36 protein-coding genes, 1 tRNA gene and 3 pseudogenes (2 of these 40 cut by a window edge) are annotated in these 57671 nt (G+C 50.2%); 27 read left to right on the forward strand and 13 right to left on the reverse strand.

Annotated elements, in window-relative coordinates; translation table 11 throughout:
* The 3 genes in view from C7120_RS12560 to C7120_RS12570 are tightly spaced (at most 21 nt apart) and all read right to left on the reverse strand, a layout consistent with a single transcriptional unit that may run on beyond the window.
* A protein-coding gene (locus tag C7120_RS12560) for a glycoside hydrolase family 3 N-terminal domain-containing protein (protein WP_107621993.1) crosses the window boundary here: on the reverse strand, positions 1 to 1979 show its 5' portion. The gene continues 352 nt to the left of window position 1, outside the view; only the first 1979 of its 2331 coding nucleotides appear in the window; its start codon is at positions 1977 to 1979; its stop codon lies beyond the left edge, outside the window.
* Positions 1980 to 2000: 21 nt separating this feature from the next.
* Positions 2001 to 3821 (reverse strand): alpha-L-fucosidase, encoded by a 1821-nt coding sequence (locus C7120_RS12565; protein ID WP_107621994.1) that lies wholly within the window; start codon positions 3819 to 3821, stop codon positions 2001 to 2003.
* 12 nt (positions 3822 to 3833) lie between these two features.
* Positions 3834 to 4589, reverse strand: coding sequence for a DUF1573 domain-containing protein (locus C7120_RS12570; protein WP_107621995.1), 756 nt, complete (start codon positions 4587 to 4589; stop codon positions 3834 to 3836).
* A 93-nt stretch (positions 4590 to 4682) separates the two neighbouring features.
* Here C7120_RS12570 and C7120_RS12575 point away from each other — a divergent pair, with 93 nt between their 5' ends.
* Positions 4683 to 6050 (forward strand): alpha-L-fucosidase, encoded by a 1368-nt coding sequence (locus C7120_RS12575; protein WP_233247129.1) that lies wholly within the window; start codon positions 4683 to 4685, stop codon positions 6048 to 6050.
* An 80-nt stretch (positions 6051 to 6130) separates the two neighbouring features.
* Here C7120_RS12575 and pnp read toward each other — a convergent pair whose 3' ends face one another.
* Both pnp and C7120_RS12585 read right to left on the reverse strand, forming a co-directional pair.
* Positions 6131 to 8476 carry a polyribonucleotide nucleotidyltransferase gene (gene pnp / locus C7120_RS12580; RefSeq protein ID WP_107621997.1) on the reverse strand — a complete coding sequence of 782 codons (2346 nt, stop codon included), beginning with the start codon at positions 8474 to 8476 and terminating at the stop codon, positions 6131 to 6133.
* Positions 8477 to 8877: 401 nt separating this feature from the next.
* The gene (locus C7120_RS12585) at positions 8878 to 9441 is read right to left on the reverse strand and encodes a hypothetical protein (RefSeq protein ID WP_233247115.1); all 564 of its coding nucleotides are present in this window, start codon (positions 9439 to 9441) and stop codon (positions 8878 to 8880) included.
* Between the two features lie 139 nt (positions 9442 to 9580).
* Here C7120_RS12585 and C7120_RS12590 point away from each other — a divergent pair, with 139 nt between their 5' ends.
* Entirely contained in the window at positions 9581 to 10744 is a 1164-nt protein-coding gene (locus C7120_RS12590; RefSeq protein WP_107621998.1) for a TlpA disulfide reductase family protein, read from the forward strand.
* A gap of 93 nt (positions 10745 to 10837) precedes the next feature.
* Here the strand turns inward: C7120_RS12590 and C7120_RS12595 are convergent, their stop codons facing one another.
* The 6 genes from C7120_RS12595 to C7120_RS12620 form a co-directional block, all read right to left on the reverse strand.
* Positions 10838 to 11419, reverse strand: coding sequence for a hypothetical protein (locus tag C7120_RS12595; RefSeq protein ID WP_146154271.1), 582 nt, complete (start codon positions 11417 to 11419; stop codon positions 10838 to 10840).
* 207 nt (positions 11420 to 11626) lie between these two features.
* Positions 11627 to 12133 carry a hypothetical protein gene (locus C7120_RS12600; protein WP_107622000.1) on the reverse strand — a complete coding sequence of 169 codons (507 nt, stop codon included), beginning with the start codon at positions 12131 to 12133 and terminating at the stop codon, positions 11627 to 11629.
* A gap of 2 nt (positions 12134 to 12135) precedes the next feature.
* Complete coding sequence (locus tag C7120_RS12605) at positions 12136 to 14178, reverse strand: TonB-dependent receptor (protein ID WP_107622001.1); 2043 nt, start codon at positions 14176 to 14178, stop codon at positions 12136 to 12138.
* 76 nt (positions 14179 to 14254) lie between these two features.
* Positions 14255 to 14986, reverse strand: coding sequence for a helix-turn-helix domain-containing protein (locus C7120_RS12610; RefSeq protein ID WP_107622002.1), 732 nt, complete (start codon positions 14984 to 14986; stop codon positions 14255 to 14257).
* 14 nt (positions 14987 to 15000) lie between these two features.
* Entirely contained in the window at positions 15001 to 17232 is a 2232-nt protein-coding gene (locus C7120_RS12615) for a glycoside hydrolase family 3 C-terminal domain-containing protein (protein ID WP_107622003.1), read from the reverse strand.
* 255 nt (positions 17233 to 17487) lie between these two features.
* Positions 17488 to 20223, reverse strand: a complete 2736-nt coding sequence (locus tag C7120_RS12620) for a prolyl oligopeptidase family serine peptidase (protein ID WP_158267376.1) — start codon at positions 20221 to 20223, stop codon at positions 17488 to 17490.
* Between the two features lie 491 nt (positions 20224 to 20714).
* On the opposite strand from C7120_RS12620, the gene C7120_RS14255 reads away from it, so the two are divergent.
* From C7120_RS14255 to C7120_RS12645, 6 genes are all read left to right on the forward strand, one after another.
* Positions 20715 to 21566, forward strand: a complete 852-nt coding sequence (locus C7120_RS14255; RefSeq protein WP_233247116.1) for a TonB-dependent receptor plug domain-containing protein — start codon at positions 20715 to 20717, stop codon at positions 21564 to 21566.
* Between the two features lie 111 nt (positions 21567 to 21677).
* Positions 21678 to 24047: a TonB-dependent receptor gene (locus C7120_RS12625; protein WP_233247117.1), complete on the forward strand. Its 2370-nt coding sequence runs from the start codon at positions 21678 to 21680 to the stop codon at positions 24045 to 24047.
* A 21-nt stretch (positions 24048 to 24068) separates the two neighbouring features.
* The gene (locus tag C7120_RS12630; RefSeq protein WP_107622005.1) at positions 24069 to 25703 is read left to right on the forward strand and encodes a SusD/RagB family nutrient-binding outer membrane lipoprotein; all 1635 of its coding nucleotides are present in this window, start codon (positions 24069 to 24071) and stop codon (positions 25701 to 25703) included.
* A 683-nt stretch (positions 25704 to 26386) separates the two neighbouring features.
* Complete coding sequence (locus tag C7120_RS12635) at positions 26387 to 29668, forward strand: TonB-dependent receptor (RefSeq protein ID WP_233247118.1); 3282 nt, start codon at positions 26387 to 26389, stop codon at positions 29666 to 29668.
* A gap of 25 nt (positions 29669 to 29693) precedes the next feature.
* Positions 29694 to 31364, forward strand: a complete 1671-nt coding sequence (locus C7120_RS12640) for a RagB/SusD family nutrient uptake outer membrane protein (RefSeq protein ID WP_107622006.1) — start codon at positions 29694 to 29696, stop codon at positions 31362 to 31364.
* 28 nt (positions 31365 to 31392) lie between these two features.
* On the forward strand, positions 31393 to 32151 hold the full coding sequence (locus C7120_RS12645) for a hypothetical protein (RefSeq protein WP_107622007.1): 759 nt from the start codon (positions 31393 to 31395) through the stop codon (positions 32149 to 32151).
* A gap of 313 nt (positions 32152 to 32464) precedes the next feature.
* On the opposite strand, the pseudogene C7120_RS12650 reads toward C7120_RS12645, so the two are convergent.
* Positions 32465 to 33166, reverse strand: a pseudogene (locus tag C7120_RS12650) (transposase); the annotation flags it as partial.
* A gap of 416 nt (positions 33167 to 33582) precedes the next feature.
* Here C7120_RS12650 and C7120_RS12655 point away from each other — a divergent pair.
* The 9 genes and pseudogenes from C7120_RS12655 (at position 33583) to C7120_RS12695 (ending at position 42714) form a co-directional block, all read left to right on the forward strand.
* A complete protein-coding gene (locus C7120_RS12655) occupies positions 33583 to 34368 on the forward strand; it encodes a hypothetical protein (RefSeq protein ID WP_233247119.1) in 786 nt (261 codons plus the stop codon).
* 77 nt (positions 34369 to 34445) lie between these two features.
* Positions 34446 to 36041, forward strand: coding sequence for a phosphotransferase (locus C7120_RS12660; protein WP_107622009.1), 1596 nt, complete (start codon positions 34446 to 34448; stop codon positions 36039 to 36041).
* Positions 36028 to 37011 (forward strand): DMT family transporter, encoded by a 984-nt coding sequence (locus tag C7120_RS12665; RefSeq protein WP_107622010.1) that lies wholly within the window; start codon positions 36028 to 36030, stop codon positions 37009 to 37011. Before C7120_RS12660 ends, C7120_RS12665 begins: the two co-directional genes overlap by 14 nt.
* Positions 37008 to 37880, forward strand: a complete 873-nt coding sequence (locus C7120_RS12670; protein ID WP_107622011.1) for an NTP transferase domain-containing protein — start codon at positions 37008 to 37010, stop codon at positions 37878 to 37880. Before C7120_RS12665 ends, C7120_RS12670 begins: the two co-directional genes overlap by 4 nt.
* A gap of 65 nt (positions 37881 to 37945) precedes the next feature.
* Positions 37946 to 38872: a phosphorylcholine transferase LicD gene (locus C7120_RS12675; RefSeq protein ID WP_107622012.1), complete on the forward strand. Its 927-nt coding sequence runs from the start codon at positions 37946 to 37948 to the stop codon at positions 38870 to 38872.
* A gap of 720 nt (positions 38873 to 39592) precedes the next feature.
* Positions 39593 to 39721: pseudogene (locus C7120_RS14385) on the forward strand (ADP-ribosylglycohydrolase); the annotation flags it as partial.
* A 519-nt stretch (positions 39722 to 40240) separates the two neighbouring features.
* Positions 40241 to 40423: a hypothetical protein gene (locus C7120_RS12685; RefSeq protein ID WP_107622210.1), complete on the forward strand. Its 183-nt coding sequence runs from the start codon at positions 40241 to 40243 to the stop codon at positions 40421 to 40423.
* 22 nt (positions 40424 to 40445) lie between these two features.
* A complete protein-coding gene (locus C7120_RS14075) occupies positions 40446 to 42188 on the forward strand; it encodes a fimbrillin family protein (protein ID WP_233247121.1) in 1743 nt (580 codons plus the stop codon).
* 103 nt (positions 42189 to 42291) lie between these two features.
* Positions 42292 to 42714 carry a hypothetical protein gene (locus tag C7120_RS12695; protein WP_107622013.1) on the forward strand — a complete coding sequence of 141 codons (423 nt, stop codon included), beginning with the start codon at positions 42292 to 42294 and terminating at the stop codon, positions 42712 to 42714.
* Between the two features lie 338 nt (positions 42715 to 43052).
* Here the strand turns inward: C7120_RS12695 and C7120_RS12700 are convergent.
* A tRNA-Asn gene (locus C7120_RS12700) sits at positions 43053 to 43126 on the reverse strand.
* Between the two features lie 148 nt (positions 43127 to 43274).
* On the opposite strand from C7120_RS12700, the gene C7120_RS12705 reads away from it, so the two are divergent.
* The 10 genes and pseudogenes from C7120_RS12705 to C7120_RS12750 form a co-directional block, all read left to right on the forward strand.
* Entirely contained in the window at positions 43275 to 44939 is a 1665-nt protein-coding gene (locus C7120_RS12705; protein ID WP_107622014.1) for a S41 family peptidase, read from the forward strand.
* A gap of 124 nt (positions 44940 to 45063) precedes the next feature.
* A complete protein-coding gene (rimP, locus tag C7120_RS12710; RefSeq protein WP_107622015.1) occupies positions 45064 to 45531 on the forward strand; it encodes a ribosome assembly cofactor RimP in 468 nt (155 codons plus the stop codon).
* Positions 45532 to 45534: 3 nt separating this feature from the next.
* Positions 45535 to 46800: a transcription termination factor NusA gene (gene nusA / locus C7120_RS12715; RefSeq protein WP_107622016.1), complete on the forward strand. Its 1266-nt coding sequence runs from the start codon at positions 45535 to 45537 to the stop codon at positions 46798 to 46800.
* Positions 46801 to 46848: 48 nt separating this feature from the next.
* The gene (infB, locus tag C7120_RS12720; RefSeq protein ID WP_107622017.1) at positions 46849 to 49626 is read left to right on the forward strand and encodes a translation initiation factor IF-2; all 2778 of its coding nucleotides are present in this window, start codon (positions 46849 to 46851) and stop codon (positions 49624 to 49626) included.
* A gap of 110 nt (positions 49627 to 49736) precedes the next feature.
* Positions 49737 to 51176: a Fe-S cluster assembly protein SufB gene (gene sufB, locus C7120_RS12725; protein ID WP_107622018.1), complete on the forward strand. Its 1440-nt coding sequence runs from the start codon at positions 49737 to 49739 to the stop codon at positions 51174 to 51176.
* Positions 51177 to 51349: 173 nt separating this feature from the next.
* Positions 51350 to 52117 (forward strand): Fe-S cluster assembly ATPase SufC, encoded by a 768-nt coding sequence (gene sufC, locus C7120_RS12730; protein ID WP_107622019.1) that lies wholly within the window; start codon positions 51350 to 51352, stop codon positions 52115 to 52117.
* Positions 52114 to 53457, forward strand: coding sequence for a Fe-S cluster assembly protein SufD (sufD, locus tag C7120_RS12735; RefSeq protein ID WP_107622020.1), 1344 nt, complete (start codon positions 52114 to 52116; stop codon positions 53455 to 53457). Before sufC ends, sufD begins: the two co-directional genes overlap by 4 nt.
* Before the next feature lie 24 nt (positions 53458 to 53481).
* Positions 53482 to 54696 carry a cysteine desulfurase gene (locus C7120_RS12740; RefSeq protein WP_107622021.1) on the forward strand — a complete coding sequence of 405 codons (1215 nt, stop codon included), beginning with the start codon at positions 53482 to 53484 and terminating at the stop codon, positions 54694 to 54696.
* A 12-nt stretch (positions 54697 to 54708) separates the two neighbouring features.
* A complete protein-coding gene (locus C7120_RS12745) occupies positions 54709 to 55314 on the forward strand; it encodes a ribonuclease HII (RefSeq protein ID WP_107622022.1) in 606 nt (201 codons plus the stop codon).
* A 639-nt stretch (positions 55315 to 55953) separates the two neighbouring features.
* Positions 55954 to 57671: pseudogene (locus C7120_RS12750) on the forward strand (SusC/RagA family TonB-linked outer membrane protein); it runs 1599 nt beyond the window's last position.

Raw genomic sequence — 57671 nt, forward strand, 5'->3', positions numbered from 1 at the left:
CTCAGTCCGTGGCCAAAGGAATAGAGGGGCTGGGCGCTCATCTCCACATAGTTGTGCGCCTTCGGGGCACGCTTATTGTAGTAGACGGGCAGCTGTCCGACGGTTCTCGGCACCGAGACGGGCAACCGGCCGGCAGGGTTATAGTCGCCGAAGAGCACATCGGCAATGGCCGTTCCGCCTTCCTGTCCGGGATAGTAGGCGGTGAGTAGGGCATCGGCGTGCTCGGCTGCCCATGCCTTGTCGAGGGGTCTTCCTTCTATATAGACCACCACCAGAGGCTTGCCGGTCTTCCGGAGAGCCTCGAGCAGCCGCTGCTGATGGCCCAGCAGGGAGAGCGTGGCACGGTCGTAGCCCTCGCCACAGTCCATGTCGGCGAGGCTCTTGATGTCGGTTTCCGCCGCCCCCGTGGCTTTGTAGCTGGTCTTGAAGTCGCGGGCACTGGAGCCGCCTACCGCCACCACCACCACATCGGCACGCCTGGCTGCCGCCACCGCTTCGTCGATGTTGCTGTGGAGGGTGTCGCGAACGGCACATCCCTTTGCATATTCCACATTACCTTGCGGCAGTTTGGCCTTGATGCCCATGAGGATGGTCTTCACATTGCCGTCTTCCTGCGGTGCGGTATAGTCGCCCAGCATGTTGTAGACATTGTCGGCGTTGGGTCCTACGACGGCCACCCTGGCCGCCTTGCTCAGCGGGAGGATGTGGTTTTCGTTCTTCAGTAGGGTGATGAGCTTGCGTGCGGCCTCCAAGGCTATGGCCTTGTGTTCCTCGGAGCGCACTTGCCGGGCGGCCTTCACATCCACATGGGGATGTTCGAAGAGCCCCATCTCAAACTTCAGCCGCAAGATGCGGGCACAGGCGGTGTCGACAAGCGCCTCGCTCACCATGCCTTTCCTTACGGCGTCTGTCAGTTCTCCGTAGGCCTTGCCGCCAAGATCCTCGTCGACGCCGGCCGTGAGCGCCATCACCCCGGCTTGCTGGAGAGTGGATGCCACATGGTGGGTCTCCCAGATTCCGTCGATGCTGTAGAGGTCGGAGACCACGAATCCGCGGAAGCCCCACTGCTTGCGGAGCAGGTCGGTGTAGAGTTCGCGGCTTGCCGTAGAGGGGATTCCGTCGAGTGAATTATAAGAGGTCATCACGGAGAGAGCCCCCGCGTCGATGGCTTTCTTGAACGGCGGGAGGAAGTTTTGCAGCAAGTCGCGCTGTCCGATGATGCTCTGGTTGCCGTTCTGCCCGCCCTCCGTGGTGCCGTAGGCTATGAAATGCTTCAGCGTGGCGAGGGTGGAATAAGGCTTGGAGAGGTCGCCTCCGCCCAGTCCCCGCACCAAGGCCGCCCCCATGGTGCCGGTGAGCACGGGGTCTTCGCCCATGCTCTCCTCCACGCGCGACCAGCGCGGGTCGCGCGAAAGGTCGAGCACGGGACCGTAGCTGATGTGCGCCCCTTGCAGGCGCACTTCCTTGGCCACCACTCTGCCCATGGCTTCAGCCACTTCGGGAGAGAAGGTTGCGGCCAGTCCCAGTCCCGTGGGGAAGACGGTGGTGCCGATGGCCATGTGGCCGTGGGGAGCCTCCTCGGCCAGGAAGAGCGGTATGCCCCAGCGGGTGTGGTTCATCACATAATCTTGGAGTGCGTTTGCCGCCTTGGCTGCCAGCTGGGGCGTGAGCCCGTTGGAGAGGCTCTTCCGTGTCCAGGGGTCGGCGCGGAAGGTGGCCCAGAGCATGCCGATGCTGCCCTCCTCAAGGTCTTTTCGGAAGGATTCAGAGGGCACGACTCGCTTGCCCAGTATCTCGTAGTAGTTCCAGGCGAGGGCGCAGCGCAGCTGTCCCACCTTCTCCTCGAGCGACATTCGCTGCAGGAGGTCGCTCACGCGTTCGTCAACAGGCAGCTTGGCGTTCTGGTAAGGCAGTTTTTTCTGTGCCGCCGTGCCGAGCGCGAGGAGGCTTAGCACGACGAGTGTAAGTGCTTTTTTCATATAAGTTAGGAATGTTTTGAATTATTGTATAGCGCATTTGTCAAAGCCGACGGGCTCTCCCTCCCTGACCATGCGCACTGCCTTCAGCTTCAGGTAGCGGCCGGCGGTGGGGGTGAAATGCACTTCCTGCATGATGGGGTGGTTGCGAATGTTGGAGAACTCACCCTCCGCCACCTTCTTCATGTCGCCCTTTTCCTTGCCCACATAGAGCTCGTAGTGGGATACGAGGCCCTTGTGCTGTGCGCTCTGGTCGGGCAGATAATAGAAAGCTTTCAGCTGCTGCTCCTTCCCGAGGTCGAAGACGACGGCATCGGCGAGGGTCTCGCTCACCGTGAACGGCAGGCTCTCCACATCCTCCACCTTTTCTACGAACAGGTCTTTGGCGTTCGGTGCATAATAGGCTCCCAACTCGTTGATGCATACGGGGCCGCGGCTCTTCTGGAAAGTGATGCGGACTTGCGAGGTCTGGATGGTCTTGAAGCGCAGCAGGCGCTTGTAGCCTATGGTCGTGGTCTCCTCGTTCATCTTCAGCGGCAGCCACTCCTTGCCCTGCCGATACTCGACGAGGAACTTCTGAACTCGCTGCCCTAAGGGGATATACTCTTGCAACATGATGCGGTTGAGCTTGGCAGGACGCTTGAAAGACAGCAGCAAGGAGGGCTCTTTCTGGTTGTCCTTCACGCTCCAGTAGGTATCAAACTGGCCGTCCGTAAGCTGCTTTTCACTAAACGACTTGCCGCGCACATCCGAGGCCTTGATGCTCACGCCTTTCAGCAAGAGGTTGGTCTTGAGCTCCGAGGAGATCTGTTTGTGGAAGGCAATGACACGGGCTGAGTCGACGGGATGTATCAGGCCGTCCTTGTCTATGGGCATGTTCAGGAGGAAGGTGCCGTTGTGGCCGACGCTGCGATAATACAAGTCTACGAGATGATCCACGCTTTTCACCTTGCCGTCCTCGCTCTCATGATAGAACCATCCTGGCCGGATGGAGGTGTTGCATTCGGCAGGAACCCAGGTGTCGCCGTCTTCGTGCCCTGACTGCAGCTCCCAATGGTTGGGATAACCGGGGTAGACTTCGTTGATGCGAAGGAAAGACCAGTTGGTGGCAAAGGCATATCCGTTCTCGTTACCTACCCATCTGCAGCCCGGGCCGCCGTCGGAGAAGATGACGGCTTTAGGCTGAAGCTCGTTAACCATCCTGTAGGCGCGGGGGAAGTCATAGTAAGTGCGGCGGTCGATGGTGCGGGTCTCGCGGGCTCCGCCATAATAGCCGTCGCCGCCGTTGGCGCCGTCAAACCAGATTTCGAATATGTCGCCATATTGCGTGAGCAGTTCCTGAAGCTGTGAGTAGAAGTATTCTATATAAAGAGGTGTGCCGTAAAAGGCCTGATGGCGGTCCCATGGGGAGAGGTAGACGCCGAATTTCAGCCCGTATTTCTTACATGCCGCTGAGAGTTCTCCCACGACATCGCCCTTCCCGTCTTTGTAAGGAGTGTTGCGGACGCTGTAGTCGGTGTATTTCGTGGGCCACAGGCAGAAACCGTCGTGGTGCTTGCAAGTGAGTATGATGCCCTTCATGCCGGCGGCCTTCAGCGTCCTGGCCCATTGCTCGCAGTCAAGCTTCCGGGGATTGAAACTCTCCAGCGGTGCGTCGCCGTAGCCCCACTCGCGGTCGCCGAAAGTGTTGGAGCCGAAGTGGATGAAGGCATAGGTCTCGAGTTTCTGCCATTCCACCTGATTCTCGTTGGGGAGGGGGGTAACCGGTGCGGGCACCTCATTCTGTGCCATCATGCTCGTCGGGAGCAGGGACAGCACGCTTAATAATAGACTTTTAGCTTTCATATCGTCGATGTTTTAAAGTTCCACTTGCCGTGCTTTGCTGCCAAACCAGGTTATGCGCATCGGTTTGACATGTCTCCCGTTTACCTTAATCTTGACAAGGATGTAGCGGTCGTAGGGGTATTGCCTTACTGCCTTGTAGGAAACCTTGAAGGTCGTGCGCTCCTTGGCCTTGAGTTCTATCCTGTCGGGCATCTTGAGTATGCGGTTGTCAGGTGTCTTTTCGAACTCCACGACCATAGGCTTGTCGGTGTCATTGGCGATTCTCTGCTCAAAGGTATATGACTCTCCGGGTCTCAAAGAGCTGAACGGCAACACCTTATACCCCATGTATAGTCCGCTGCCGAAGGCGTAAGGATGGTCCTCGGTAACGGGGTGCAGGTAGCCTGTCACATTCCCCTTTATCCAAATGCGGGTGTAATTCCTGCCGTCGTTCAGTAGCACGACCACCTCCTTGGAGAATTTCCCGGGTCGGTTCAGGGGGTTGTAGGTAACGGTTACCGTGCCTGTCTTTCCGGGGGCAACCGGCTTCTTGCTGAACTCGCCGCTGGTGCATCCGCACCAGGCATTCACCTCGGTGATGGCGATGGGCTGGCTTCCCTTGTTCGTGAAAGTAAAAGTGTGGTTCACTTTGCCGTCCTTTTCCAGTATGGTTCCGAAGTCGTGGATGCGCTTGTCGTATTCGAAGGTCTTCAGATAGGTAGGCTCGTTTTGTGCCGGAAGTCCTGATGAGAATGTAAGCAAGAGAAGTATTATGAGTATCTTATTCATTATTCATCCTTGATTTTTCTGCAAAAATAAAAAAATAATACTATATCTCAAAATAATTTTTGTATCTTTACCCAAAAATCTAACTTGATGTTTATGAAAAGAATGGCTATTGTTTTCCTGGCTCTCATCGGCTTTGTGCTGAATGTAAGTGCGCAGGGAGAGATTCATGAGCGTTCCAAAACCTATGAGTGGCCTACTGATCCTCAAGTCGTGGGTAAGCTTAAGAACTGGCAGGACCTGAAATTTGGCGTGCTCATGCACTGGGGCATTTACTCCGTTCCCGGCATCGTGGAGTCGTGGTCGATATGCGATGAAGACTGGATAACCCGCGACACAACCATGACCTATCAGCAATACAAAGACTGGTATTGGGGCCTTGCCGATAAATTTAATCCTACAAGATTTGACCCCGGCCAGTGGGTTGGTGTCTTCCAGAGGGCTGGTATGAAGTACATGATCTTTACGACTAAGCACCATGACGGTTTCTGCATGTACGACTCCAAGTATACCGACTATTCTATAGCCCACCATGCCTTCAAGGATAACCCTAAGCGGGATGTGCTGAAGTATGTGCTTCAGGCCTTTCGGGACAAGGGTTTCATGATTGGGGAATACTTTTCTAAGCCCGACTGGCATTCGCAAGATTTCTGGTGGGATGTCTATCCCATCAAGAACGGCCGCAATGTGAACTACGATATAGACAAGTGGCCTTGGAAATGGGCCGGTTTCCAGAAGTTTGTCTATAACCAGATGGAGGAACTGTTGACCAACTATGGTCCGGTGGATATCTTCTGGCTTGACGGCGGATGGGTGAATCCTTACAGGAAGCAATCCCTCGATATGGCACGTATAGCAAAGATGGCGCGCGCTCATCAGCCAGGTATTATCATGGTAGATCGCACCATCCATGGTCCTTATGAGAACTATCAGACCCCCGAGCGCACCATTCCCGAGACCCAACTTGATTATCCTTGGGAGAGCTGTATCACGCTGACGAACGACTGGGGATGGGTTCCCCGTCCGACCTGGAAGAGTGCCGATAAGGTCATTAACATACTTGTTGAGATTGTGGCAAAAGGAGGAAACCTCGTTTTAGGCGTCGGACCGACCCCCGAAGGGCTGATTGAACCAGAGGCTGTAAAGCGCCTTGAGAAGATTGGGGAATGGCTGCATGTGAATGGAAAGGCGATCTACGGCACTACCATTACCGAGAATTATCACGACGGGAATGTGTGGTTCACGGCCAGTAAGTACGGTAGGAAACTCTATGCCATCTATACCGTGAAGGACGGAGAAAGGGTTCCCGCAACGATTTCATGGACAGGAAATCTGCCAAAGGGCAGTGTCAGGCTTCTGGGCACGGGACAGTCTTTGAAAACCCGGAAGGCCGGTGGCAAGGTAATCGTTACGCTCCCTCAGAGAACGAAGGACCAGACTTTCGCCATGGAGTTCAAGATTTAATGTCCGGTCTTAAGCCTCAAACAATAAAAATCCCCGCATTCAAGACAGAGTGCGGGGATTTATGTTATGACATTGTGTGATTAATCGTTATCACGGTCGAGGATATCGCTGAAATCCCGGGTTTCATTTTCCTCTTCTGAGGGACGATAATCCTCGTTTTCATTGCCGCTGAAGCGACGGGGCTGGCGGTTATTGTTGTTGCCGTTGCGATGCTCGCCGTTGCTCGGGCGGTGGCCGCCGTTACGACGGTCGCCGTTGTTATCACGGCGTGGACGGCGCTCACGCTCTACATAACCTTCAGGTTTCTCTACCAAAACACGGTGAGAAAGCTTATACTTTCCTGTCTTCGGGTCGATCTCAAGGAGCTTAACTTGAATCTTGTCGCCTTCCTTTATGCCGGCTTCTTCTACTGTTTCGAGGCGCTTCCAGTCGATTTCGCTGATATGGAGAAGGCCTTCCTTACCCGGCAGAATCTCTACGAAGCAGCCGTAAGGCATGATGCTCTTGACTGTTCCTTCATACACCTCGCCCACTTCCGGCATGGCTACGATGGCCTTGATCTTGGCCAGGGCGGCTTCGATGCTCTCCTTGTTAGGAGCTGAAACCTGCACCTTGCCCACGCCGTCGATCTCGTCGATGGTGATGGTGGAGCCTGTGTCCTCCTGCATCTGCTGAATAATCTTACCGCCGGGGCCTATCACCGCCCCGATAAACTCTTTCGGAATCTCGATGGCAACAATGCGGGGAACCTGAGGTTTCAATTCCGCACGGGGCTCGGAGAGCGTCTTCATCATCTCACCCATGATGTGCTCACGACCGGCCTTGGCCTGCATGAGAGCCTTTTCGAGAATCTCGAAAGAGAGGCCGTCGCACTTGATGTCCATTTGGGTAGCGGTGAGCCCGTCTTTTGTACCTGTTGTCTTGAAGTCCATATCGCCCAAGTGGTCCTCGTCGCCAAGGATGTCGCTCAGGATGGCATATTTCTCTTCGCCCGGATTCTTGATAAGTCCCATGGCAATACCGGCAACCGGTTTCTTCATCGGAACGCCTGCGTCCATCAACGCCAGTGTGCCGGCGCAGACGGTGGCCATGGATGAGGAGCCGTTAGACTCCAGTATCTGGCTTACCAGACGGATGGTGTAGGGGAAGTCGGCAGGAATCTGATCCTTGAGCCCGCGCCATGCCAAGTGTCCGTGTCCGATCTCACGACGGCCAACGCCACGCTGTGCCTTGGCTTCTCCTGTTGAGAAAGGAGGGAAGTTATAGTGAAGGAGAAAGCGTTGATAACCACGGTTCAGCACGCCGTCTACCAGCTTTTCGTCGAGCTTGGTGCCGAGAGTGCAGGTAGAGAGCGACATGGTTTCGCCCCGCTGGAAGATGGCACTTCCGTGAGGCATGGGCAACGGAGAGGCCTCGCACCATATCGGACGGATGTCAGTCGTGGCGCGACCGTCGAGACGGATGCCCTCGTCGAGGATGCAGCGGCGCATGGCATCGCGCATCACATCTTCGTAGTAACGGGCAGCCAGAGCGTGCTTCTCTTCGAGCTCTTCTCCTGAAAGGTCGGAGTGGTTGCCGTCATACTTCTCAAGGAAGTCTGCAATAATCTTGTCGAAAGCTTCGTGGCGAGCCTGCTTTTCGAGTGCCTGGCGATTGATGGCATATACTTGGTCGTAGAGTCCCTTTACCTCCTGGCGCAGGTCCTCGTCGTTCACCTCGTCTTGATACTCACGCTTTTTGTCGGTGCCCAGCTCCTTGGCCAATTCGTCCTGAAGCTCACACATCGGCTTGATAGCCTCGTGAGCCACCTTCAAAGCCTGTATCAAGTCTTGCTCGGAGACCTCTTTCATCTCGCCTTCCACCATCATGATGTTGTCCTTGGTGGCTCCCACCATGAGATCCATGTCGGCATCAGCCATCTGTTGGAAGGTCGGATTTACTACATACTCGCCGTTTACACGAGCTACGCGAACCTCTGAAATCGTATAATCGAAAGGTATATCGGAGCAAGCCATGGCTGCAGAGGCTGCAAAGCCGGCCAGTGCATCGGGCTGATCAACGCCATCGGCGGAGAGAAGCATTACCTGCACATAAACCTCACAATGATAATCTGCTGGGAAAAGTGGACGTAGTGCACGGTCCACGAGGCGTGATGTGAGCACCTCTTCATCACTAGCTTTGCCTTCGCGCTTGGTGAATCCTCCTGGGAAACGGCCTGCGGCACTATACTGTTCGCGATAATCAACCTGCAAAGGCATGAAATCTGTACCCGGAACTGCTTCCTTTGCTGCACAAACAGTTGCCAAAAGTACGGTGTTGCCCATGCGAATTACTGCTGAGCCGTCGGCCTGTTTTGCAACTTTTCCGGTCTCAATTGAGATGGTTCTGCCATCTGGCAATTGAACTGTTTTCGTAATTACATTCATCTAAAAAACTAAAACTTTATTGTTTTGATAACATCTAAAAAAACATCAAATCGGAGATAGTCTTGGAAGGCTATGCTCCGAAAACGGCAGCAAAGGTACATTATTAATATAAAAAAAAAGAAAAAACGATGGATTATTTTACTTTTTTAGGGAAATAACGATAAAAATGAGAAGACGCCCGACAACCATTTTGGAAGCGGGTGATTTTCATAGGCTAGTTGCTCAACTCTCCTTGGCTTGGCGAGAGGCCATTAACAACTTGACGAAATCGCCGATTTCGTAGGACAAAGTCGCCGATTTTGTCCTACGATTTCGCCGACTTTGTCATTCGGAAGGCCGTCGCGGGGGGAGCCGGGCAGCTGCCCGGCTCCCCGTAGGGTTAGCGGGTCGGTCGCCGATAGTTACTTGTGCATCAGATCATCAAGTTGTTGCTGTCTCTCCGCCGACCAATATTTGCAGTCGAGTTCGAGGAATACGCTGGTATAGGGGATGGTCAGCGGCGTCTTGACAATCAATATTTTGTAGAGCTTGCTGGCCTTGTCGAGTCTTGTGATGATGTCTTCGTGCACCATGCTCTTGGCCTCTTCGCCATAGAGCCGACGGATGTTTTCCTTCACTTTCTCGATTCCGGGAGCGAGGGAATCGGTCAAGAAGTTCATTTCCCGGTCGTGATAGACATGGGCGAAGACGTGTGGGAGGGCATCGATGGATGCCTTCACTTTTGTCAGGATTTTGTCAAAATCTTCATCGGCATAGATCGTTTCAATGCCGGGTGCCGACTGCAGGGGATAGGCCATATCGGTAACGACGATCCAATTTCGGTGCCCGAGCAGGGGTAGCTCGGCTTCCAACCGTTCTTCCCAATCGCTTTTCGGATTTTCTTTCATGCTTTTTCCGGAGTTAGGGTTGCACGACACGCTGAGTGTGAGCAACAGAGTTATTATTATAAGAATGTCTTTCTTCATGGCGGTAAACCGTTTCCATGGCAAAGGTAGAGCAAAAGATTGAATAACGCAAGCGGGCGATGGAAAAAAATATCTTTCCTTTTTGGCAATTCATATTTAATTGTTACTTTTGTAGTTGTAAATCGAAAACTTAATCGTCATGAAGATATTCAAGATTTTATCAATGGCTGCCGTCGTGCTGGCAGTATTGGGCATGGTGTCGTGCAACAGCAAGAAGTTTCATGTGTCGGGACAGATTAGTGAGGCCCAAGACTCCGTTCTCTATTTCGAGAACATGAGTCTGAATGGTCCGGTGGCCGTAGACTCCGTCCGGTTGGCCGCCGATGGCTCCTTCGCTTTTAGTGGTGAGGCTCCCGAGTCTCCTGAGTTTTATCGTCTCCGAATAGCCGGACAGATCATTCATGTGGCCATCGACTCTACGGAAAACATCAAGGTGAAGGCCTCTTATCCCGTGATGTCTTCGCAATATGAGATTCAAGGCTCCGACGACAACGACAAGATTAAGGAATTGGCACTGCTTCAATTAGACCTTCAGAGCCGAATCAATGCGACGATGAACGACGCCTGCACGGGTGTAGACAGCGTGGAGGTGGCCGTGGCAGAGCTCCTGCAGGCTTACAAGGAGAATGTCAAGACCCGCTATATTTTCAAGGAGCCGATGAAGGCTTACGCTTATTTCGCACTCTTCCAGACCTATCAGCTGGGCAACATGCAGGCTCTTGTCTTCAATCCGCGTGCCAATGCCGATGATGTAAAGGTGTTTGCAGCGGTCGCAACGAGCTGGGATACCTTCTATCCGAAGGCCGAACGGGGCGTCAATCTGCACAACATAGCCCTAGAGGGAATGAAGAATGTGCGCATCGTCCGTAACCAACAGGCTGCCAGCCAGATAGATGCTAGCAAGATCTCGGTAACCGGATTGATTGACATTGCTTTGCCGGATAACAAAGGAATGACGCGTAGATTGACTGATTTGAAGGGCAAAGTGATCCTCCTTGATTTCCATGCGTTCGGCGCAAAGGAGAGTGCCGGTCGCATCATGGCCTTGCGCGATCTGTACAATAAGTATCATGCGCAGGGATTGGAAATCTACCAGGTGTCGGTAGACGGCGATGAGCATTTCTGGAAAACGCAGACGGCCGCTCTTCCGTGGATTAGTGTGAAGGATGGCAGCGGGCAGGTGCTCCGCACCTATAACGTGCAAGTTATTCCTTCCTTCTTCCTCATTGACAGGAGCAATTCACTCTATAAGCGCGCTGAGCAGATCAAGGATCTGGACGTGGAGATCAAGAGTCTGCTGTAGACAGGCGGGCTAAAAGAATAAAAGAGGCTGGATTCCCGAAGGTGTCCAGCCTCTTGCGTCTTGAGTTATTACCTTATTGTTTTTTATGAAGGGTTATTTCTTGGGCGCGGCAACGCGCTTGAAAGTAATGATGATATCAGAGAACGAGAACTCTTTATTGCCTTCCATGATCTTCAGATTGAGAAGCATGAGATCCTTAGTTCCGGTAACTTTGCCTGCCCAAGGCTGCTGAGTCTTGAATTTAGTATTAAGATCTCCGTTCTTTTCGTTGAACGTGTACTCGATATCTTTTTCTTCAGAAACCCAAGCTTTACCATCATGCTTGTAAGAGGTAGCCTTGTTTTTTTCTTGAAATTCTATGCGTTTCGCCTGTACCTTGGCAGTTTTCAAAAAGTCTTGAACCTTCTTATCGGCTTTCTCTATTGGCTTGTTGTCTACTGTTATGCCTTTTGGCTGGCCGTTCTCGAATGTCCATGTAACCATATATGCCTTCTTCTCTTTGCCGTTCGTATAGGTCAAGTTGGCTTTTTGGCTAAAGTTCTCCCATGTTCCGATAATCGTTTTGTTTGTCAGCGGGGTGAGAACTTCTTTGTTGTCGTCGTTACAGGAAGTGAAAGAAACTCCTACCAGCATCATTGCCAAAGCCATCAAAGGCTTGAAAAAAATCTTTTTCATCTTTTTTTAATTTTGAGTTTATTTTAATTTTACATGTTAAGCCGCGAGGAAAAAGTTGATTTCACTCGTGCTTTCATTTGTAAATACTCAATTTTTGGGGATTCCCCTATTTCCAAAAAGATGTTTTAACATTCTTTAGGCAGAAGCTTACTTTCTGGGAATAGGCTCTTGTCCGTGAGACAATTCATTTGGCATAGTCCTTACTATTTAGGGCTCTTGATTTCCTAATGTTAGTTTTTTCTCTGAAAAAGGTTTCCATTTCTTGATCCGATAGATGATTCTTCCTACTGCATTTTCTGCTCTCCGGGGGTAATAGAAAGTAAGGATAAAACAATGGTTTTCCTTGAGTATATGATGGGAATAATACTTGTAATCATCTGTGAATTTGACGCTGCCGGTGTCGATGAAATCACCCCTTGGAGCTTTATGTTGGTTCGTGGCCCCTACTTGACATTCGATTACGAGGTTCAGGTTGTGTGCATGATAGCCGAACTGCGCGTGTCCGTTTGCGGGGTCAGGGTATTCCTCCTTCTGGAAAAAGGTGGGATAGGTGAGGGAATACCCGTAGGCAGAGTCTGTATACTGGTCGAATATCGCGAAGTTCATGGCTTCCCGAAACTTCTCCAGGTCGCTCCGTTGGTCGGGGCGGAGGGCCATGATGCTTGCGACAGTCGCTGCCATCACGACAAGGATGAATATGAGCAGCTTTTTCATGCCTAATCCATGATTCCCGTCTGTGTGTCCTTATATTGTGGCTTCTTGTTGATCTCACGGTATTTCCTACCCTTGCTCAGTTTCCACGACAGGTTGATCGACAGCATATTGCCGTAGTCGCTGCCCCGAAGGATGACTTCCCGTTGCAGGTATCGGCTTATGAGACCAGTCTCGTTGATCTTCGGATGTGCCCGCAGAGGATTCTGCCAATAGATCGAGAGGTCGCAGTTGCCGATATGACAGGTGGCCGTGAACCAGAGGCCTGCTCCCTGTTTATTCCATGTCTCGCCCTCCATGAATTTCCAGCCGTTGTCGATGTTTGCCGTCAGTGTCCATCGCCCGAGGTAAGCCTCCATGCTGCCGCCCATGTTATAGGCCGTGAGATAATGGCGGTAGGCATCCCCGCGGTTGAAGTATCGGTAGATGCCGGCATACCCAGATACGATCCATTTCTCGGGTATCAGGTCCCGCCGGGTGTTGCTCTGCAGGTAAAACATGTCAATGGAGCCTTGGTTCGTCTGGTAGTAGAGGAACTGGTTGTCCTCCGTGCGCTCATAACAGGCCATGTTGGGATGGGCGTTGTGGCGGAAAAAGAACTCTGTGGTGCTGTTGATTCGCGGCTTGTCGAACGAGAGGCGCAGGCTGGTGTCCGTCCTGCGGGTGGGTCTGATGTCGGGGTTTCCCACCGCCCATTCCATGCTGTTCTTGCGGATGCGGGTATCGCTCACCATGGCTATCTGCGACATCTTTCCACTTGTCTCGGCCGTATAGCGTAGTTTCCATACATTCGAAAAGGCATAGGCCAGAGTGATTTTCGGCCGGAAGAAGTGGCGGATGTATTGGTGTGTCCCCTGGCTGTTGTCGAACTTTGTGGCTCCGAATCCCGCTACATAGCTTAGTTTGTGCCACCTGCCCTTTATCTCGGTAAAGAGATAGAGATTGCTGTTGTGCATTGAGTTTCTCGATTCGACATCTCCCGCATACTCGTTCCTTGTGTATTTCCGTATGTAATTCAGCCCGAATGAAACCGTGAAAGGCTTGAACCTGCATTCATAAATGACTTCGGTCATGAGCGACCATGTCTTTCCGTCCACATGATATTGGTAATCGCCCCCTTCGTTGCGGAGGTTATGCTGGGAAGTTGCTATGTGTGTGCCGGTGAAGTTGGCGGTAATAGACTGCCGGCGGTTCGTCTGACGGAAGAAATAGAGGTCCAAACAGGGGGTCAGATTCTTATCGTTTAATTGCTGAAAAGTGCTAAAACGCCCCATTCCATCGTTCATTTCCTGCTCCTTAAAGTCGCCCGGGCGAAGCTTGGAACTACCCGAAAGGGTGGCCTGGAAGATATAGGAAGCAGAGTCGGCGAGAGTGTATTTCATTTCCAGTGTATTCTCGAAGTCGCGCTCCCGATCGCTGATGTCGTCCCGGATGATGGTCTTCAGAGTGTTGTCGGTGAGCAGGTAGTGCGACCGTTCGTTGTGTCTTGTCCCTCTGAAGTCGTGGTATCCGAAGTCGTAGGATACTCCGAATTCGGAGTTCTTATGGTTCACTTTGGCAAAGACGGCGTTGGCGCCTCTCCGGGTGGTCAGCGTATTGACCATGTCTGTGCCGAGAATATAGCCGTCGTCGGCGTGTTGGGTTCTTAGGTTGAGCACATAGGCGATGTCCTCGCCGTATCTCACCCCGGGATTATCGATGAATTCGATGTTTTTTAAAGATTTCGGGTCTAAGGCCAAGATTTCTTCCCGAGTGGCGATCGTGCCGTTTATCCGCAGTTGTACCGTTCCCTGATTGCCCAGCGCAGTGATGGTATGCGTCGCCGCATCCACCCTGATAGAGGGAAGCCCCAGCTTGTTCAGTAGGCTGAATCCATTGGTCGAGCCTTCCATTTGTGCTTTCGACGGTATGATCAATTGCCCGTCGGGGCGGTTCACGATGCGTGCTGCCTCTACCTTCACCTCGTCTAAATCCACGGTTTTCTCTTCCTGCGCATGGGCAGAATATACACTCGTTGTTATGATCAGAAATAAAAGAATCCGTCTCATCCTTGCTTGTTTTTGTCGCAAAGATAAGACGGATGCCTCGCAAATTCAAAGAAGTTGTCTGACAACTGTCTGACATTTACTCTTTTTCGAGCCGGTAGCCTTTCCCCCGATTGGAGACGATGTTGAGCCCGGCCTCTCTTTCCAGAATGGGCTTCAGCCGTTTTACCAAGGTGTAGAGTGTGCTGTTGGCATCAGGTTTCTTCGGCCATAGGGTATTGCAAATCTCCTGTTTGGAGAGTTGGAGGCTGCCGGAGTCGAGGAACATCCTGACCAGCTGTTCCTGCATGGGCGTAAGGTTGATGGGCTCATGGCGGAGGTTATAGATGTGGTTGTCCGCTTCCGAGTAAGTCAGAGAGCAAAAACGCCCCGTTTCACCGCGTTTCTTTCGTTGTAGAAAAATGCAGCAGACCATCCAGTTGACGGCTATAAACAGAAAGAGTAGTGGCAGCCGCTGGTCGCTTAAGCTCCAGATTGTTGTCATAGAGCAGTTGGCATAGCCCTGAAACTCTACGCTCTTGTCCCTCGACTGCCATTTCATCTTGTTGCTGCGCAGCCCTTTCATGCGGTCGTCGAGGGCATAGTATACGATAGAATGCTTCTTTAAGGCACCGATTTTGAGGCTCTGGCGATAGTCGCGGATGGTGTCGGGAGTTATCCACGCCTCTGTTTTCATTGCAAGAGTCTTTGTCAGAGCTTGATTCATGTCGGCCACGAGGCTTGCTTCCGTATATTTGTAACTGTGCAGGCTGGCCAGTGCGGCTGATAGGGAAAGACCTAAAAACACCCCGATTGCATAAATGGGTTTCATAGGCAGATGGTTTTTTACTTTAATTGGAACTTCAGTTTCAGAGGCAGGTTGTCGGAGGCATTGCCCACGAGGGCCTCAAAGTTTCCGTTTTCCGACTTCCACGCTCCGGCTTTGTCGTCGTAGAAACTTAGGGCATCGTTGTCGACGGTGATGCTCACCTCCTTGCTTTCGCCGGGCTCGAGATAAACTTTCTGGAAGCCTTTCAGCTCCTTATAGGGGCGCTCCAACGAGCTCTCGTCGTCGTGGATATAGAGTTGTATGACCTCTGCGCCGGCCACCTTACCTGTATTTTTCACTTTGACGGTAAAGGTAATCCGGTCTTCGCGGGTCATTGCGGTCTTGTCGGCACGCAGGTCGAACAGTTTAAAGGAGGTGTAGCTGAGGCCGTGGCCGAAGGCGAAGAGCGGCGTGGTCTTGGCATGGTCTACCCATCGGTAGCCCACATAGATGCTTTCCTTGTATTCCTCGTCAATGAGCTTATGGTCCGGGCGCCATGTTCCGGGATAGGTGTTGAGGACATGAGCTCCCACATCTTCCAGTCTGGCGGGCCATGTGAACGGTAGTTTGCCGGAAGGATTCGTGTCGCCGGTGAGCACGGCAGCCAGTGCCTTGCCCGACTCCGACCCGAGAAACCAGCCCTGCACAATGGCGGGAACGCGGCTCTTCCACGGCATAGCCACGGCGTTTCCGGATATATTGACATAGACCATGTTCTTGTTGGCCCGTGCCAGCGCCTCTATGAGTCGGTCTTGATTATAGGGAAGGTCGTAGGTAAGGCGGTCGTAGCCCTCGTCGTCCTGATGCTCGCTCTTGTTCAGGCCTCCTATATAAATAATGTAGTCGGCGCCTTTGGCCTTGTCTACAGCTTCCCTGAGAAGTTCTTCCTCGGATCGGTATTCGCGCAGGTCCTGACCTGTGCGCACGCCATTGTAGGCTCCCGTAGTGTCGCCCACATACCCGCGGGCGTAGTCGACTTCGATTTTCATACCTTTTAGGCGGGCTTTCAGTCCCTCAATAGGCGTGATTTCGTGCTGTACCTTGAGGGAAGAGGAGCCCCCGCCTACCGTCATCATTTTGATGGCATTCTCGCCTACGACGAGGATGCGCCTTGTTTTCTGGAGGTTAAGGGGCAGCACATTGCGCTGGTTTTGCAGCAGCACGATGCCCTCTTCGCCCACTTTCCTGGCAGTGGCATAGTGCTCTTCGGAGCAAAGAAATCCCGTTTTCCGGTCAGGATTCATGTTGGTGCGGTAGAAGAGGCGCAGTATGCGGCGCACCTTCTCGTCAAGTTCTTTCGTGCCGTATCTACCATTGATGATGCCTTTCATGTAGGGAAAGGCCAGATAATAGTTGTTATAGGCGTTCTTGGATTCCTTGTGAAGTCCGTCGGTATGTGTTCCAAACTCCATGTCCAGGCCGTATTTCACGGCATCGTCGGTAGTCGTCCGGGCCCCCCAGTCGGTAATTGCGACGCCATCGAAGCCCCATTCTCCCTTGAGCTTCTTCACCACGAGTTTCCCGTTGGTACACATCGGCTGGTTGTTGTAATAGTTGTAGGCACACATCACGGCCCACACCTTGCCTTTCTGCACCGCAGCCTTATAGGCAGGCAGATAGATCTCGTTCAGAGCACGGTCATCCACGATGACATTCAGATTGTGCCGGTTGGCCTCGTCGTTGTTAAGGGCGAAGTGCTTCACGCAGGCCGACACGCCGTTGCTTTGCACTCCTTGAATATAGGGGACTACCATGGTGGAGATGAGGAAGGGGTCTTCGCCAAGATATTCAAAGTTACGGCCGCCCAGCGGGGTGCGGTAGATGTTCACGCCGGGACCCAGCACCATGTCCTTGCCACGATAGCGGGCCTCTTCGCCGAGGCTCTTTCCATAGATGCGGGCAAGGGCGGGGTTCCAGGATGCAGCCAGACAGGTGAGGGCGGGGAAAGCCACCACGGAGTCGTTGGTCTTTCCTGCGTCTCTCCATGAATCCCACAATACATCGGGGCGGATCCCGTGAGGACCGTCGTCGGTCCATAGGTCGGGAATTCCCAGACGAGGCACCCCGCGCGAGGAGAATTTGCTCTGGGCGTGCAGCACGCGTATTTTCTCATCGAGCGTCATGCGTGAGAGGGCGTCTTCAATGCGCTCGTCTATCGACTTGGAATTATCCAGATACACGGGTAGCAACTGTGCTCTGGTGGTTGTTGCGGCCACCAGAAGCAGACATGATATTAGAAGGTTTTTCATTTTTATTTGTTGTTTGTGGTTCTTGATTTCTTGTTTACAAGTGCAAATATAGCATATTTTTTCGAAAGACGAAATCGCCGGGGGCGGAATATTATCGCGCCCTGCCGATGTTTCTGTGGCTTGTGCTCAAACCATGGGCGGATCCTGGCAAGATTGTCGGCGGCATTCCGGGAAAGCTTCAGCTGTTGACACTCTTGGATTCAGCAACCGAAACCTTTTTGGTAAACAACTTCTCTTTTTATGGAAAGCCGCGTGTCAGTATGCGAAATACTGCCCTTTGCGCAGGATGGGGATGCCGCTCTTCATCCATTCAGGTTCCGGTGCGCCCTTCAGTTGGTAGTCGAAGAATTGCTGGAGACGGATGGTGAGATCCTTACGATTGCGCCGTTCCTTGAGGTTGTGTGCCTCATCGTTGTATTCGAGCAGCCATACGGGCTTGCCCAACCGGCGTAGCCCCATGAACATTTCTATGCCCTGATACCATGGAACGGCACCGTCGGCATCGTTGTGCATGATGAGGAGCGGAGTCTGCACTTCCGGCAACTTGAACAGGGCGGAGTTACTGACATAGAGTTCGGGTGCTTCCCACAGGTTGCGACCTATTCTGCTTTGTCCCTGCTCATACTGTCCCTGCCGGCTCGAGCCGCTTTCCCACCGGATTCCCCCAAAGGCACTCGTCATGTTGGAGACAGGCGCGCCGGCTTCGGCAGCCTTGAACATATTGGTGCGCGTGATGAGGTAGGCCACCTGATAGCCGCCCCAGCTCTGTCCTTGAATGGCCATGTTCTGCTTATCCACCCATGGATAGCCCGTGAGATACTTGGCTCCGCTGACGACGCAGTTATAGGCACTCTCACCCGGAGTGCCCGCCGTATAGACGATGTCGGGCACGAAGACCAGATAGCCCCTGCTGGTATAGAAAGCGAGGTTCACGGTCGACCAACTCGGCTGTGGCTCCACATAGCGGTAGCGGTTCTCAGAATACTTCTCGTAGAAGTAAATCATGACAGGATACTGCTTGCTTTCGTCGAAGTCCTCGGGCTTGTAGAGCAGCCCTTCCATGGGTTTTCCGTCGAAAGCTGTCCAGTGAATCAGCTCCACGGAGCCCCAGTTGTAGTCCTTTTGCTGCGGATTAATGTTGCTGATTTTCTGCTGTCGGGCAAAATCCTTGCCGGCCAGCCAGACATCGTTTGAGTGCTGGAAGTTGCCTTTCAGATAGGCATAAGAGTCTGCGTCATGGACCTTGACGATCTTTGAGAATGTGTATTCTTCCAGGGGGAGCTTCTTTAGGGCGGCGGCGAGGTTGGTGGTGGCGATGCCGTTTCTCTTGGTTCTTCTGTCAAAGACACCCAACAGGAGTCTTTCGGAGCCTGTGATATATTCAGGATCGTCTTCGTCCCGGGTCTTGATGTAGCGATAGACGCAGTTGCTGCTGCGGCCTTCGCCCCGGGTGAGGCTCACTGCCTTGTTGCCCGACAGGGGTATCCTCCAGAGATCGAACTGGTCGTAGACGAGCAAGTCGCGGTCGCCCTCCGTCCAGCCTACGGCCCCGTAGGCATTTTTCAGCATCGGGTGGTCGTCTTCCTCATCAAAGAAGTTCACGCCGAGGTCGCTCGTAAGGCTGCGCGTGCGGCCTGTTGCCACTTCGTAAGACATCCACTGGCTGGTCTGGAGGTCGTACCAGGCAACATATTTGCACGACGGCGATGCCGTTGCATGGCTTATCCGTCCCGTCGTGATATCCTTGCGCTGTCCTGTCGTGAGGTTTACGAGGCTTACTGTGAGCGGAATCTGGTAGTCCCACTGGGTTTCCACCATGTGCGGAGTGCGGTCTACCGACAGGGCAAACTCTGCGTTGCCTCGATCCACGAGGCGAATGTCGTCGTAGAGAGAGGTCGTCAGAGGTACAAGCTTTCCGTTGACGACGGAAGCCGTGCAGGTCTGCTTCTTGATTTCCTTAAGTTTTGCTTTCTCCGCCGGAGGAAGCACGGGAGCGTCGTGGCGCCATATGTCGAGCGCGGGTGTCTCAAAGGCATGAAGGGTGGTATCGTCAGGAGCGATATACTGCTGGATGCCTACGAAGATTCTCTTCCCGTCGCGGCTGTAGTGCGGCGAGCCGTTTTCGGTGATTCCCCAGTCGGCAGGGGCATCGGGCTGCGGCTCTGCCCCGACGAGTCTTTGGCTGCTTTCTGCGCCCACCTTATATTCATAGAGGGCGCAATGCTTGTTGCCCGTGGCGGCAGTATCTGTGGATTCCAGATAGAGCATCTTGGTTCCGTCGTGGCTGAACTGCGGCAGGGAATAATAAGACAAGGTGTCGCCAAGCAGGATAGGCTTGCCCGAACGGAGGTCGAGCAGCGCCAGTTGCGACTTGTGCTTCTCGTATTTACGGGTATAGGCCAATGCGGTTCCCTGTCGGTTCATGCCAAACTCCTCGACATGTTTGAGGGTGTCTACCTGTCCGCTGGCAAAGTGATAGACGAACAGAGGCTTCCCGGCATCCTTACTTTTGCGCTCTTTCTTCGGGATGAGAGCCGTGTCGCCGACGCTGAAGGCTACAGTCTCTACGGCATGCTTCCCGATGCTGTGGGAGAGTACATGTCCGAACTTCCTTACGCTGCCCGTTCGGAGGTCAACCACGGCAAGTGTGTCCTTGGGCATGTCTTCGGGTTTCTTTTTCTTGATTTTAGCCTGACGCGTTTGCTGAAACAGCGGCTTGACGAGGCAGACCACACGAATGCCGTCGTCCAGGACCTGGGCTTTATAGCCTCTGGGCACCGTGATGACTTTCCTCGTGCGGTTGTTTCGTATGAAAAGAGTGCCGTCACCCTCTTGGGGGTCTACCTGATAGGTAAGAATCCTGCCATCGGCCGACAAAGCTACAGCCGCAATGTGCTGCCAGCTGTCATATACCGAGTGGTCGAGGGGCTTCTTCTGGGCCTGTGCGGAAAGGGAGAATGCCAAAAACGCAAGTAAAGGTAAGTGTTTCATGAAAGTTGGTTTTGTATTTGATTTCGCAAAGATAAGAAAAAAAACCGGAATCGGCAATAATCTGTTTTCATACCTTTCGGAACCAAGGAGGCATGCCTTACAGGAACCTCTTTGCAGGTCTTTCCGCATGGGCAGCAGACCCATTGTCCAAGGGGCGATAGCTCCCGGGAATGTTCGTAAGCATCCTTTCCATATGTTAATTCTGGTTATCGTGATGAGTACCCGAAACGGGGCTGACATGCGCTTACGGCCTCTGAGATTACCCTTGAAATTGGACATTTAACTATTTTTATACATTTTCTCTTTAAATTTTTATTAAAATTCCAATTGATTTATTAAATTTGCAAAAGTAATCAAAAAGAGTCGCGCAGGGATGGTCAAAAGTACTTGCAATCTGACGCCATCGAATGCTCTTCTTCTATACTTAATAGTTAATGATTATGTTTTAAATAATAATAAGTACCTTAAATTAAACCTAAATTAAAAAAGCAATGGAGAAAAAAGAAAACGCTTTTAGACTCTCTTTGAGAGCAGTCTTGGCTGTTTTGATGATGTTCTTTGCCGTAAATCTTTCGGCTCAGAACATTTCAGTCAAGGGTTCTGTCGTGGATCAGTCGGGTGAGCCAATCGTCGGTGTAACCGTAAGAGTCCTTGGATCTTCGATGGGTGTGATTACTGATGTCGACGGTAATTACACGATTAGCTGTCCTCCCAATGCAACATTGGAGTTTACCTACATCGGATTCGCTTCGAAGGCGGTCGATGTCAGGGGAAAGACCACTGTAAATGTTACTATGGAGGAGGGAAGTGCCAGTCTTGACGAAGTGGTCGTAACGGCCCTGGGTATCAAGAAAGAAGCCAAGAAGGTGGGTTATGCCATCAGTACCGTGAAGGCTGGTGAGCTCGTTAAAACACAGTCCCCGACCCTTGGTACAGCTCTTTATGGTAAGGCAGCTGGTGTAGACATTAAGACGGCCCCTGGCGGTGCGGCAGGTGCCATCTCTATCAATGTGCGCGGTTTGTCTTCAATCACTCAGACCAACCAGCCTTTGGTAGTCTTGGATGGTGTGCCAATCCGCAATGGGGAAGCCAACAATAAAAGTTTCTGGGAGGATGAACGTGTAAACTCCAATGGTCTTGCAGACCTCAATCCAGAGGATATTGAGACCATCACCATTCTGAAAGGTGCATCGGCAACGGCACAGTATGGCTCGGAAGGTGCCAATGGCGTTGTGATGGTAACAACCAAGAGCGGTCATGGTGGCAGAGGTCTTGGCGTAAGTTTCAATGCTAGTTTGACCGCTAACTTCGTAGCTTACATGCCAGAATATCAGACAGAGTGAGGTCCTGGTCCTGCTCCCCAGAGCCGTAGTGGTGCGGGTGCTGATGCCTATGGCTTCTATACTCGTAACGGAAGTGGTCGCAATGGCCTTGGCACGAATTCTTATCAGTATTTGACAGGAACCACCTATTGGGGTCCGAGATACGACGGCCGCGATGTTTTGTACTATGATGGTACTGTTCGTAAATTCAACCCCATATCTTCCAACCCATATGCTCATTTGTTCCGTACGGGTGTAGACCAGCAGTATAATGTGGCTATCTCTAATGCCACAGACAAGGGAAACCTTCGTTTCTCCTATACTTATTTGAACTCTCTGCCTAATCAATATGCATCGGAATTCGATAAGCATAACTTCTCATTGGCAGGTACACAGAACATTTTGAAGAACCTGAGAGTAGACTATTCGGCAAACTACATGATTGAGAACGTGAAGAACCGTCCTTACCGCATGTATCGCCTTCTCTGTAACTTCGGAGGAATGTTTGGTGCGTTTGATGATGTTGATTATCTTCGCAACAGTGTTATGACTCCTTCAGGCTATTTGAATCGTCCTTATACTCATGGCGAGCAAACTGTAGACGATGCCAATGTTGGCTATGAGTATGCTCCTTCTAGCTATGACTTCGTTTCTGATTATCTTTGGAGAATTTATGGAAGAACGCAGGATGAGCTGAACAATCGTCTGATTGCAAAGGTTTCTCCTACATGGGATATCCTTCCTGGTCTTACCTTGAAGGGAACCATCGCTACCGACTTTACTGCCAATAGGGTTGAGAACAAGGAGTCGTCTGACAAGGCGCTTGGTTTCGGAGCAAGTGGACGCTATGCGCTTAAGCAATATCGCTATGCCATCGTCTATGGAGACGCTATGCTGAATTATGATAAGAACATCACCGACAAGTTTAACCTCTCTGCATATCTGGGATGGTCAGGCCGTCGTGAGACCTTGTTCGATCACTATTCTAGTACCGAAGGCGGTCTTTCTGTAGAGAACTGGTTTAATCTTAATGCTACGAGTCAGAAGGCCAATACCAGCAACAATGAGATGCGCATGCTGAAAACTGCAGCCTTTGGTGGCGTTACCTTGGCATGGGACAACTGGGCATACTTGGAGGGAACCTTGCGCAATGAGAAGATCTCCACGCTTGCATCTAAGAATAACTCTTACTGGTATCCGTCAGTCAATGCCTCCATATTGGTTTCAGAGATCTTAAAAAATAATCGTCCTGCATGGATGGACTATGCTAAGCTTCGCACTTCTTATGGTGTTGTAGGCCTTGCTCCTGAAATCTATCAGGCTACCATGGCTTACAATCAGAGTCAAGCTTCTGGCTACGTCTATGCTATGCAACCTTCTGAACTTGGAAACAACGATATCAAACCGGAGCGCACTTATGAGTGGGAGTTCGGTTTTGAAGGCCGCTTCCTCAAGAATCGCTTGACAGTGGATATGGCCTACTACCACAAGACCGTGAAGGATCAGATTCTGAAAACAACGACGCCTTGGTCTGCTGGTGCTGGTTCAATCTTGATGAATGTAGGTGAGTTCGAGAATAGTGGTTTCGAATTTGCTGTGTCAGGGAATCCTTGGCATACCACAGATTGGAACCTGGATCTGCGCCTCAACATGGCATTCAATAAGAATAAGGTGAAGAAGCTCCTTGGTGGTATTACTCGTCTGGAGCACAAGAACTGGGACAACGGTGCCGCTTATCTCTATTCTGTGGAAGGTGGTTCTATTGGAGACATCTATGCTTATGCTCCTTTGAAGGATGACAAAGGCAATCAGGTCATCGACGACGACGGCTATATTGCTATTACGAAAGAACCTGTAAAGGTTGGTAATGTGAATCCTAAGTTCATTGGCGGTTTTGGTTTCAACCTGAGTTGGAAGAACCTCTATCTGGATATGACGCTCGACTTCCGTTATGGTGGTTCTGTGCTCAACTTGCCTTATCAGTATATGATGGGTCGTGGAACGTTGGTAAACAGCAACCAATGGCGTGATGCTGCTCATGGTGGTCAGACCTATTATCTCGATAATAACAATAAGGTGGTTCCTGCCACGACAGCTCCTGCTGGCAAAGTGCTCTATGATGACGGTGTGGTATTCCCGGGTGTAACAAAGGATGGTAATCCGAATACTAAGATGTGTTCAGCACAGCGTTGGTATCACTGGTCATACAACTGGGGTCCGGGTGATCCGACTTATTATGAACATGCTATCTTTGACAATAGCTATGTCAAGGTTCGTGAAATCGTTGTTGGTTATCGCTTCCCGAAATCCATCTATGAGAAGCTTCATGCTACAGGCCTTTCTGTATCAGCCTATGCACGTAACCCATTCTATATCTACAAGAATATGCCAATCTTTGATGCAGAGGCAACGGATGCAACAAGCTGGATTGAGCAGAGCTGGATTGGAGGATCCTCTGTTACCACTCGTTCGTTTGGTGTGTCGCTCCATGTGTCTTTCTAAACAATTAAACTGAATACGACAATGAAAAAGATATCATTATTTATATGTGGTCTCGCGATGATGGCTGGTTTTGCATCGTGCATGGACAGTGAGTATACCGAGCTCTATAACAATCCTAACAAGACTAGCCAAGTAGGTTGCGATAAACTGATGACGGGTGTATTCATCCAGGAGTCTACAGGAAGAAACTATGCTTACAACTCTTATTGGAGAATGTACACATGGGACAACATCTTTGCAAAGTATGCTCAGACTGTAGGCTTCAATAATGAGTCGGGCAATATGTATTATGCTGCCGATAGTTATGTGGATGACCGTTGGGAGAATTTTTACCTCATGCTGAGCCAGTATCGCGCTCTTGAAGCAAAATACAATGCAGAGGATGCCGCGGCACAGGCCAATGATATAATCTATAAGAATCTGGCAGAGATATTTGTGATAGATAATCTCACCCAGATGGCCGACCTCTTTGGAGACATGCCTTATTCCAAGGCTTCTACGATTGGGCAGAATATTAATATTGTTAAGTCTAAGGCAGCTTATGATGACGATGTGGAGATTTATCGCAATGCTCTTACTCGTTTGGACGAGCTTTACAAGGCGCTGACCACCATTCAGCTCACAGAACTGCAGAAAAAGACTCTCGTTGCTCAGGACTTCATCAATAAGGGAGACCTCAGTAAGTGGATTGCTTATGCCAACTCGCTTCGTTTGCGCATAGCAGTGCATGTAGCAGCCCAGGGCACTCTTACCTCAGAGGCTCGCAATGTCATCAAGGAATGCATGGGGCGTCCGTTGGTTGAAGATGATGCCAATAACATAGAGCTCTATGCCGACCTCGATGGTTTCAACTATTGGGAGAATTTCCGCGATGGTTACAAGGATATCAACAATGTGGCTTCTCAGCCCATGATTGATGCTATGCAGAAGGTCAGTGGTGAGAACGACCCCCGTCTTTTGGTCATGTATGAGAAGAATGCTGACGGAAAATATGTAGGAAAGAGCCGCACAGAGACTGGTAATTTCCAGTCTAACCATGCTTCCTCATGGAACGAGAATGGTCCGCTCAAATGGGGTGAGCACTATTACTCATATCTCGACTCTTGTACTTTCACTGGTAACAACTATTTCATCAGTCCTATTCTCACAGCTGCCGAGGTTCACTTCCTCAAGGCTGAGGCCATTCAGAATGGTTGGGTATCTGGTGATGTCCAGGACGAATTCGTGAAGGGTATGATTGCTTCTACAAAGTTCTACTATCGCCAGAACAATCATGAGTATGGTGGTAAGACTTATCCAAGTGTTAAGATGTCTCCAACAGGTACTGTGGCTGCCTATCTTGGCGATGCTGCCGTTAAAGCCTATGCGGAAAAGGCTTGGAATGCATTCAGCGATAAGCTCGAGGCGATCATGACCGAGAAATGGGTGCACTTCGGTGCTATTCAGCCGACACAGGCTTGGACAGATATTCGTCGTACAGGCTTCCCTGCTCTCATCTATCCTGCAGATAACTCTCAGCAGAATGCAGATTTCAGAAACCTTCCAAACCGAGTGAAGTGGCCTAACACAGAGCGTGCGAGCAATAGCGATAACTATAATGCAGCTGCAGCTATTCAGGCTGATAGCCCTTCTACAAAGCTTTTCTGGCAGAAGTAAAACAGCAAAATCGTGAAAACGATCTTTGCGGTATCCATACATCATACTCCTCGGCAGTTTCCCTGCCGGGGAGTATTTGTCTCTCGCACACCTTTCATGGAGAGGCTTTCCTGAACCATGGTCTCGTTGGGGAGGAATTGTTGTCTGGTTTGTCTCCGTCGGGTTGAGCCCGGAGTTGCAGCTACCTCTATATAATTAAGGTGTCGAATAAGGAGGCCTTTGTCCGCAATTTATACTTTTCGATTTGCTTCGTCGTGTCTTGATTTTTTAAAATTGTGATACATTTAGCATGTGATTTGTTGGCTGTCGGTTTTAAATTGTTATCATATCTCCTGCTCTGGGTGTCGATATGTCGTTTATGCTCGTCTTTTGCATGGGGTCGGTATTCAAGGCATTTATCGATTTTTGTCTATGAAGCATTCCTTTCTTCCTCTCTTTTTTAACACTTACGGTTAATAAATGTTTAAAAGCGGTCTTTTTATATAAATTTATTTGTTTTTGGCCGCAAATTAATCTATATTTGCAAATACGATCTATGGAAAAAGGCCTTATTATTTAATTGCTGAATTGTTACTTGGAGTAACATTTTCCCATGTCAAATGACACAGATGAAGACCTTGTTAGAAAAGGTAATTGAGGAGAGATTTTAAATTATAATATTTTAATTCAAAAAGAGAGAACTTATGGGAAAAAGATTAACTATGATTCTTGCCAGCCTGTTTCTTCTTGTGGGAACAGCATTGGCACAGACTTCGGTCAGGGGAACCGTAACCTCTGCCGAGGACGGAGAACCCGTAGTCGGAGCGTCCATTAAAGTTGTAGGTACCAACACGGGTACAGTAACCGACCTTGATGGACATTTCTCGCTCACGGTACCTAACAGCAATTCTCGTCTGGAGATTTCGTATATCGGCATGAAGAGCCAGACCGTAAAGGTCAGCGACAACATGCGCGTCGTGCTCCAGCCCGATAACCAGACCCTCGATGAGGTGATGGTGGTGGCTTTCGGGCGACAGACCAAGGAGTCGTTCGCCGGTTCGGCAGCCGTGATGAACTCCACCGAGCTGGGCAAGAAAATTACCACCAATGTGGCCGATGCCCTCGTGGGTTCCGTGCCCGGCCTGCAGCTTACGGGCGGTAGCGGACAGCCAGGAGCTTCGCAAGGCGACATCCATATCCGCGGTATCGCCTCGCTCTATGCGTCTACGGCACCGCTTATTGTCGTCGACGGTGCACCTTACACCGCTTCGTTGAGCAATATTCCGCAGGACGATATCGAGAGCGTTACCGTGTTGAAAGACGCTTCCAGCGCAGCCCTTTATGGAGCGCGCGGTGCGGCGGGCGTCATCCTGATTACTACGAAGAAGGGTGGCGGTCAAAAGGCGCACATCAATTTGGAGGCAAAGTGGGGTGCTACGAGTCGCAGTGTACAGGACTATGACACTTTCTCCGACCCTGGTCAGTTCATGGAGGCCTACTATTCGCAGTTCTTCAACTACGCTTTCTATAGGCAGGGCATGACCCGCGAGCAGGCCAACGCATGGGTCAACCAGCGCATCATCAGCGACCAGAGCATCGGCCTGCAGTATAATCCTTTCACTGTACCCGCCGGAGAAAACCTGATTGGGCTGGATGGAAAACTCAATCCGAAAGCTACGCTGGGTCGTTCGTATAAGTATGGTGATGAAACCTACTACATTATGCCTGACAACTGGAAGGACGCGGCCTATCGCCACGGTACCCGTCATGAGTATACCGTGAATGTGAGTGGTGGCAACACCAAGATGAGCTACTACTCCAGCGTGGGCTACCTGAAGGAGAAAGGTGTTCTGGAAAACTCTGGCTTCGAGCGTTTCACCGCCCGTCTGAAGGCCGACTATGAGGCCACCGACTGGCTCCATCTCTATTCCAATGTGGGCTATGTGCACTCTATGATGGAGTCTAACCCGAACCTGAGCAACACGACAACCAATGCGGCCAACATGGGCTACTTTACCCAGTATATCGCCCCCATCTATCCGCTCTATGTGCGCGTGCTGGATGCCGACGGTAAACCCGTCATCCGCACCGACAAGTACGGGCACGAGCAGTATGACTTCGGCGTTCCGTCAACAGGTTATCCCGGTCAGGGCAGTCGTCCGTTCTTGGCTACGGGCAACCCGATTGGCTCCAACCGCTACAACGAGGTAACCAGTGGCGGCGATCAGATACAGGGCCAGTTTAGTTTCGACCTCACTTTCACCCCATGGCTGAAATTCAATTCCACGAACTCCTTCAACTTTGGGCTCTCACGCTATTCCCACTACGAGAATCCATATATTGGCAACGCTGCCGCGGAAAACGGAACCATCGACAAGTATAATAATACCTCGTTCCGCCAGAACTATGTGCAGACTCTGAACTTCCACAAGCAGTTCGGCCAACACGATGTGCAGGTGATGCTGGGGCACGAGTGGTACAAGCAGCGCGTGAACTTTCTGGAGGCCCTGGCCCGCGGGGGATTCTCGCCGGAGATCAAGGAGCTCAACGCTTTCTCCGATCGTTACGATGCTCACTCTTATAACACCACCTATAATGTGGAAGGTTACTTCGGAAATGTGCTTTACAACTACGCGCAGCGCTACTTCGCCCAGGCTTCCTATCGCCGTGATGCTTCCAGCCGCTTTGCCAAGGATCACCGTTGGGGTGATTTCTGGAGTGTGGGCGGTGCCTGGATCATCAGCAAGGAGAACTTCTTCAAGAGCCTGAACGCCGACTGGGTAGACAATCTGAAGCTGAAGGTGTCCGTCGGCCAGCAGGGCAACGACGGCATTCCCGACTTCTATTTCTTGGAGCGTTACTCCCTTTCGAAGGGCAATCTCGCCATGCTGCCTTCGTTTGCGGCGATCGGTAACCCTGACATCACCTGGGAGACCACGACCAACTTCAATGTTGGTCTGGAGTTTTCCTTCCTGAAAAACCGAGTGAACGGAGAGGTGAATTTCTATAATAAGAAAACCACCGACATGCTCTTCCAGTTAAACATTCCCGAGAGCATGGGCGTGCGCGGTTACTACGACAATGTCGGCGACATCCGCAACCGGGGTGTGGAACTGACGCTGAGCGGCGACATCATCCGCACCAAGGATATCACCTGGAGCGTTACGGGCAACATCTCGCATAACTCGGCCAAGGCCCTGAAGCTGGACAAGAACAAGATTGAACAGTACGGCGGATTCTCACAGACTGATGCAAGAGCGGGGTTCAATATTCCGATGTGGTATGCCGAGGGACAACCCCTCTACAACGGCATGATGCCCGACTATGCGGGCGTGAATGAGCAGGGTGAACCGCTTTACTGGGTAGACGAGGATATCTATAAGGACTATCAGGCCGGTAAGATGTCCAACAGCAGTAAGCCCGGCACGAAGCATTCTTTCACCACCACCAACTGGAGCGAGGCTTCCTATTACACCCACAGCATGCTGCCCAAGGCCAGCGGAGGCTTCTCCACCACGCTCAGGGCCTATGGTTTTGATGCCAGCGCAACCTTCGACTATCAGTTCGGCGGAAAGATTTACGACTTCGGTTATGCCGTCTTGATGCGTCCGGTATCTGACAGAGCTGGCGGATCGAACTATTCCACGGATGTGCTGAAAGCCTGGACGCCCGATAATACTTCGAGCAACATCCCTCGCTTCATGTATACCGATCAGAACACCACCTCGCAGTCTACCCGCTTCCTCACGAACGCGAAGTATCTCAACTTCCAGTCGTTCGTAGTGGGCTATACACTGCCTGTTTCCCTTACTTCTAAGCTCATGCTCAGCAAGGTGCGCGTCTATGTGCAGGGCGAGAACCTCTGTTTCTGGTCGGCACGCAAGGGCCTCGACCCACGCTACAGCTTCCAGGGCACGCAGTCATCGGGTATCAACTCCTATGCCCCCGTGCGTACCGTCATGGGTGGTATTCAACTGTCATTCTAAAACAATCATCCATAAAAGTCAGAATATGAACAAGATATTTTCAGCAATCATTATGACAGCTCTGGGTGCGACGATGCTCACGGGCTGTATAGAAGAGGTGGCGCCGCAGAACGGAACGCCTTCCTTGGAGCAGGTGCTCAGAGCGCCGAACGCATTTGAGAACATGGTGGCCAATCTGACGGCCAGCCTCAGTGGCCAGCGTCTCTATTCCACCACTCGTAACCAAGTGTGGGACTACGGATACACCTCCCTGTTCCTTACCCGCGATGTGGAGGGGCAGGATATCGCGGCGGCAGGTTCCAACAACCATTATTCCGCCTGGTATCAGAATGTGCAGTATTTGGCCGCGGGCTATGCCGTGTGCCAGTTGCCGTGGACCTATTACTACGGTTGGATCAACGACTGCAATGTGGTGCTCCGGCACGCCGGCGCCGCGAACTATGCCGAGCCTGAGGCCGCCAGGGCACAGGGTGCCGGCATTGCTTATGCCATGCGGGCGATGCTTTATCTGGATGTGGTGCGCATGTATGCCTCGAAACCTTACTCCGTAGACCATTCCGCCCTCACGACCATCAAGGCCGACGAGACGCGCACCATCGACGAGGCTCGCCATCAGGAGCGCATGACCTGGGATGAGGCCTTCGAGTTCATCCTCAAGGATCTGGACTGTGCCGAGAAATATCTGGCCGACTACAAGCGTGCTGACAAGTATACGCCCGATGTGAGCGTGGTCTATGGTCTCAAGGCGCGCGCTTATCTGGAGAAGCAGGACTGGGCAAAGGCCGAGGAGTATGCCAAGAAAGCCCAGCAGGGTTATCAGATGATGAGCCGGGATGAGTATCTGAGCCACGACAACGGCTTCAACACGCCCAATAGCTCGTGGATGTTCGCCACTCGCTTCAAGATGGACGACCCGAGCATCTCCTCCAATGACGGAGACGACTCTTGGGGCTCGGTCATGCTTCCGGAAAACGGCTTTGATGGTGGCTATGCCTCCAACTACGGTGGAGTGATGGTGATCGACCGCCATCTGTATGATTCCATCCCTGATACCGACTTCCGCAAGAAATGCTGGCTGGACTTCAAGCTCGACGACATGAGTAAGGCCGAAGCTCTTGAAGCGCTGAAGGAATATTCCTCCTATCCCGACCGTGTCTATTCCGCCGGTGTGGAGAAAGCCCATTATGGTCTCGGCGGTTACTGCATGAAATTCCGCAATGCGGCGGGTAAGGCCGATGTGAAGTACGAGGCCTGGTGCGTTTCCGTTCCGTTGATGCGTGTGGAGGAGATGAAGCTCATCGAGGCCGAGGCAGCCGGCATGCAGGATGAGGCACGGGGCAGGCAACTGCTCGAGGCCTTCGCCAAGACCCGCGACCCGCAGTTCAAGTACGGCCACCACAACGAAGCCTACTACAACACCGCCACCCCGGCCTTCCAGAATGAAGTATGGTGGCAGCGCCGCGTGGAGCTCTGGGGCGAAGGCTTTGCCACCTTCGACATCAAGCGTCTCAATAAGGGTATTATCCGCAGTTATCCGGGTACCAACCATCTGGAAAACGCACGCTGGAATACGAAGGAAGTGCCCAACTGGATGGTATGGGCATTCGTGGGGACGGAGTCTGACTACAATGGAGGCATGACCCATAATCCCGACCCCGTGCAACCCAAGGATGACTCCGAGCAGTTTATTTGGTAAAATGTAGGATTTAATAAAGACAAAGAATATGAAAAAGATAATGCAAAAAGCGGCCCTGCCGCTCTTGGCCCTTGTCATGCTTGCCGCATGCAGCGAGGACCAGGGAAGCTATCCGGGCGGAGACTCCACGCCTGTGGCCACGGTCTACCAGTACACGGCTGGCGCCGGACATAATGCTGACAACGACTGTTACCTGCGCGTGTTCGCCAATGCCGCCGTCAGGGAGACTTATTACCTGGCGGAGCTCAAGACAGCCAAGGATGAACGCAAAATGACCGACGCGCAGTATGCCGAGTATGTAGTGGAGAAAGGACACAAGTTCGATGTGGCTGCCTCCAGTAGTACGGATCTCTATATCGAAAACCTGCACGGACTCTATGTCGTAACGGTGGTGGCGGTCAATGGCGGCACGCGCACCTCTCAGTCAGTAAACTTCGCCGGCCTCGACTATAAGCCTTTCGGTAAGGGAACCTATTCATCGAAATTCCCTTTATTCGCGGCTACACGCGAGGTAGATGTGGAATACTCCGAGGTTGGCAATAGGTATCGCATCGCCGACAACTGGACGAAGGGATACCCCCTGGCTTTCAGTCCAGACGGCTCGAAGGTAACGGTCTATCCCACGACCATGGAGACGGGCTACAAGCATCCGCGCTTTGGCATGGTGAGCGTTACCGACCAGGGCAGCACCTACAATGAGGCCACCAAGACCTTCACCTTTAATTTTAAGTTCACGGTAGCGGCAGGTGTATTTGGAATATACCAGGAGACCCTGATATTGAAGTGATAGGTCTGGAAACAGAGATTTCTCTCTCGCGTGTAAATGAACCACGGCCCTTGCCGGTCGAGATGGCCTTGCAAGGGACTTTTAAATAAGATTACATGCGATACCCTTATCAGGCTGTCCTCTCCAGAGGACAGCCTTTTTTCTTGTCGGATATCGTTTCGGGGGAACCTGCTGGCCGTTTCTCATAAAGCGAAATGCCCGATATGATTTCACGAAATCGCCGATTTCGTCGTTCAATCTCGCCGATTTCGTCGGACGATTTCGCCGATATTGTAAACCGGGAAGCGGCGATTCAGTAGGAAAAAGGTGGGGATTATGCATATAGCTTTGCAATTCTGAAGAGAAAGAAACTCTTGCCGCTTACTCCCCTAAGGTTAGCCCTGACCAACTTAATTTTCGAGTTGAAAGATTCCGCGGCGGCGTTGGACGACCTGTTGTTGTAGAAGTTGAGAATATCGTCATAGTGTTCATAGAGCATGGCTGCTATAATGTTGAAAGAGTGGAATCCTGCTTCTTCTACCTTGTTGTACCATTTGGGCATGGATAGCCTTGCGGTCTCCTTGATGGTGTTCTTAGCGAAAATCATCCTTAGAGAATGGCATAGGCCATAGGCAGCTTTGAGTTTGGGATATTGCTCAAACAAGATGGCAGCTTTTTGCTTCTGAGTGTCCGTCCATTTTTCAGGGGACTTGAACTGCAGGTATCTGCTTCTTGCCAGTAGTTTTTTCCTTGTATCCCCGTTCTCAAAAGAAGAGGGCCTGTATTTCTTTCCTGTTAGTTTTGCCTCCTCCATCTCGTCATTTGCCTCCTGTATGGCTTCCCAGCGATATCTGACTCTCATTTCCTGTCCCGCATCGCAAGCTAACCTCTGGATGTGGAACCTGTCAATGACCCGTTTGGCATTGGGAAAGCAATGCCGTACAATCTTACGCATGCTCTCGGATAAGTTCAAGGTTACTTCTTCAACCTTTCCGCGTTCCCGCTCCCCTATCTTGTCAAGCACCGCCCATGCGTCCTCCGTCTTTGCTTCGCTGTGCCATATCATCATCTGGACTTGTTTCTGAGCACAAAGATAGCATTTCTGCTCTGGAACCATACGCTTTAAGCCAATAATTTAATAAGCAGGTACAGCTCAGGCCATGTGGCTTTCCCTATACAACTCCTTACATAATTCCACTTTATATCGAACTCACATTAAGTTTTATTCCGACACTACATTCATTTATATTTCAATTAAATTTGCAGTATTTAAAAAAAAATATGTAGTTTTGTACATCGTAAAATACACCAATGCTAGCTTGCGAACAAATTTAGGTTCTAAGGCAGGCGGACATGGGTAATAACCGAGTTAGAGGGGGACGCTACCTACCTGTTTCATACAGGGAGGAGGAATTACACACTGTCCACGCAGAATACACCTTATATTATATAATGGAACTTATCGATACTACAAAAAGTTTTGTACCATCTCGTAGCAATCGCAGACTGAAAGGCTTGGCATTAAGCATTGCAGTCATTCTCTTATTTCCCCTGTATCCCTATGAGGCAAAAGCCCAAGAACACGGCCCGGTCCCATTCTACATCTCGTGCGAGCTGTCGAGCAAATATGTATGGCGTGGTTTGGAGTATGGCAAGGCACCAACGCTTTTCCCTGCTATCAATTACGAGCGGGGCACCTTTCTGGCAACGGCTTCGGGAGCCTATGCCATAGACGGGAGCCATCAAGAGATTGACCTGGCGTTGAACTATTGTTTCAACAACTTGCTTACACTCAGCTTAAACGACTATTATTTTGCTTCTGCCTCGGGCCAAGATGACAGCTATTTTCATTTTCGCAACGCAGATACGCAGCATTATGTGGAGGCTTACGCCACTATAGAGCCCAGTACATTGCCCCTTTGGGTTAAGCTGTCGTCTTACATATATGGCGCCGACAAAGACAGCACAGGCAAGCAAGCCTATTCTTCGTATGCAGAACTAGGTTATAGCTATAAGTTCAAGGACGAGAACAGGCTTGCTCTTGCTTTAGGTGCAAATCTCAACAAGAGCTTCTATACCGATTATCTCAAAGGATTCAATGTGGTGAACATCACCTTGAAATATGAAACGTGCTTTACATTCAATCGTTTTAAGTTGCCCGTAAGTGCCTCATATGTACTCAACCCATACCGTAACAAGTCGTTCTTTACGTTTTCGGTGTATTTCAGCAGCAAGTGAGCGTTACTTTCGCCCCCTGTTGCTTAAATAATACTGATATAGCCTACGGCGTGGTTTACAATGCGAAATAATAAATAATGAAAACCGCTGTTATACTTTCAGCAAGGAAGGAGCGTGATACAGAAACGCCTTATCCCTTGCAGCCTTTCGGCGAGGGGGAATGCTTGCTCGACCGCACATTAGGCATATTACGCGACAATGGTATCGAAAAGATAGTGCTTGTGGTGGGCTTCCGTGCCGAATTGTTTCAGCCTTATACTCAACAAGGCATTACCGTAGTTGTTAACCAAGACTTCCAGTTTACGGCTTCCATGGCTTCGTTGGCTTTGGCAGCTCCTTATGTGGATGAAGATTTTATCCTTGTAGAGAGCGATACCTTTTATGAGCGTGTTGTTGTGGAACGGCTGATAGCTTCAACTTACAGCAATTGTCTTTCGATAACTGATGAGTCGGGAAAGGGCGATGAGGCTTTCGTAGAGGTTCACAATGGATTTGTATCAAAAATCACAAAGGATAGGCATCAGATATGCAACATAGAAGGCGAGATGATTGGTGTCTCTAAAATCTCTCTTGACACATACCGCATGATGCTGGCCAAGTATGCGAGTGCGTCTAACCGCTATGTTAACTATGAATACTTGTTAGTAGACTGTACCGATACCACAGAACGGCCTTACCTCAAGTTTAAGAACCTGATATGGGGTGGCGTAGACAATGTTCGTGATTTTAAGCAGTTAAAGAATTACATCTTTCCCCGCCTATGCCGCAAGGAGAATCCCTACGATAAGGAAAACCTTTTTGCTTACTTGAAAAAAATATTCCCCACAGAAAACATTGGCCCATCATGGCAGATAGAACAAATCGGGGGAATGAGCAATAAAAACTTCAAGGTGGAGAGTCCTGCGGGAAGACTTTATATCCTTCGCGTTCCTGGCATAGCTTCTGACGGCATGGTGAAACGCAGTAATGAAGACATTAATGGCAAGTTGGCCTGTAAGATGGAGATTAACCCTCCAATTACTTACTTCGACGAGCATACCGGTCTGAAACTCTCAGATTATATTGTTGGGGCAGAAACCCTAAATGCGGGCACGATACAGCGAATGGGAAACATGGAGCAGGTGGTAGACATCTTTAAGGTTTTACACCATTCGCAAGTGCGATTTGCCAATGAGTTCAATATCTTCCACGAGCTCTTAAAATATGAAAGGCTTTTGCAAGAGGCTGGTGGAAAGGCTTACGACGGGTACGATAAGTTAAGGCCAAGGGTGTTTGTGCTAGAAGACACCTTGAATAAGTTGGGTGTCGACATTAAGCCATGTCATAATGACTTGGTTCCAGAGAATTTCATCAAAGGTGGTGATGGACATGTATACCTTATCGACTGGGAATATTCTGGCATGAACGACCCGATGGCCGATTTTGCCGCCTTGTTTCTTGAAAGCGACTTTAATGATGATAACATTGACTTTGTGTTGACAAGATATTTTGAAGGAACTGTGTCCAAATGTGTGAAACAGAAAATCTTGATATACCAAGTTCTTTGGGACATATTGTGGTCTATTTGGACTTGCATAAAGGAGGCCAAGGGCGACAACTTTGGAACATACGGACAGGACCGTTTTAATAGGGCATTAATAACAATGGAAAGGGTTGTGCATGTTTTGGATTAATCGTAATTTGCGGGTGAAAGGATATATAACGGGAACGGTATCTGGTGCCACCTGGGGAATGGATACCGTGCTCTTGGGACTAGCAATGACGATGCTCCCGTTCACGGATAATCCAGTATTGCTTCTGGGTGGTACTATCATTTGCAGTATGTTGCATGATGTGTTTGCAGCCTTTTGGATGTTGATTATCATGGGTGTGAAAGGCCGGCTGCACCAGTTGTGGCGTTCCGTCTGTTCGCGCGATGGACGGTTTTGTATTCTCGGTGCACTACTGGGAGGCCCATTGGCAATGACTTTTTATTTGTTGGCCATATCTAAGGGAGGCGCTGCCTTAACAGCAACAATAACGGCATGCTATCCGCTGCTTGGTTCAGCGATGGCGGTGCGTATACTCAAAGAGAAGATGACTTTTCGTGGATGGTTAGGCCTACTGATATGTGTGTTAGGTATCGCCTATATTGGTTATGTTCCTTCCGACAATTCGCATATAGACATTATCGGCGGTATTGGCTTTGCCCTCATCGCCGCTATCGGCTGGGCATCAGAAGCTGTAGTGTGCGGCTATGGCATGAAATCGGGAAAGGTTGACCCACAGATGGCATTGCTCATTCGTGAGTTGACATCGGGGCTTACTTACGCCCTTATAGTTACCCCATTATTGGTTGGTGGCTATTCTAATGTGCTTAGTGGCGTGTCTGCGATATTTAGCTACCACTTGTGTTGGATGACGCTTATGCTAACCGCCCTCTTAGGAATGGTCTCTTTCTTATGCTGGTATACAAGCATCAACGCAATAGGCGCATCTCGTGCATTATGCCTGAACATCACTTACAGTTTCTGGGCTGTTATTTTCGGTTTGTTTATCTTGGGTGGCGAGTTTTCTTATAATGTGGTGATAGGATCTATTGTGATTGTATTGGGCGTTATTACAGCAACAATCGTTTCCAAGCCAAAGTATAGCAAGGTATGAATGCAATCATTCTAGCAGCAGGTATGTCTTCGCGTTTCGTTCCGCTTTCTTTTGAAAAGCCTAAGGCTTTGTTGAAAGTGAGAGGAGAGGTGCTTATTGAACGGCAAATCCGCCAATTGCGCGAAGCAGGAATAAACGATATTGTCGTTGTCGTAGGCTACAAACGAGAGTTGTTTGGGTATCTTACTAAGCAGTTTGGTGTACGATTGATATATAATGCCGATTATGCGCGTTACAACAACATATCTTCTGTAGTTTGTGCCATAGATTATCTAGCAGATACATATGTGTGCTCTTCAGACAATTATTTCATGGAGAATGTTTTTTTGCACCATCCCACAACTTCAGAATATGCAGCAATGTTTGCACATGGAAAAACGGGAGAGTATTGCCTTGAGGTAGATGGAGAAGACAATATCGTTTCGGTGTCAGTTGGCGGTGAGGATGCCTGGTACATGGTAGGACATGTTTTTTTTCATTCAATGTTCTCAAGAAAGTTTAAGCCAATCATTATCGAAGCCTTCCTGCAAGAAGAAAATAGACAAAAATATTGGGAAGACATATATATATCCCACATAACCGACTTGCCCAAGATGAAAATCAAGAGGTTCGATGACGGTGTAATCAATGAGTTTGACAGTCTGGAAGAACTGAGGCACTTCGATAAGAGCTATTGTCGCTCGGGGTCGGACATACTTAGATATATCACCGATGCTCTCAGATGTGAGGAATCCCAGATATGCAACATGGCAATAGCCAAAAACAAATTGACACATGCCTTTTATTTTGACATATGTTCAAAAGAAGGTCGCACAAGCTACTTATACTACGAAAAAGAAGGAAAATGTTTCATAGAAAATGTACCATAACATAGGCTCGCCGTATGACAAGTCGTTTATTGCACATGCCTTAACACTATTAAATACACTGACAAATGTTGAATATTAAACTAGATGTTCCTGCTTCATTCTATGAAGAAGAAATCAGATGTGATTTCCATGTTTCAAAACAGATGAAAGAGATATGGGCTGTTGAACTCGACCTGCTAGAAGAATTAAGAAGAGTGTGCATGAAGCATGGCTTAAAATATGCAGCAGAGGGAGGAACTTTACTTGGAGCAATCAGACACAAGGGCTTTATACCTTGGGATGATGATATTGATATCCTGATGCCCAGAAAGGATTACGACAAGCTTTGCGAACTCGCACCGCAAGAGTTTAAGCATCCCTATTTCTTGGAGAACTTCTATTCAAATGGTTTTTGGTATGGAAACTCTAAGCTGATGAACCTGGATACAACCGGCTATGAAAACCCAAGAGCAAATGCTCATGGATTGTTTATAGACATCTTTCCATGCGACAATATCCCTGACGATGAAGAATTAGCACGCCAACAGAATAAAGAGAAACTAAAGATCCAAAAGGAGTTTGGCAGGATTTTTTATTGCGACAAAGCCTTTGAAAAAGGAGAAAAGGCACCACTTGTGCGACGTATCTTAAGGTTCTTGCTCCACTATATCTACAAGATTCAGGGGAAAACAATCACCAGCAACCATTATAAAACCCTGTATGATAAATATATCGATACCATGCGCAAATACAAAGACGAACACACGAAATATTCCGGTACATTGTGCTGCTATGATATAGATATAAAAGACAAGGCGCTAAATGCCGACCTCGACACATTGACCGAAGTTGATTTCGAGTTTATTAAAGTTCCCATCGTGCCGCATTATGACGAAGCCTTAACGCGACTTTATGGCAATTGGCATGAGTTTGTTAAGGGCACAGCATGGCATTCCTTTATTACGGTAGACCCACACCGCAGCTATTTGGAAGTTTTAAATAAGAAGCGATAATGAAGAAACTCTGCATCATTATTCCTTATATAATGGTTAAAAAAGTTATCTTTGCGCATAGATGGAATAAACTGGAAGAAACGCCTTCTATGCAAAATCCTTAATGTTGAAAGTTTAATAAGCTAACCGTTTAATGTGAGTTCGATATAAACGGGAGCGCTTAAGACATCGCGGGGCAACAATCATTGCCTTCATACCGTGACTAGTGAATTATCTCCATGGTGATAAATATTTATCACCATGGAGATAATTTCGTCTCACCGTGGAGATAATTCGGTAAGTCTTATACTCTGGCTTTTCCTGATTTACCTAGACACTTTCTTTCTTTATTAGCTGAATCAGTAGGCATTGTTTCTTTATGTCTGCTGAATCGTTTGTCGCAAGTGAGCAATCCATACTGGATAGATGGACACTTGGAGTTATATGCCGGATATGCTGTGCTCATGTCTTGCTTGTTGGGCAAAACGGGGGGGCGCCAGATATGGCATTCCGTTTTTGAACTCGCTGGCATATGCCTTCGCCCGCGGTTTTCGTTTGGCACGGCAAAGATCGTGGATATTTTTCATTTCCACGCCCCTTTTGCGGATAAAGCCTGTTCTTCCACATCTTTTTCTGGGTGTCGGGCTCGGAGTGGGCTGCCTGCGGGACTTTGTAGCCTATGCTCATGTGTGGGCGGGGGTAATTGTAGAAGTGGAGGTTTCGCCCGATGACTTTGCGGGCATGGCCGAAGCATTCTACGAAATACCCGAGGAACTCATAGAGAAAGCCTATGAATACCTCCCCGGCGACATGCTGGATGTGATCGAGCAGTTCTATTCCTCCATCCAACAGGAGATTTCTCATGTATAGCGCACAGCTCCGACAGCTGCCGCTGAGCGTCGATGTGCTCAGTCCGGATGTCTTTGACTGCCGCCCATTGATGGTCGGCAAGTCCCATACGCCCCGCAAAGTTTGCCGCTTGGAAGTGAATGCATGGCATTCAGAGCATTATGTTTCGAGGCAAGATAACATTTCTTTCGTAATTCTTTGGCTATTCTAAAAAAATGTTATACCTTTGCCGCCGTGAGTAATGGCAACATGACATATCGAACAGGTATAAAGGGTGTAAGCCTTGAGCAGAAGAGCGGTAACTTTTCTGCGATTTTTATGCCCGATTATTTGGTCAATCCAAATAATTTGCTAACACACACAGGAGAGAGACCTATCTAACTACATAAATTCATACTTTTTCGTACGCGCGTGTGAGAAGCGTGTCCCCCATCAACAAAGGGCTCTATGGAGTTCCCTTTGTTCGTTTCGTCGTGCCTTTTCGGCAAGGGACGAAAAGCAAAATAAGACCAAAATTATTCATCAAAATATATGAAAATTATGAGAAAGAAGACAAGTGATTTAACCGATTTTGTTCGGCCGTACGAGGCACCGCAGATCGAGACGATCGAGGTGCAGGCCGAACGGTTTATCTGTACATCCGTGCGCCCGAACCCAGGTTCGCAACAAGAAGACTGGGACGCCGACGAGGACGTCGACGGAGGAGAATACGAATTTGAATAATAAAAATTTAAAGCAAATGACAATGAAAAGAAATACGATTTTATCAGCGATAACCGGCGCGACCCTGCTGCTGTTCGTAGCAGCTTGCAGCAACAGCGACGACAACACCAACGGCAACAACAACGAGCCGAAAGAACCGACACAAACGGTTCAGTTCAGCTTTACCGACGAAGACTTTGGCGAAGACGAAACACCGACACGTGCAGGCACGGCAGAAGCCAAACCGCAGATCGTAGACTTAGGCGATTGCGAGGCCGAGATCAGCGTAGAGAGCGAGCCGGCTGTTAAGAAGACCCGCGGCGCGCAAACCCCGGCCAACGGCCACTACACCATCCGCGCCTACCAAGGCGGAACCCTCAAAGGCGAAATGAGCGGTACCTTCAGCGGCGGAACTTTTACGCCCGATGTAGCGAATAAGGGCAGCATAAAATTAGCTCACGGCACCTACGACTTTATAGCATTCAACGACGACATTATCCCATCGGGCAATGACCTGACCGTAGCAAAAGACAAAGCCGGCACGGCGATGATCGGATTCGCAAATGCCGAGCATATCAACCAAAATCCCAACCAAACCATTAACTTCACCATGAAGCATGTGGGCGCCCGCCTGCGCACCCAGTTCGTTTGCCAAAAGCACATCCCCGAGAACATTACTGCCACGCTCGAGCAAACGGCAGCCAATGTGATTCCTACGAGCATAGCCTATAATCCCGCGACGAAAACCTATACGGCTACCAACGGCGCCATGACAGCAGAGGCCAGCAACTCGCCCGCCAGCACCGAAACTAAATATACAGCTTCATTCTATGGTAAGTTCTATTCTTACACTTCGACCAGCGATTATCATTACTTCCTTCCCACTACCGAAGGCAGCAAACTGAAACTCACCGGCATCTCGGCCGGCACCGTTTTTTGGAAGCCCATTCCCACCTTTAACGTTGCATCGCTCAATGCCTCGCTTCAGATGCAATCGAACAAATCGTATGTCGTCAAGATCAAACTCAAACCTAGCTTTACCTACCTGATGAGCGACGGAACCACCGGATTCTTTAAAGACACCACCCTCGGCGGCGGCACGAAAACGCCCATAGGGCTTGTGATAGGTAATAATCGAGCCATTGCATTGAACTGTGCAGATGGGAATAACAAAAGTCTTCTTTGGCTTGCTCCCAGCGGCGGATGGTGGCATGGTCATAACAATAGCAAGGTCATAAAGTTTACGGAAATCCTAGATGCATATAACGATATGGATGGTTATAAATACACCTGGGAGGCAAGCGGCAGCTACGATAACACAACTATCAAGGCCAACGAGAAGGACAAGTACCCCGCCTTTTACTATGCAGGCCATTATGGCGACGAACTGGCTGCTGCCGGCATAACAGTAAGCGGTAATTTGGTAGGTAGGAAATGGTATATGCCAAGTGTCGGTGAAATTGAAGATATGCATACTACTTTGGTATTTGGGGAAGTAGATTCAGAGAGTTATGGAGGGAAATACTACTTCGCATATACCGACTTAATCAATCAGGCTGTTACTCGAGTGGGTGGACAGTGGTACCTCGATACTTCGTTTTATGGTCCAATTTCTACAGGGCACACCAGTACGGAATATTATGATGACAGATTGGGATTGCCCATAGCGAGTGCTCCCCATAATCGCTTTTATTTCAACTTCTCATCTACCTATTGCAGGATCTGGCGAGACTTCGATGTATCACGGGCAAGCTTAGTCCGCCCCATCATCAAATACCAAGACTAAAAAAGCAGTGGCGGCAGAATAGTCTGCCGGCATAAAAACACCTGTTTGGTCAAGACAGAATAGTCTGCCGGCACCCCAGAACAGAAAATACTAAAAACGGATAGTGCCAAAGGGCGCAAGAGGGACGCGCTCCACAAAGCCCGGCGGCACGCGCACCTCTCAGTCGGTAAACTTCGCCGGCCTCGACTATAAGCCTTTCGGTAAGGGAACCTATTCATCGAAATTCTCTTTATTCGCGGCTACACGCGAGGTAGATGTGGAATACTCCGAGGTAGGCAATAGGTATCGCATCGCCGACAACTGGACGAAGGGATACCCCTTGGCTTTCAGTCCAGACGGCTCGAAGGTAACGGTCTATCCCACGACCATGGAGACGGGCTACAAGCATCCGCGCTTTGGCATGGTGAGCGTTACCGACCAGGGCAGCACCTACAATGAGGGCACCAAGACCTTCACCTTTAATTTTAAGTTCACGGTAGCGGCAGGTGTATTTGGAATATACCAGGAGACCCTGATATTGAAGTGATAGGTCTGGAAACAGAGATTTCTCTCTCGCATGTAAATGAACCACGGCCCTTTCCGGTCGAGAGGGCCTTGCAAGAGACTTTTAAATAAGATTACATGCGATACCTTTATCAGGTTGTCCTCTTCGGGGGACAGCCTTTTTCTTGTCGGATATCGTTTCGGGGGAACCTGCTGGCCGTTTCTCATAAAGCGAAATGCCCGATATGATTTCACGAAATCGCCGATTTCGTCGTTCAATCTCGCCGATTTCGTCGGACGATTTCGCCGATATTGTAAACCGGGAAGCGGCTTCCGGAAATGAGAAAAGAAAAAAGGAACCACATGAGTGATTCCCTTGAGCGCTCCAGGATGGGCTTGAACCAACGACCCCCTGATTAACAGTCAGGTGCTCTAACCAACTGAGCTACTGAAGCTTTTTGCCAATTGCGGTTGCAAAGGTAAGGCGTTTTTCTGAATCCACCAAACATTTTCGAGTTTTTTTTCGGCTTATCGCTAAAATACAATAAATTTTCAGGACTTTTAGCGGGAATGTGCCCTTATATTGTTACATTTGCAACTGATATGAAGAAACTACTGTTCTGCCTGCTTCTGGTGGGTGCGATGCCCGTGGGGGCACAAGAAGATAAGGATCACAACCTCGATGTGGCGAAAAACCTGGATGTGATGAATGTCATCTACAAGTATCTCGACATGATGTATGTGGATACGCTGGATGCCAATGAAGTGGTGGGCAACGGCATCAAGTCGATGCTCAAGAGCCTCGACCCCTATACCGTCTATTATTCCGAGAGCGATGTCAACGAGCTCCGCACGATGATTACGGGCAAATATGTGGGTGTGGGCATGCTCATCCGCTGGAATTTCCAGTTGCAGAATGCCGTGGTCGACGAGCCTTATGAGAATACTCCCTCGGCCGAGGCCGGCCTGAAGAAGGGCGATGTCATCGTGAGCATCGACGGCGAGCCAATGAAAGGTAAGGATACCAAATATGTGAGCGAGCGCCTGCGTGGAGACGCGGGCAGTACCTTTGAACTGATGGTGCGCCGTCCTTCCACGGGCAAGCAGATGAAGTTCAAGATTACCCGCCGGTCTATCTATCAGACTCCCGCCGTGCCTTACTACGGCATTCTGGAAGGCAGCGTCGGATATATCAATCTGAGCGGCTTCGTGGAGAACAGCGCCAAGGCCGTGCGCCGTGCGTATGTGGAGATGCGCCAGAAAAGCATCAAGGGACTCATCGTCGACCTGCGCAACAACGGTGGCGGATCCGAGCAGGAGGCGGTGGACATCGTGAACATGTTCGTGCCCAAGGGCAAGCTCGTGGTCTCCAACCGTGGAAAGCTGAAGCGCGCCAACCATGACTATATCACCAGCATGGAACCCATCGATACCGTGATGCCCCTCGTGGTGCTCGTGAACGGAAACACGGCATCGGCCAGCGAGATTATGAGCGGTGCCCTGCAGGACTTCGACCGGGGTGTAGTCCTCGGTACCCGTACCTATGGCAAGGGTATCGCGCAGATGACGCTCGACCTGCCCTATAACGGACAGCTGAAGCTCACCACCAACAAATGGTATACGCCCAGCGGACGCTGTATCCAGGCCATCACCTACAAGCATGCCCGAGGCGGCTCGACGGTGCAGAAGTCGGACTCCACGGCCAAGGTGTTTCTCACGGAACACGGTCGTGAATTCAAGGATGTGGGCGGCATCGTGCCAGACATAGAGGTAAAGGCCGACTCGCTGCCGAACATCGCCTACTATCTGGCTGCGGCCGTAGACTCGAATGAAGTGCTGCACAACTATGAGGTCGACTATATCGCCAAGCACCCTACGATAGCGCCGGCGGGGGAGTTCTGCCTTTCCGACACGGATTATGAGGAGTTCAAGCGGCGGGTGATGGCCAGCGACTTCAGGTATGACCGTGAGAGTGAGAAATATCTTAAGAACCTGAAGGAACTGGCCAAGTTCGAGGGTTATTACGATGAAGCCAAGGCCGAGTTTGAGGCTCTGGAGAACAAGCTGAAGCACAATGTGGCTAAAGATCTTGACTACAACAAGCGCTTCATCAAGCATATGATAGAGAACGATATCGTGGCAGCCTACTATTACCAGAAGGGTAGCATAGAGAATTCATTGCGCGACGACAAGCAGGTGGCCGAGGCCTTGAAACTGCTCAATGATGAGGCAAAATACAGGGAAATCCTGCGGCCGAAGAAGAAATAAGGAACGATAAGTGATGAAAGTTGCGTTTTTTCTTGGATTATTCGGAAATTATGCGTACTTTTGCATCGTTCAGTGGAATGAGGGGCTCCGGGAGAGCTCCTCATTCTATTTTAAATGAAATTGTATGATAGACAAGAAAGTCATAGAAAGGTTAGTAGATGAATGGTTGGCCGACAAGGACTATTTCCTTGTGGACATTGAAATCAGCACCGACGACAAGATCGTCGTAGAGATCGATCATGCCGACGGCGTGTGGATCGAAGACTGTGTGGAGTTGAGCAAGTATATCGAAGACCACCTTAGCCGCGACGACGAGGACTTTGAGCTTGAAGTGGGGTCGGCCGGCCTGGGCCAGCCTTTCAAGGTTCCGCGGCAATATGTCAACTTCGTGGGCAAGGAAGTAGAGGTGCTGGGTGCCGACGGCAAGAAAGTAAGAGGCCTCCTGAAGAGCGTAGACGGCAACGACTTCGTGGTAACTACAAAAGAAAAGGTAAAGGTGGAAGGCAAGAAGCGCGCCGTGTTGCAAGATGTAGACCACCTCTTTCAAATGGATAAAGTGAAATATACTAAATACTTAATAAGTTTTAAATAAGCTATGGCAGCAAGAAAAAACGCAGAAGAGCAGGTGAGCATGATTGATACCTTCAAGGAATTTAAGGAAACCAAGAATATCGACCGTACGACTTTGGTAAGTGTACTGGAGGAAAGTTTCCGTAATGTGCTTGCTAAGATTTATGGCAGCGACGAGAATTTCGATGTGATTGTGAACCCTGATAAGGGCGACTTTGAGATTTACCGTAACCGCGTGGTTGTGGCCGATGGCGAGGTGGCCGACGAAAACAAGGAGATCAGCCTCACGGAAGCTCAGAAAATAGAGCCAGACTATGAGGTGGGAGAGGATGTCTCAGAACGCGTGAACTTCTCGAAGTTCGGCCGGCGTGCCATCCTGACCCTGCGCCAGACTTTGGCCTCGAAGATTCTGGAGCTGGAGCACGATTCCCTTTACAACAAATATAAAGACCGCGTCGGGCAGATCGTCGCCGGTGAAGTCTATCAGATATGGAAGCGCGAAGTGCTCCTCGTAGACGACGAGAACAACGAGCTGATTCTTCCGAAGGCAGAGCAGATACCCTCCGACCAGTATCGCAAGGGTGAAACCCTTCGTGCCATCATTGCCCGAGTAGACAATGAAAACAACAACCCGAAGATTATCCTGAGTCGTACAAGTCCTGTTTTCCTGGAGCGTTTGCTCGAGCAGGAAGTCCCAGAGATAGCCGACGGCCTTATCTCTATCAAGAAGATTGCCCGCATGCCGGGTGAGCGTGCCAAGGTGGCCGTGGAGAGCTACGATGAGCGCATCGACCCCGTGGGAGCTTGTGTCGGCGTAAAGGGAAGCCGTGTCCACGGTATCGTCCATGAGCTCTGCAACGAGAATATCGATGTGATCAACTGGACGGCTAATATCAAGCTCTTTATCCAGCGTGCCCTGAGCCCTGCCCATGTGAGCAGCATTAATATCAACGAGGAGGAGCGCAAGGCCGAAGTCTATCTGCAGCCGGAGGAGGTGAGTCTGGCCATTGGCCGGGGAGGTTTGAACATCAAGCTTGCCTCTATGCTGACCGAGTATACCATCGATGTGTTCCGTGATGTGCCGGAAGGTGAAGAGGAGGAAGATATCTATCTGGACGAGTTCTCCGACGAGGTAGACCAGTGGGTTATCGACGCGGTCAAGGCCATCGGTCTGGATACGGCAAAGCAAGTGATCAATGCTCCCCGTGAGATGCTGATAGAGAAGGCTGACCTTGAGGAGGAGACGGTAGACCATCTGCTGAATGTGCTTCGTGCAGAATTCGAGCAATAACAAAGTGTACCCCCTCAACCCAACAAACAACCAGTAAAAAAGTAATCAATGAGTATTAGATTAAATAAAGCAATCAAAGAACTGAACATAGGACTTCAAACGGCAGTTGAATTCCTTGAAAAGAAGAATCTCTCGGGCGATGAGACCCTCACGGCGAATACCAAGCTCACCGAGGAACAATATCATGCCCTGACGGAGAACTTCAAGCAAGACGCTCAAGTGCGCACGGAGGCTGAAAAGCTTTTCCAGAAGAAACAGCAAAAGGAGAAGAAACCCGTTGCGCAGCCAGTTGACCACAGTGGTGAGAGTCTGCTGAAATCAAAGCAGCAGTATAAGCCTCTGGGCAAGATAGACCTTGATGGTTTGGCAAAGAAAGAAAAGGAGATTGCTTCTCCCAAAGAAGAGGCTCCTAAGGAGAAGGTTGCTGCCGTTCAACCTGAACCTGAAATAGAGGTAAAGGAGGAAAAGCCGGTTGAGGTGGAGGTGTCAGCTCTGCAGCCAAAGGAAGAAGATTCGGTAAAGCCCGATGAGAAACCGTTGGAGGCTTCTGCTCCGATAATTGAGGAAAAGACTCCCGAGGTTCCTGTTCAAGAGAACGGAAAGCCCGAGGTCTATCAGCTGAAGAGTGAAAGGAAGATGCTTAACACGCCCAATCTGAATGTGTTGGGTAAGATAGACCTTGATTCCATTAATCAGAGTACTCGTCCGAAGAAGAAAACGAAGGAGGAGAAGCGCAAGGAGCGTGAGGAAAAGATTCAGCAGCAGCATTCGGGTAGTGAGAAGAAAAAGCGCCAGCGCATCGGTAAGGAGCGTGTGAATATCGATGCTGCGGCCAATGAGGCAAGCAACCGCAAGAACAATAAAGGCAAGAATGGCAATAAGGATAAGAATCGCAAGCGCAACCAGAAGTCGCTTGAGGTGGACGATGAGGCAGTAGCACGCCAGGTAAAGGAGACCCTTGCGCGCCTTACGAATAAGCAGAACCAGAATAAGAAAGGTGCCAAGTATCGCAAGGAGAAGCGCGAGGCAGTTCAGGAAAAACTGGATGCCGAGGCACGCGCAGAACGCAGGGAAAGCAAGACGCTGAAGCTTACGGAGTTCGTAACCGTAAGTGAGCTTGCTACCATGATGGATGTTTCCGTAACACAAGTCATCTCTACGCTGATGGGGGTCGGTATCATGGTGTCTATCAACCAGCGATTGGATGCGGAGACCATCAACCTCGTTGCCGAAGAGTTTGGGTTTAAGACAGAGTATGTAAGTGCAGAAGTCCAAGAGGCTATCAGCGTGGAACAGGATGACGAGGAAGACTTGGTCTCCCGCGCTCCTATCGTAACGGTGATGGGTCATGTGGACCATGGTAAGACCTCTTTGCTCGACCATATCCGTAATACGAATGTGATAGCCGGCGAGGCCGGTGGTATCACGCAGCACATAGGTGCCTACAGCGTTACCTTGAAGAATGGGCGTAAGGTTACTTTCCTGGATACTCCAGGGCATGAGGCCTTTACGGCCATGCGTGCCCGTGGTGCCCAGGTTACGGATATCGCCATTATTATCATTGCTGCCGACGACTCTGTGATGCCTACGACCAAGGAGGCCATCGCGCATGCCCAAGCGGCTGGTGTCCCGATGGTGTTCGCTATTAACAAAATTGATAAGCCGGGTGCAAATCCAGACAAGATTCGTGAGGACCTGGCCAATATGAACCTGCTGGTAGAAGAGTGGGGAGGCAAATACCAATGTCAGGAAATCAGCGCGAAAAAGGGTCTCGGCGTAGAGGAGCTGATGGAGAAAGTTCTCCTCGAGGCAGACATGCTGGACTTGAAGGCTAATCCTAACCGTAAGGCAACCGGCACGATCATAGAGTCTTCGCTCGACAAGGGGCGTGGCTATGTTTCTACGGTGTTGGTAAGCAACGGTACGCTGAAAGTGGGCGATATCGTCATTGCCGGTATTTCATGGGGGCGTGTGAAGGCTATGTTCAATGAGCGAAATCAGCGTATTGAATGTGCCAAGCCTGCAGAGCCCGCAATCATCTTGGGTCTGAACGGCGCTCCTACTGCCGGCGACGCATTCCATGTCTTGGAAACGGAACAGGAAGCCCGCGAAGTAGCCAATAAGCGTGAGCAGTTACAGCGTGAGCAGTCGCTGCGTACGACCAAAACGCTGGGCCTGGATGATATCTCGCATCGTATCGCGTTGGGCGAGTTCCATGAACTTAACATTGTTGTCAAGGGAGATACCGACGGTAGTATCGAGGCTTTGTCGGATTCGTTCATCAAGCTCTCCACGGAAAAGGTTCAGGTAAATGTGATCAGTAAGGCTGTGGGTGCTATTTCCGAGAATGATGTCATGTTGGCAAGTGCCTCAAGCGCGATTATCGTTGGATTCCAAGTGCGTCCTTCTGCCGATGCCCGTAAGGCAGCCGAGCGCGAAGGTGTTGAAATCAACACCTATTCTATCATTTATGACGCCATTGATGATATCAAGGCGACCATGGAGGGCTTGCTCGACAAGGTGAAGAAGGAAATCACGACGGGTGAAGTACAGGTAAAGCAGGTCTTCAAGATCTCGAAGGTGGGAACTGTTGCCGGAGGCTTGGTTATCGAGGGTAAGGTTCATGCCAAGGATAAGGCTCGTGTCGTGCGTGATGGCATCGTGATTCACACCGCTAATATTAGTGCCCTGAAGCGTTATAAGGATGATGTGAAGGAGGTAGTTACGGGTATGGACTGCGGTCTGAGCCTCGTCAACTTCAATGATATTCAGGAAGGCGATATCATTGAGACCTTCACGGAGATAGAGGTAGAGCAGAAACTTTAATGACATTGGAGGCTGCTGTTCAATGTGGCCCGATGTTTGCTATATCAGGAATAGGGTCAGTTGGGATAAACCGGCTGTCCCTATCTTATCTAAAATAGGTGATATAAATTATGCCAGAAAAGAATGAGTTTGTCAAGCAGGTTGCGGAACAGAAATATAAGTTCGGGTTCACAACCAATGTGCAAACTGAGATTATAGACAAAGGCCTGAACGAGGAGGTCGTCCGTGTGATTTCCCGAAAGAAAGAGGAACCAGAATGGATGCTTGAGTTCCGCCTGAAAGCTTTCAGCTATTGGAAGACTCTGCGACAGCCGACATGGGGGCATGTACATTTGCCGGAAATCGACTATCAAGCTATTTCCTATTATGCAGACCCTTTGGCCAAGAAACCCAAGAACAGGGAAATCGACCCGGAACTTGAGAAGACTTTCGATAAGCTTGGTATTCCTCTTGAAGAACGATTGGCACTCAGCGGGACGGCCGTCGATGCCATCATGGATTCCGTTTCGGTAAAGACGACATTCAAGGAGAAATTGGCGGAGAAGGGCATTATCTTCTGTTCGATAGGCGATGCCATTAAGAATCATCCGGAATTAGTAAGGCAGTATCTGGGAAGCGTGGTTCCCTATCGTGATAATTTCTTTGCCGCGCTCAACAGTGCCGTGTTCAGTGATGGTTCGTTTGTCTATATTCCCAAAGGGGTGAGGTGCCCGATGGAACTTTCAAGCTATTTCCGCATTAACGCCCGTAACACAGGCCAGTTTGAGCGTACGCTTATTATTGCTGATGATGATGCGTATGTCTCTTATCTTGAGGGCTGTACAGCACCGATGAGAGATGAGAATCAATTGCATGCTGCCATCGTGGAGATTATCGTAAATGACAATGCAGAGGTGAAATACTCCACCGTTCAGAACTGGTATCCCGGTGATGAGAACGGGAAGGGCGGCGTATTGAACCTTGTAACGAAGCGCGGTGATTTGAGGGGAGTAAATTCCAAGCTCTCATGGACACAGGTGGAGACGGGCTCTGCCATTACTTGGAAATATCCTTCCTGCCTGTTGCGGGGAGACTATAGTCAGGCGGAATTCTATTCCGTGGCGGTAACCAACCATTGTCAGGAGGCTGATACGGGTACCAAGATGATTCACATGGGAAAGAACACCAAGTCGACCATCATCTCAAAAGGCATCAGTGCCGGACGCAGCCAGAACTCCTATCGGGGTTTGGTGCGTGCGACGGCAAATGCGGATTATGCCCGAAACTACAGTTCCTGCGACTCCTTGTTACTGGGTTCTGACTGTGGTGCACATACATTCCCTTATATGGATATCCATAATGATACGGCGGTGATAGAGCATGAAGCTACCACTTCGAAGATTTCCGAAGACCAGCTTTTCTATTGCAATCAGCGGGGAATTCCTACCGAAGAAGCCGTGGGGCTTATCGTAAACGGCTATGCCAAAGAAGTGTTGAATAAACTGCCGATGGAGTTTGCCGTCGAGGCCCAGAAACTTTTGAGTGTTTCGCTTGAAGGCACGGTAGGATAGCTATGGGTTAGGAGATAACGACGATTGTATAGAACTTAAAAGGCTGGTTAGTGTCAGTTACTGATAAAACAAGAGAATCATTTGATAAATATAGATAACCATAGGATTCATGGAAAGCAAGGATGAACTCTTGACTCTTGACCCCTGTATCCTAATTCATAACTCTTTAAAGAATGTTAGAAGTAAAGAATCTACACGCAGAGATTGCAGGAAAAGAAATATTGAAAGGGATCGACCTGACGGTGAACGACGGAGAGATCCATGCCATCATGGGACCTAACGGTTCGGGAAAGTCAACTCTCTCTGCCGTGCTTACAGGCAATCCTCTTTATACGGTTACTGAGGGCAATGCCTCGTTTAATGGTAAGGATCTTCTCGCCTTGAAACCGGAAGACCGGGCTTGCGAAGGTTTGTTCCTCTCATTCCAGTATCCCGTAGAGATTCCCGGAGTGAGCATGGTAAACTTCATGAAGGCAGCCGTCAACTCCAAGCGCAAGTATCAAGGACTGGAACCCTTGAATGCCAGTGAGTTCATGAAGTTGATGCGTGAGAAGCGTCAGATAGTGGAACTCGACACCAAGCTCTCCCATCGCAGTGTGAACGAAGGCTTCTCCGGTGGTGAGAAGAAACGCAATGAAATATTCCAGATGGCCATGCTCGACCCACAACTATCCATTCTGGATGAGACGGATTCTGGCCTTGATGTCGACGCAATGCGTATAGTAGCCGATGGCGTAAACAAGCTTTTCACCCCACAGAAATCAATCATCGTGATTACTCACTATGATCGTTTGCTCGACATGATCAAGCCGGATGTGGTACATGTGCTTTACAATGGGCGTATCGTGAAAACCGCGGGTCCCGAACTTGCCAAGGAGATAGAGGCCAAGGGATATGATTGGATCAAGGAAGGAGTCGACGCTAAATATGGTAAATCATGAATAGCGAGAAGCAATATATTGATTTGTATAACGCTGCCAGCGGGATGATCAAGGAGCATTCTGCCATGGTCATGAATTCCGTGCGCGAGGAGGCGTTTGCCGATTTCCAGCGACAAGGATTCCCGACGCGCAAGGTTGAGCGTTATAAATATACGGATATGCCGAAACTCTTTGAGCCGGATTACGGCTTAAACTTGAACCGCCTTGAAATTCCTATAAACCCTTACGAGGTCTTCACTTGTGGCGTCCCGAACCTAAGCACCTCACTGTACTTCGTTGTAAACGACGCCTTTTATAACAAAGTGTTGCCTAAAGTCTCCCTTCCAATGGGAGTTGTCGTCGACAGCCTGAGTGCCGTCGCTTCGAGAAAGCCTGATTTCATCGCGAGGTATTATGCTCGGCTTGCCAAGACGGGCGAAGATGCGTTGACAGCCTTGAACACAATGCTGGCTCAGGACGGACTCGTGGTCTATGTTCCGAAGGATGTGAAGGTAGACCGGACGGTGCAGATTGTGAACATACTTCGTTCGGATGTCGACCTGATGGTGAATCGGCGTGTGCTCATCATCATGGAAGAAGGCTCGGAGGCAAAGTTGCTGTTCTGCGATGACAGTGCCGATGACCGCAACTTTCTTTCCACGCAAGTGATAGAGGTCTATGTCGGAGAAAATGCCACGCTTGATCTCTATTGTCTTGAGGAGACCCACGCGAAGAATCATCGCGTCAGCAATGTCTATGTGGAACAACAGGCAAACAGTCGGTTCAACCATAATGTCATCACGCTGCACAACGGCGTAACGCGCAATAAGCTCGACCTCGTGCTGAAAGGCGAGGGAGCCGAGTGCCGGGCGAATGGTTGTGTGATAGCCGACAAGACGCAGCATGTGGACAACAATACGCTCATTGATCATCAAGTGGGTCATTGTGAGAGCCATGAGCTTTATAAATATGTACTCGACGATAAGGCTACCGGAGCCTTCGCCGGTCGTGTCCTGGTCCGCAAGGATGCTCAGAAGACCATTTCCAACGAGGTCAACCAGAATCTTTGTGCCACTAAGACGGCACATATCTACACTCAGCCCATGCTTGAGATCTATGCCGACGATGTGAAGTGCTCTCACGGTTCCACGGTGGGGCAGTTGAACGATGCCGCCCTCTTTTATATGCAGCAGCGAGGCCTCGACCGTCAGGAAGCCAAGCTCCTGTTAGAGTTCGCCTTTGTCGACGAGGTTATAGACAATATTCGGCTTGAGCCCCTGCGCAATCGCCTGCATCATCTTGTGGAGATGCGGTTCCGTGGGGAGTTGAACAAGTGTGGTGCTTGTAAGTCGTGTAAATAAGATGAGGTGTAAGTCAGTCCGACCATGTATGATATAGAAAACATCCGTAAGGATTTCCCGATATTGAGTCGTCAGGTCTACGGGAGGCCTTTGGTTTATCTGGATAATGCCGCTACCACGCAAAAACCGCTGTGCGTGTTGGACGCGATGCGCGATGAATATCTGAATGTGAACGCCAATGTGCACCGTGGTGTGCATTGGATGTCGCAGCAGGCCACGGAGTTGCACGAGGCGGCGCGCGAGACCGTGCGCCGCTTCCTGCATGCGAAGTCTGTCTCTGAGATTGTCTTCACGCGTGGCACCACCGAAGGCCTGAATCTGGTGGCGTCGTCTTTCAGCGATGCGTTCATGACAGAGGGCGACGAGGTGATAGTCTCCGTGATGGAACATCACTCGAACATCGTGCCCTGGCAGCTTCTTGCCCAGAAGAAGAGCATTGTCCTCAAGGTCGTCCCGATGACCGACAGGGGAGAATTGCGGATGGACGGGTATGAGAGTCTCTTCAGCGAGAGGACGCGCCTGGTGAGCGTTACGCAGGTGAGTAATGTGCTCGGCACGATCAATCCCGTTGAGGAAATCATACGCGTTGCCCATGCGCATGGCGTGCCCGTGATGATAGATGGAGCACAGAGTGCCCCTCACATGTCGATTGATGTGCGGCAGATGGACTGCGACTTCTTCACTTTCAGCGGTCATAAGATGTATGGGCCTACGGGTGTGGGCGTGCTTTACGGCAAGGAAGAGTGGCTCGAGCGCCTGCCTCCTTATCAGGGCGGGGGCGAGATGATAGAGCGTGTAAGCTTCGATAATACCACCTTTGAGCGCCCGCCTCTCAAATTTGAGGCTGGGACACCTGACTATATTGCGACCCATGGACTTGCCACAGCTATTGACTATATGCAGGCTCTGGGCATGGAGGATATCCAGCGGCATGAGTGGGAACTCACCCGCTATGCCACCGAACGGCTCAAGGCCGTCGAGGGAATGCGTATCTTCGGTGAGGCGGAGCACAAGGATGCCGTCGTAAGCTTTCTGGTCGGGAACATTCATCCCATGGATATGGGAACCCTCCTCGACCGTCTCGGCATTGCTGTCCGCACGGGGCATCATTGTGCCCAGCCGCTCATGGATCGGCTGGGCATCCTCGGCACTGTCCGCGCGAGTTTTTCCCTTTACAACACGAAGGAGGAAGTTGATGCGCTGGTGGCGGGCATCGAGCGGGTTGCAAAGATGTTCTAACCCCTGGAATCCATGCTGAAGAATCATTATTATGAAAACCTGGTAGAGGCAGGATGCGACGAAGCGGGGCGTGGCTGTCTGGCTGGCAGCGTTTATGCCGCCGCCGTAATTCTTCCCGCAGATTATGAGAATCCTGCCTTGAACGACTCGAAGCAGCTTTCCAGGAAAAGGCGTTACGAACTCCGTGAGCAGATTCAGCAAGATGCCATCGCCTGGGCCGTGGGTGTGGTAACGGCTGGGGAAATTGATAAAATCAACATTCTGCAGGCCTCGTTACTTGCCATGCACAGAGCTCTCGACCAGTTGGAGGTTCGTCCGGAAGCCATCATCGTGGATGGCAACCGCTTTAGACCTTATCAGGAACTTCCTTATGCCACGATCGTGAAAGGCGACGGTAAGTTTCAGTCCATTGCGGCGGCAAGCATTCTGGCTAAGACTTATCGAGACGATTACATGGACAGGCTGGATGTGGAATACCCGATGTATGACTGGAAATCGAACAAGGGATACCCTACGAGGAAGCATCGGGAGGGCATCCGCAGGTTTGGGGTCAGCCCTTATCATCGTAAAAGCTATAATCTGCTGGGTGGCGAGCTTAGTCTTGACTTCCGGGATTGATCCTGGTTATACCTTATTATACATAGTAGAGAGGCAGCCGGAATCATTTTCCGGCTGTTTGTCTGTTTGGAAAGTCCGCTATGCGGAAAACCCGCAGAAACAGGGCTTTCCGAGGTCCGCTGTATCCCCAAAAGTAAAAGGCCGTTAGAAGCCCTCCTTTTAGCCGTTAAAAGGAGGGCTTCTAACGGCTAAAAGGAGCGTAAAAAGCCGCTTCCGACAATTCCCCCTGTCGTACCCCCATGAGACGGATGTTCTCGTCAGTTTGAAAAACTGCTGTTAATTTTACTTTATTTTTACGGTTTGGCTTGGACGAAAATCTTTTGTAATTTTAAGGTGCCTTATCTCATATTCTATCATTCTATCTTAAAAAGCAAAGAAAACATAATAAAATAATGCACAAAAAGGTATTATTATAACTAATTAAAACACTCTTGGTGTTAAATAATGTTTAATGTTGAATAAAAAAGGAGGAAAAATTTGTAAAACAAAGCTAATTCTTGTAAATTTGCATTGATGAGTATTTAGGATTAAGTCGGTAAAATGAGAGGAAACCATTATATCTGATTTCTCCTACTTTTTATACTCTCCTCTGCGGGAATGGATTATTATTGTGTCTTATTAATTTAAAAAAGAGAATTTATGGAAAAAAGACTAACGATGCTTTTGGCCTGCCTGTTTCTTGGTATAGGAATGGCTCTGGCTCAAACAAAAGTTACGGGAACCGTAGTTTCTCAGGAGGATGGAGAGCCCATTGTGGGCGCTACTGTCAAGGTTAAGGGCACCAATACAGGTGTCATTACCAATACTGATGGCAAGTTTTCTCTGTCTGTCTCTACCCCCAATGCTGCCCTTGTCATTAGTTACATCGGCAGGAAGACGGTGGAGGTCAAAGCCCGGCCGGAAATGACGGTTACTCTTGAGAATGAAAACGAGACGCTGGAAGAAGTGGTGGTAACCGGTATGCAGAAGATCGACAAGCGCCTCTTCACCGGAGCCTCAACGAAGGTGAACGCCGCGGAGGCCAAGATCGACGGCATGGCCGACATCAGCCGCTCGCTGGAGGGCCGTGCTGCCGGCGTGAGCGTGCAGAATGTAACGGGAACTTTCGGTACCGCTCCGAAGATTCGAGTCCGTGGTGCCACCTCCATTTACGGCTCTTCAAAGCCTTTATGGGTTGTTGACGGCGTCATCATGGAGGATGTGGAAAATGTCAGTGCCGAGCAGTTGTCGTCAGGCGACGCCAACACGCTGATTTCTTCTGCCATTGCCGGACTGAACGCTGACGACATTGAGAACTTCCAGATACTGAAAGATGGTTCCGCCACTTCCATCTATGGCGCCCGTGCCATGGCCGGCGTGATTGTCGTAACGACGAAGAAGGGTAAGGCCGGACAAGCCCACATCAATTATACCGGTGAGTATACAATGCGCCTGGTGCCGTCGTATGCCGAGTTCAACATCATGAACTCGCAGGATCAGATGGCCGTTTACCAGGAGCTTTTCCTGAAAGGATACCTGCCTTATGCCGGCACGGCCAATGCCTCCGACTCAGGTATCTATGGCAAGATGTATCAGATGCTGAGCCAGTATGACGAGACCACGGGGCAGTTTGCGTTGGAAAATACGCCGAAAGCCATTGCCGCCTATCTGCGTGCGGCCGAGTATCGCAACACCGACTGGTTCAGCGAGCTTTTCTCTACCAGCATCATGCACAACCATTCGGTGAGCATCTCCTCGGGTACGGAGAAGTCGCAGACCTATGCGTCGGTAAGTGCCATGTTCGATCCAGGCTGGACCAAGCAGAGCAAGGTGCAGCGTTATACGGCAAATATGAACACCTCTTACGACCTTTCCAAGAAGCTGAACTTCAATATGATAGCCAACGCCTCCTATCGTAAGCAGCGTGCCCCGGGCACCTTGAGCTCGTCAATCGACGCCGTGTCGGGAGAAGTGAAGCGCGACTTCGACATCAACCCGTATTCCTATGCGTTGAATACCTCGCGCGCGCTGGATGCCAATACCTATTACACGCGCAACTACGCGCCCTTCAACATTCTGCATGAGTTGGAGAATAACTATCTTGACTTGAGCGTCATCAACTTCCGTGCGCAGGGCCGCCTGACCTATAAGCCCATCACGCAGATAGAGCTGGCCGTGCTGGGAGCCGTGAAATACGACGCCACCTCTAACGAGCACAATATTTTGGACAGTTCTAACCAGGCACAGGCATACCGTGCGATGGGCACTTCCACCATCCGCAGCAACAACCCGTTCCTTTATACCGATCCCGACAACCTGACTGCACTGCGCATAACCGTATTGCCTTACGGCGGTATCTATGAGCGTACGGACAACCG

The organism is Prevotella sp. oral taxon 376, assembly GCF_003043945.1.
Lineage (GTDB): Bacteria > Bacteroidota > Bacteroidia > Bacteroidales > Bacteroidaceae > Prevotella.

Bases quoted from the DNA above. Each gene is read 5' to 3' on its own strand.
- sufC (WP_107622019.1), top strand. From the start codon at position 51,350: ATGTTAGAAGTAAAGAATCTACACGCAGAGATTGCAGGAAAAGAAATA.
- C7120_RS12630 (WP_107622005.1), top strand. From the start codon at position 24,069: ATGAAAAAGATATCATTATTTATATGTGGTCTCGCGATGATGGCTGGT.
- C7120_RS12570 (WP_107621995.1), bottom strand. From the start codon at position 4,589: ATGAATAAGATACTCATAATACTTCTCTTGCTTACATTCTCATCAGGA.
- C7120_RS14255 (WP_233247116.1), top strand. From the start codon at position 20,715: ATGGAGAAAAAAGAAAACGCTTTTAGACTCTCTTTGAGAGCAGTCTTG.
- C7120_RS12645 (WP_107622007.1), top strand. From the start codon at position 31,393: ATGAAAAAGATAATGCAAAAAGCGGCCCTGCCGCTCTTGGCCCTTGTC.
- C7120_RS12670 (WP_107622011.1), top strand. From the start codon at position 37,008: ATGAATGCAATCATTCTAGCAGCAGGTATGTCTTCGCGTTTCGTTCCG.
- C7120_RS12575 (WP_233247129.1), top strand. From the start codon at position 4,683: ATGAAAAGAATGGCTATTGTTTTCCTGGCTCTCATCGGCTTTGTGCTG.
- C7120_RS12605 (WP_107622001.1), bottom strand. From the start codon at position 14,178: ATGAGACGGATTCTTTTATTTCTGATCATAACAACGAGTGTATATTCT.
- nusA (WP_107622016.1), top strand. From the start codon at position 45,535: ATGGCAGCAAGAAAAAACGCAGAAGAGCAGGTGAGCATGATTGATACC.
- C7120_RS12585 (WP_233247115.1), bottom strand. From the start codon at position 9,441: ATGAAGAAAGACATTCTTATAATAATAACTCTGTTGCTCACACTCAGC.
- C7120_RS12660 (WP_107622009.1), top strand. From the start codon at position 34,446: ATGAAAACCGCTGTTATACTTTCAGCAAGGAAGGAGCGTGATACAGAA.
- C7120_RS14075 (WP_233247121.1), top strand. From the start codon at position 40,446: ATGAAAAGAAATACGATTTTATCAGCGATAACCGGCGCGACCCTGCTG.
- infB (WP_107622017.1), top strand. From the start codon at position 46,849: ATGAGTATTAGATTAAATAAAGCAATCAAAGAACTGAACATAGGACTT.
- C7120_RS12655 (WP_233247119.1), top strand. From the start codon at position 33,583: ATGGAACTTATCGATACTACAAAAAGTTTTGTACCATCTCGTAGCAAT.
- C7120_RS12590 (WP_107621998.1), top strand. From the start codon at position 9,581: ATGAAGATATTCAAGATTTTATCAATGGCTGCCGTCGTGCTGGCAGTA.
- C7120_RS12620 (WP_158267376.1), bottom strand. From the start codon at position 20,223: ATGAAACACTTACCTTTACTTGCGTTTTTGGCATTCTCCCTTTCCGCA.
- C7120_RS12740 (WP_107622021.1), top strand. From the start codon at position 53,482: ATGTATGATATAGAAAACATCCGTAAGGATTTCCCGATATTGAGTCGT.
- rimP (WP_107622015.1), top strand. From the start codon at position 45,064: ATGATAGACAAGAAAGTCATAGAAAGGTTAGTAGATGAATGGTTGGCC.
- C7120_RS12675 (WP_107622012.1), top strand. From the start codon at position 37,946: ATGTTGAATATTAAACTAGATGTTCCTGCTTCATTCTATGAAGAAGAA.
- C7120_RS12565 (WP_107621994.1), bottom strand. From the start codon at position 3,821: ATGAAAGCTAAAAGTCTATTATTAAGCGTGCTGTCCCTGCTCCCGACG.
- sufB (WP_107622018.1), top strand. From the start codon at position 49,737: ATGCCAGAAAAGAATGAGTTTGTCAAGCAGGTTGCGGAACAGAAATAT.
- C7120_RS12595 (WP_146154271.1), bottom strand. From the start codon at position 11,419: ATGAAAAAGATTTTTTTCAAGCCTTTGATGGCTTTGGCAATGATGCTG.
- C7120_RS12615 (WP_107622003.1), bottom strand. From the start codon at position 17,232: ATGAAAAACCTTCTAATATCATGTCTGCTTCTGGTGGCCGCAACAACC.
- C7120_RS12600 (WP_107622000.1), bottom strand. From the start codon at position 12,133: ATGAAAAAGCTGCTCATATTCATCCTTGTCGTGATGGCAGCGACTGTC.
- C7120_RS12705 (WP_107622014.1), top strand. From the start codon at position 43,275: ATGAAGAAACTACTGTTCTGCCTGCTTCTGGTGGGTGCGATGCCCGTG.
- C7120_RS12635 (WP_233247118.1), top strand. From the start codon at position 26,387: ATGGGAAAAAGATTAACTATGATTCTTGCCAGCCTGTTTCTTCTTGTG.
- sufD (WP_107622020.1), top strand. From the start codon at position 52,114: ATGAATAGCGAGAAGCAATATATTGATTTGTATAACGCTGCCAGCGGG.
- C7120_RS12640 (WP_107622006.1), top strand. From the start codon at position 29,694: ATGAACAAGATATTTTCAGCAATCATTATGACAGCTCTGGGTGCGACG.
- C7120_RS12745 (WP_107622022.1), top strand. From the start codon at position 54,709: ATGCTGAAGAATCATTATTATGAAAACCTGGTAGAGGCAGGATGCGAC.
- pnp (WP_107621997.1), bottom strand. From the start codon at position 8,476: ATGAATGTAATTACGAAAACAGTTCAATTGCCAGATGGCAGAACCATC.
- C7120_RS12665 (WP_107622010.1), top strand. From the start codon at position 36,028: ATGTTTTGGATTAATCGTAATTTGCGGGTGAAAGGATATATAACGGGA.
- C7120_RS12610 (WP_107622002.1), bottom strand. From the start codon at position 14,986: ATGAAACCCATTTATGCAATCGGGGTGTTTTTAGGTCTTTCCCTATCA.
- C7120_RS12685 (WP_107622210.1), top strand. From the start codon at position 40,241: ATGAGAAAGAAGACAAGTGATTTAACCGATTTTGTTCGGCCGTACGAG.